Genomic DNA, 40,371 nt, shown 5'->3' on the forward strand with positions numbered 1-40,371 from the left:
GATCCGGTGGGAACGACGCGACGACATCCACGAAGCCTTCCTCGGCCTCGCCACCTGCCTCATCACCCACCGCCACGTCCAACGCCTTTGTTAGGGCCTCTTAAGCCGTCAAGCCGCGGGGTGTTCGCCTCCCCACCGCGACCACAGAACCTGAGCCCAATCGCCGGCCTCCGGACCGGGGTCCTTCAACTGCGGCACCGCGCCGGGATCCGTCTCGATCAGATGCACGAGCGTCCAGGCGACGCCGTAGCAGTCGTCGGGGCCAAAGCAAGTAGCCAGGGCAGCGGCCTCTTCGGACGTGACAGGACGCGAGATTGCCGTCAGCTGGCGTTCACGCCGGTCGATCTCTTCCTCGCTCGCACCCCAGTCGGAAAGCGGTCCGTCAGCAACGAACGTCTGCACTTCGGGTCTCATGACCGAATGATCGTCGCCCCGCCTTCCGGGAACAAGCTGCTCCATTCCGTTCACGCAGTGGCTGTTCACCACGGCACCGACCGGACCACACACGTCCTGCCCTGGGCTGGACAACGCCGCCCCGGCCCATCAGAGATCCAGACCTCTACTGATCTTTTCGTAAGTTCGGTGGGTGTGGTGGCGGTGTAGGTGGGACGCTGTCGGGATGGCTTATCAACCTTCGCCTTTGGCCGCCGGGTCGTCTCTTCCTCCCTTGTCGCGGCCGCAGTTGGCGGAAGGGCGTCGCGTTCAGGCGGTGGAGTTGTTCGAGGAGGGTGTCTCGAATGCGGAGATCGCGCGGGCGGTCGGGGTGTGTGCCGAGAGCGTGCGGCGATGGCGGCGGGTGTGGGAGAAGGACGGTGCTTCCGCGTTGCGGCGGCTGGCATCTTCCGGGCGGCCACCCAAGCTGGACGACTCCCAGGTCGAGGCAGTTCGGACCGCGTTGGAGCAAGGTGCCCTGGCTCATGGTTTCGAGGCCGACCTGTGGACTCTGGAACGTGTCGGAGAGGTCGTTGCCCGGGTGACGGGGGTGGTGTTGTCGCGGGCATCAGTGTGGCGGCTGCTGACAGGCCGGCTGGGATGGAGTCTGCAGCGACCCGAGCGGCGGGCGGTGGAGCGGGACGAATCGGAGATCGCCCGCTGGGTGGCACACGAGTGGCCGCGGATCAAAAAAGGGCGGTGAACACACGTGCCTGGATCGTGTTCCTCGACGAATCAGGCGTCTCACTCCTGCCGCAAGTCCGTCGCACCTACGCACCCCGAGGACGGACCCCGCTCCTTCGGCACCGCCTGAACTGGAAGCGGGCGTCGATGGCCGAGGCCCTGGGCTACCACTCAACCGACCCCGAACGCGGGGCACGACTGTGTTTCCATCTCAAACCCGGCAGCTACGACACTCCCGGACTCATCGAGGTCCTGGAGCAGATGAAGGTGTTCTACCGCGGCGAGAACGTGGTTCTGGTCTGGGACGGCCTGTCCGCTCACTGGAGCCGGGCCATGCGGGCCTGGGTCGCCCAGCAGGACTGGCTCACACTCGAGCGATTACCCGCCTACGCACCCGAGCTCAACCCAGTGGAATTGCTGTGGTCCTCCATCAAGAAACGTGAACTCGCCAACCTCGCCGGCGACCACCTCGCCGATGTCGCCGACGCCACCGAACAAGGCATCCACCGCATCAACAACAACCCACAACTCCCCTGGTCATTCCTCACCCACACTGGCCTGACCATCCACCCACCACACCCACCGAACTTACGAAAAGATCAGTACTGGGTGTCTCAGAAGTCCCGCTCAGGGCAGGCGATTTGGGGGGTGTTGCGTTTCGGGGAGGTGGGGATGGCTGGTCAATGTGCGTATCCGTCGGATCTGGCCGATGGTGAGTGGGCGGTGCTCGCGCCATGGGTGCCACCGCCGAAGCCAGGTGGCCGTTCGCCCACACACTCGCCGCGTGAGCTCATCAATGCCCTCGCCTACTGGCTGCGGGCCGACTGCGCCTGGCGATTACTGCCGCAGGATTTTTCTACCGTGGCAGACGGTGTACCACTACGGGCGGATATGGCGGATCGAAGGCCGCTGGGAAGAGATTCTCGCCGTCCTGCATGCCCGCGAACGCACAGGTCAGGGGCGTGAACCCACGCCGCGTGCGGGGGTGTTGGACAGCCAGAGCGTCAAGGCCACCGAGCGTGGTGGCCGGCATGGGTACGACGGCGGCAAGAAGGTTCTGGGTATCAAGCGCCATCTATTGGTGGACACGCTCGGCCTGGTCCTGGCCGTGTATGTCAGCCCGGCGAATGTCAATGACCGCGACGGTCCTGCGGTGCTTCTCGCCCGGTGTGCGGGAAAGTTTCCGCGGCTGCGGTATCTATGGGCTGATCAGGGGTAGCGCGGGGCGTGAGTTCCTGGCGTGGATCCGTGAGGAGACCGGGATCACCATCGAAGTGGTTCAGCGCAGGGACGCGGGTTTTCGCAGGACGTGGATGGCCCTTCACACCTCGAAGTGCGTATCACGCCCCCGGAGCAGTACTGCGGCCGGAGATCTTGAGGGCCGGTGCCTGCCTCCCCGTCACTGCGGCACCTCACGGGCCCGGCCTCCCCCTTCGTCGACTTGGCGAAGCAGCCGGCAGGCCGACGCACCGGCAGCAGGGCCCCAGCAGTCCCGGGTGCGCCTCTTCGCCGCCACCCGCACACCCCCGACCAGAAAGGACACCCAATCTTCGGCCGTCAGGGGCACATCGCGAAAGCTCGACATCACCCGGGATGCCTGTTGTTGGTGTCGAGAATCCGCCAGAAGCCGGCGGCCGTCCCTGCTGGACTAGTGATCACACCGCATGCGATACCCAACACAGGACGGGATTGATGTCCACAGCAACCACCACCTCCGGCGAAGCCTCAGCGGCACCCACTCTCCGTTCCCCTCTGGTCTCCTGGCTGGCCGTGATCTCGGTGATGATGGGAATCTTCGCGATCGTCACCACTGAAATCCTCCCCATCGGTCTGCTGACATCAATCGGATCCAGCTTCACCATCTCGGACGGAATGGCCGGGCTGATGATGACCATGCCCGGCTTCCTCGCCGCGATCTCCGCGCCGGTGGTGACCGTGGTCACCGCGGGGATCGACCGGCGGGTGATGCTCGGCGCGTTCATCCTGCTCCTCGCGCTCGCCAACTTCCTGGCTGCGGCGGCGTCGAGCTACTGGATGATCCTGATCTCGCGGATGATGGTGGGTGTCACCATCGGCGGCTTCTGGTCCATCGGGGCTGGGCTCGCCGTCCGGCTTGTACCGGCGGAGCAAGCGGGCCGGGCCACCTCGGTGATCTTCTCGGCAGTGCCCCTCGGCTCGGTGCTCGGCGTCCCGCTCGGCACATTCATCGGGGACATCGCGGGCTGGCGGACGACGTTCCTCGTCATGGGCGTCTTCACCATCGCGGTGTTCGTGATGCTGCTCCTGGCGGTGCCCGCGCTCCCGGCCATGCAGGCGACCCGCCTGAAGGTGCTCAGCGGCATGTTCCGCGGCATCAACACCCGGTTCGCCCTGGCGCTGACTTTTCTCATCGTCCTGGCCCACTTCGCCACCTACACCTACGTCACCCCCTTCCTGGAGCAGGTGACCCATGTGAGCTCCCGACTCATCACGGTCTACCTGCTCATCTACGGAGTCGCGGGCATCGTCGGCAACTTCCTCGGCGGGTCCGCCGTGACCCGGTACCCGCGGGCCACCTTCGCGGCGGCCGCGGCGATGATCGCCTCCGTGACCCTGCTGCTGCCGGTGCTCGGCCGCTGGGACCTGGTTGCGGTCGCCCTGCTGATCGTCTGGGGCATCGCCTACGGCACCGTGCCGGTCTGCTCGCAGACCTGGTTCGCCAAAGCCAACCCCGACTCCCCCGAGGCCTCCTCCGTCGTGTTCACAGCGTCGTTCCAGGCCACCTTCTCCACCGGAGCACTGATGGGCGGCATCGTCATCGACCATTCCGCCCCCTCGACCGTCATGACACTCGGCGGCTGTGCCGCCGTCCTGACGGTGTTCGTAGCCTGGTATCACCACGCCAGGAAAATCTCGTTCCCCGAGTCCCAGTAGGGCCCTGACCACGCTCCCCCCCGTTACCGACTTCGTGGCTCCGCGACGGGGCCGTCGGCCTTCGGGTCCGGCATGACTTCCCCCCTCCTGTTGTTGATGATCCGGGGGTGTCACCGGGTCCGGGGCATCGACGGACCGCTGATGAGGGGCTGGAGCACCGGCTTCACCCGGGCCGGAAGAGCTCTCCGTAACGTGGATGTGGCAGCTCGGTGCCCCGGCAAGGCCGGACGAAAGCGTGACCGGAGGGGCCTGCACGTGATCGACACCGGCCACATCGACGTCTTCCTCGGTCTGGACGTCGGCAAGGGCGAACACCACGCCACCGCCGTCAAACCGGCCGGGAAGAAAGCCTTCGACAAGCGCCTGCCCGACACCGGGCCCAAGCTCCGCGAGCTCTTCGCGGAACTCCAGGCCAGGCACGGAACGGTGCTGGTCGTTGTCGATCAGCCGGCCTCGATCGGCGCCCTGCCGCTGGCCATCGCCCGCGACATGGGCTGCGCGGTCGCCTGTCTTCCAGGGCTGACGATGCGTCGGATTGCCGACCTCTACCCCGGTGAGGCGAAGACGGACGCGAAGGACGCGTTCATCATCGCGGACGCGGCCCGCGCGATGCCGCACACGCTGCGGGCGATCGACGGCGGGGACGAGACCATTGCCGAGCTGTAGATGACCGTCGGGTTCGACGACGACCTGGCCGGCGGGGCCGCCAGGGTCGCGAACCGGCTCCACGGCCTGCTGACCCAAACCACCCTTCGCTCGAACGGGTGCTGGGGCCTCGGTTGCAGCACCCGGCGGTGCTGGCCTTGCTGGAGCGGTTCGGTTCACCGGCCCAGATCCACAAGGCCGGATGGCGGCGGCTGGTCACGCTGTTACGGCCGAAGGCCCCGCGGATGGCCGAGCGACTGGTCGAGGAGATCTTCACCGCCCTGGACGAGCAGACCGTCACCGTTCCGGCTACCGAGGCGGCAGCGCTGATCGTCCCGAGCCTGGCCGGATCGTTGGCTGCTGTCCTTGACCAGCGCAAACTCCTGGCTGGGAGGATCGAGGAACTCCTGGAGTCCCGCTCTCTTTCCAAGGTCCTGACGTCCATGCCCCGGGACATCTGCCACGGCAAGCGCGGCACCAACCGGCGTACCGGGACGGCATGGAGGACCAACTCGGCTCGCTGGGCCTGGTGCTGAATGCCGTCGTGCTCTGGACGACGAAGTACATCGACGCTTCGGTCGCCCAGCTGCGTGCCGAGAGCCACGAGATCAGCGATGCGGATGTCGCTCGTCTGTCCCCGCTGAAGTTCAAGAACCTCAACGTCCCGGGCCGCTACAGCTTCACCCCCTCCACTCCGACCCAGGGCCTGCGCCCACTGCGCGACCCGGACGCGCCCGAGCTGGACGAGGACGACGGCGCCCTGGACTGACCCGGGCTACGCGGTGCCCTCTGCCCGCGGCTGGGCGGCGGGTGCGCGGGATTCCTCTGCCTGGACGGCAACTCCGGGGCCCTCCGCGACGGCGATCCGGTCGAGCAGGGCCGCCTTGTGCCCGGTTAGCCGGAGGCGGACAGTGGGGGCACCGATGAATCGACCTCGGCAGCTGGTCAGTTGACCGCAGCTCGCGCCCGGTGCCTGCGGACGGCGTCGCGATTGGCGCAGCGCTGTGAGCAGTAGCGCTGTCGTGCGGTGCGCGAGGTGTCGGCGAAGGCCCTGACGCACTCGATCACTTCGCAGCGCCGCAGCCGGTGCATGCCCCGGCCCGCCAGATGCAGTGCGGTACCGACCGCGAACAGCGTGAGCAGTACGGAGCCGACCGGCTGCTCAGCGTCCCGATAGTGCAGATGCCAGCCGGTACCGGGGTGGGAGACCAGCCGCGGGTAGGCGGCGGCCTCGGCCAGCATCCGGTTCAGCAGATCGGCGCGCTCCTGCTCTTCGGCGGCGTCGACGATCCGCTCCCAGGCGTCCAGTGCGGCCAGGGCGCGGCCGAGATCGTCTGCTGTCACCCGGCGCTCCAGCACGAGCCCGGCGGCGCGGCAGCGGTCTGCCAGCTCATCCGCGCTCTCAGGCCGGCGGTTGGCCAGGTCCGCAGCCAGGTTCACCGCATCCTCACCGTAAGGGTTGAGCATCATAAGACTATTACAACAGTGTGGTCGCCATGACACAACAAACCGCCAGACGCCACGGATCCCAGGCCCGCGACCCGTGGCGCTATCGCTGGATCGTGCTGGGCATCGCCACCTTCACCCAGGCTGCCTCCGGCTTCTTCGTGGGCGGCATCGGGGCACTCGGCGTCCATATGCAGAGCGCCCTGAGCCTGAGCACGGCGCAGCTGGGTCTGCTGGTTTCGGCGGCCCAGATCGTGCCGCTGGCCGGGCTGTTGGTGGCCGGCGAATTACTGGACCGCTACAGCGAGCGATGGGTGGTGGGGATCGGGGCCAGCGTGGTCGCGCTGGCTCTGGGCGCGGGGAGTCTGGCGCCGGGATACACGGCCCTGTTGGTCGCGCTCCTGGTGGTCGGTACGGGGTACAGCACCGTTCAGCCGGGCGGGAGCAAGTCGGTGGCCTCCTGGTTCGACGCGTCACAGCGCGGGTTCGCGATGGGTATCCGGCAGGCCGGGCTGCCGCTGGGGGCGGCGCTCGCCTCGGCCGTACTGCCGCTCGTCGCTGAGGAGTTCGGTTGGCGGGCGACGCTGCTGACTGGCGGCTTCGTCGCGCTGCTGGGTGCCGGCCTCTTCATGGGCTGCTACCGTCAGCCGCCCGCCGTTCCTGCCCCGCGGAGCGGGGAACCGTCAGAAGCGCTCGCGGCGCAGCTTCGCGCCGGCTGCGCATGCTGCGTGAACCGTCCATGGTGAAGATCACGCTGTCGGGGACCAGCCTGATCTCGGTGCAGTGCGGCGTGGGCATCCTGACGGTGCTCCACCTTCACCAGGCGTCATCGGTCGACACCGGACAGGCAGCCCTGATCCTGGTGGCATCACAGGGTGCGGGCGTTGCGGGCCGGATATGTCTGGCGGCCTGGAGCGACCGGAGCCGTTCCGGGCGCTATGCCGTCGTGCTGGTCTGCATGGTTGCTGTGATCGCCGGGCTGGTCGTGCTGATGACACCGGCCGGGCGGGCACCAATCGTCGCTTCCGGGGTCTTCGTCTGGCTTGGCTTCTTCGGATTCGGCTGGTACGGCCCGTGGGTCGCCTACATCACCGAAGCGGCTCCACCGGGCAAGACCGGCTTTGCCCTGGGTCTGGCTATGTCCGTCAACCAGATCGCCATCGTCACGGTGCCGCCCGTGCTCGGCCTGCTGGTCGACCTCACCAGCAGCTTCACCCCGGCCTGGGTACTGCTTTCCCTGCTGACGGTCGTCGCCCTGGCGGTCACGGCCGAGGCCGAACTCCGCACCCGCCGACGCGTCTCAGACCATTCAACCGACCCGCACCAACACGGGTAACGACCACCACACACCACGGAGGAAGACACAGTCGCAGCTCGACGCACTCGCGGGGCGCGGCATCCCGCGCGACAAAATCTTCAGCGAGAAGATCAGTACCCGGGTGCGGGTGCGTCCGCAGTTCGAGGCAGCGCTCCAGGCAGCCCGCGAGATCAAGGCCCACGCCCCGCACTGCCGGGTCATCTTCACCATGTACGAGATGAAGCGGCTCGGCCGTGATGCCGCCGAACTGACCGCGCTCGCCGACCACCTGGCCGCCCACGGCCTGGTCCTGGAGATGCTCGCCGGGCCCCTGGCAGGGTCGTACGACCCCAGCGGCACGGCAGGCTGCTGTTCGCGTTCTTCGCCGCGATGGCCGAGACGGAGCGGGAGAACATCCGCGAGTCCACGCTCGAAGGGCTCGACGCCGCGGCCCGCAAGGGCAAGCACGGCGGCAGGCCCCAGGTGATCACCGACGACATGCTGCACACCGTGCTCCGCCGGAAGGCGCTCGGGGAGTCGGTCGAGCAGATCCGCCCCGATCTGTGGATCGCCACCGGCAAGCGCAAGGGGCAGAACCCCAGCCTCGGGAGCATCTACCGGGCGCTCGCCGTGCACGAGAAGCGGGAGGTGTACCCCGAGGCCATCGAGGCGGCCCACGCCGACTTCGCCACACTCCAGAACGCCGACGTCCCCCGCCCCCGGCCGGACGCCACAACGCTCAGCTCGCAACCATGATCAAGTGCTTGGCGTCAATGGCTGTACCGATGTTCCAACTGCCGCCAATTGCATTGGATGCGAACTGGCGACGGTTGATGTGTCTGCACCAGCAAGGGCGGACGACGCGTCGCTGAACAGGGGCGTCGGGCTCCGTTGCGTCGCGCGACGGTAGCGGCTGGCGAGCCCCGATGGCCAGCCGCTGTCACTCGTCCGGATGGGCGGCCTGCGATTTCGCCCCCGACTCGCATCCGATGCGGTTTTCTCGCATTGGATGCGAGCTACGGAGAGTGGTGGACAGTGAGGTTCAACGGGACGGTCCCGGGGGGCGGCGAGACTGCACCTGACGGACGGCGTCGCACTGCTGCGGCCGGAGGAACAGGTCTTCTCCGCGATGCTGGGCGGATTCGCCAATCAGCAACTCGCACGGAACCTGGCCCGCTCGACTGTCGAGGGACGGGAGAACACGGTGAAGGCGTTCACCGCCCACGTGAACGCATTCCCCTGGCAGTGGACGCCGGCCATGGTGGATGAATGGCTCGGTGACCTGCGCTCGTTGCGTGATCTGAAGCGTTCGACGATCCGCTCGTACTCCGGGGCCATCCGCTCCTTCTGCCACTTCGCCACCGACCCCCTCTACGAATGGGCCACCACGTGTGAAGAGCGATTCGGCTCCCATCCGGTCCAGATCGTGCACGAGTGGAACACTGCGGTGCACGTCCAGGACAACGAATCCGATGCGAAGAAGCGTGCCTTCACCAAGGCCGAGCTGCACGCCTTCTTTGCCCACTGCGACGACGAGGTGGCTCGCATCCGGGCCTTCGGCCGCAAGGGCTGGCTGCCCGCGTTCCGCGACGCGACGTTGTTCAAGACCGCGTACGCCTTCGGCACGCGACGCAACGAAACACGGATGCTGGACGCCGCTGACTTCGGCCGCAACCCTCACGGAGCCGAGTACGGCGAGTTCGGTCTATGCCGCGTCCGGTTCGGCAAAGCCAAGAAGGGCTCGCCGCCCAAGCGACGCACAGTGCTGACCGTCTGGGACTGGGCCCCCGACATCCTGGACGAGTGGTTCACCGAGGTCCGGCCACTGTTCGGAGGCGAAGGGAACCCGGCCGCCTGGCCCTCCGAGCGCGGACTGCGGATCGGCTGTCAGCGGCTCAACTCCCGGTTCATCACCTACCGTCAGGCCCTTGGCCTGGACGAGGGACTGGACTTCCATTCCTTCCGCAGGTCCTACGTCACCCATCTGATCGAGGCCGGCTGGGACCCGCGGTTCGTCCAGAAGCAGGTCGGTCACGACCACGCAAGCACGACCGCGATCTACACCTGTGTGAGCTCCGACTTCCGCACCCGCACACTCCGCCGACATCTGGACGGCACCATTGCCGCCGCCCTGAACAGCCAGGCCGGGAGGCAGAGGTGAAACGCAAGGTCGGCTACACGTGGAAGTTGCGCGAACTGATGGGCACTCACGGCATGTTCACCACCACCGAGCTGGTGCCGCTACTACGCGACCGCGGCATCGAACTGTCAGCTTCCCAGGTCCACCGACTGGTCTCCGGCACCCCCGAGCGGTTGTCGCTCCAGGTCCTGGCCGCGTTCTGCGACATCTTCTCCTGCACGCCGGCAGACCTGGTCACCACGACCGCCGAGAACGCCGGAGTCCGCAAGACCGCGACCGGTGATCTCCCTGCCTTGCCGACGGCGGTCGCGAAGCTGCGGCCCCGACCGGCCCGAATCCTTCCTGACGAGTGAGCCCCGCCTACACCCCCGAGAAGTGCGAACGCTGGCACAAGAGGACGTGCGCCCGCTGTCAACGCCACGGCTGGTTCGCCGCCCGCTGGCCCGACGGCTATGTCTGCCGCACCTGCCACGACAAAGCTCTCTGCGTTCGTGGAACCTGTCCCGAATGCCGAGTCGAGCGTGCTCTTCCCGGCCTACGTCCGAGCGACCGCACGCCGATCTGCTCCGACTGCGCGGGCTTCATGATGTCCTATCGATGCTCCCGCTGCGGAGAGGAAAGCAAGCTGCACGGAGGCCGGCTCTGCACCCGCTGCACCGTTGCCGACCGGCTATCCCAGCTACTGGACGACGGCACCGGCCGCATCCGCCCCGAACTCGTTCCGCTCGCCGACTTGCTCCGCACCATGGACAGCCCGTTGTCCGGCCTCGCCTGGCTCGACCGGAACAAGGAACGCCCCGACTCCACCGCCGACTGGCTACGCCGACTCGCCACCGGCGACATCGAGCTGACCCACGAAGCCTTCCACAGCCTCGAACCCTGGCGGGCCGCCGCCCACCTGCGGGAACTACTCATGTCCTGCGGTGTCCTACCCGCCGTCGACAAGCGGATCTGCTCGCTCGAACGATGGCTCATTGGCCACCTCGCCGACATTCCTGACCCCGACCACGCTCAGGTCATCCGCCGGTTCGCCACCTGGGAAGTGCTCCCACGCCTACGGACCAGCAGCCAGAAGAAGCCGATCACACCGGCAGCCCGTCGACATGCCGCTGACCAGGTTAAGCAGGCCACAGCCTTCCTCACCTGGCTCTCCGCCCGTGATCACACCCTTGGCACCTGCGGTCAGACCGGCATCGACGCCTGGCACACCGAGCAGAACGAGTACACCCGCAACACCATGCGAGCCTTCCTGCTCTGGTGCTCGGCCAGCAAGCTCATCCGGCCCTTCCGGCTGCCCCCGGTCCACATCCGCCGGGCCACCCCGATGCCGCAGCCCGAACGACTGGAACTGATCGGGCATCTCCTCACCGACCCAGACCTGCCGCTTCGTACTCGGGTCGCGGGCGTGATCGTCCTGCTCTATGCCCAACCACTCAGCCGAGTCGTGCGCCTCACCCTGGACGATGTCGGCCACAGCAACGACCAGACGTTTCTCCGCCTCGGCGAACCGCCGTCCCCAGTGCCAGAACCGCTCGCGGAACTGCTAGATCGTTGGATCAGCAGCCGGGACAACATGAACACTGCGACCAACCACGCCTCCCGGTGGCTGTTCCCCGGCCGCCGGGCCGGAGAACCGATGCACCCCGACGCTCTTGCCGCGCTCATCAACGACATCGGCATCCCGACCACGGCTGGCCGCACAGCCGGGATCCGGCAACACGTTCTGGAAATGCCCGCGCCGGTCGTCGCTGAGGCTCTCGGCTATCACCGGGTCACCACGGCCAAGCTCGCGTCCGAGGCCGGAGGCACCTGGAGCCGATACGCCGCCGGAGACCACTGGCGGTCACCACCCGGCTGGACCCCACAGAGCAGTACCTGAATCTGCGGTCCGCCGGATGAACCTGCTACTCCGCAGGAAGAGGACTCAACGGGACCTGGGACAACGCCCAGCGCGTGAACGTGAGCAGATCCTCGCCGACGATGTCCTCAAGCCGGTCGAAATCCTCCGGCAGCACGTCGAGCAGGAAGTGCTCGGCTTCCCGGTCGGCCCGCTTGATCAGGACGAGGCAGCGATAACAGGGCTTGGGAGGACGCTCAAGAAGGATCGCTCGCAGAGACCCCGTCACATCGTCGGCCAGGTACTGATCCAGCCATCCAGGCTCGCGTCCCCTGCCGAGGTTGAGACGCTCGCTCTTCGAACTCAGCTCTATGAGGACCTGCTTGTTCACACGCTTGATCTCTTTGGGGACGTTCAGCGGCATGAGGGCAGGTTATCCACCAACGGCCAGAACGCGAGGAGCTGCCAGCACAGATCATGACCTGCGGCACCCCAACACACAGTGACCGCACCGACGCTTTGGCCAGCAATACTCGCGACAGTTGAATACGCGAGCTCACCAGTACCAAGCCCTGTTGATGCACCGCTCGACGGTGTTGCGTTGCTTGTACGCCTCGTGGTCGAAGGCCGGTGGTCTGCCGCCGGCCGGTCCGCGCCGTCGGCGGTGGCCTGCTGGTCGGCCCGTTCCGGGATCACCGGATCACCGCCCGGATGCCGCGTCTGCGCAGATGATCGCGGATCTCGCGGGAGGAGCAGGCCTGGCCGGCCAGGACCATGTCCGGTCTGGTGCGCGGACGATGCGCTGTCGGGGAACGCGCCGGCCGGCCAGCACCTCGGTGAAGGCAGGTGCGTCGCCGGCCTGGCCGGCGGTGAGGTGGAAGGCCAAGCGCCGGCAGCGGCCGTAGGCGGCGAGGTGGATTTCGGTGGTCAGTCCGCCGCGGGGGCGGCCGATGGCGTGGTCGTGCGGTTCGCCTGCCGGTGCCCCCTCTTGCGGGCCCCGGCAGCGTGCTGGTGAGCCCGCACGATCGTGGAGTCCACCGACAGTGCCCACCTCAGGTCTTCGTCGGCATCGGCCCGGGCCACCAGGGTGGTGAACACCCGCTCCCACGTTCCGTCCACCGCCCACATCCGCAGCCGGTTGTGGACGCCCCGCCAGTTGCCGTACTTCTCCAGCAAGTGCACCCACTGCGTGCCGGTCCGGAACTTGTAGGCGATCGCGTCGATCACCTCACGGTGGTTCCGCCAGCGACCGCTCCGCTTCGGGTCCGGTCCGGGAGCAACGGCTCGATCCGCGCCCACTGCGCATCGGTCAAGGGCACACCCGGTCCAACGACCGACTGATCCAAGCGAACCTGCCTAGCCGGGTCGAAACCAAGCAGCCTGACCAACGCCTGCGAAAATCTTGGAATGCCGAACGTTTGGCAGACACGCTTCTGCCAACGGCGTCTTGGGCGCAGGACGCTAGTCGATCCAGCCGCGTTGGCGGGCTAGATGGGCTGCTGCGTGGCGGTTCTCGGCGCCCAGTTTGGTGGTGACCGAGGACAGATAATTCCGGACGGTTCCCGGCGCGAGGGCGGCACGTTCGGCCACCTCCTCGATCGGGGCGCCGTCGGTTGAGAGGGACAGGATGTCGGTCTCGCGGGCACTGAGCGGAGAGGCGCCCGCGCTGATGGCGTCGGCGGCGAGGACGGGGTCGATGTAGCGGCTGCCGGAGTGGACATTGCGGATGATGGTGGCGAGGTCGTGGGCGGAGACTGTTTTGGGGACGAAGCCCCTGACGCCATGGGTAAGGGCGCGCTTGAGCTGGCCGGGCAGGCCATGGCTCGTGACAATCATGGTTTTGCAGGACGGGAGGGTTTGGGTGAGCTCTTCGACCACAGCCACTCCGTCCTTGCCCGGCATCTGGAGGTCGAGGAGGGCGACGTCGGGCTGGTGCTGCAGGGCCATCGTGATCGCGTCAGGGCCGGTGGCCGCCTCGGCCACGATTTCCAGGTCCTCTTCCAGCGAGAGCAGGGCGGCGAAGGCGCCGCGGATGAGGTGTTCGTCGTCGGCCAGCAGTACGCGGATCATGAGTTGCTCCCTGTGGGTAGGTACACGGTGAGTCGGTAGGTGTCGGCGGTCGCGGGGCCGTGGCGCAGGGTTCCGCCGAGTGGGGCGAGGCGTTCGACGAGCCCGGCGAGACCGTTGCCGAGGGGCGACCCGGCCTGCTGGCCGGTCCCGTCGTTGACGAGGTCGAGGCGGATACGGCCATCCGCGGCGTCGGCGAGTTCGACGGTGCACGTGGCGGCCTGGGAGTGGCGCAGAACGTTGGTCACGCCTTCGCGCACGACCCAGCCGAGTGCGGTCTGGGCCTCCTGGGTCAGGACCGCTGCCGTCGGCGCCGGATCCGGCATGCGATGCCCGCGGCCTCCAGGATGGCCCGGGCGCCTTGGAGTTCGGTGGCGAGGTCGGTGGAGCGGTAGCCGTTGACGACCTCGCGGATCTCGTGGTGGAGGCCGCGGGTGAGACGCTGCACCTGCCCCATCTCGGACTGCGCCCTCGGGTCATGGGAGAGCCGCTGGGCGAGTTCGGCCTTGAGGGCGATCACCGAGAGGTTGCGGCCGATGAGGAACCAAACGGAGGAGCGCATCAGCGTGCTGATGGTCGCCCAGGTCGTGACGGTGAAGACGAGTACGGCAGGGGCGGTGGCCCGGTCGGCGGCTATCGCCAGGGCGCCCGCAACGAGGGACTGCGCGAGCGCCAGCGCGAGGTAGGGAGCTGCGTCAGCACCAGGGACAGGGCGAAGGCCAGAGGGAGGGCCACCAGGATGGAGGCCAGGATCAGGCCACGGGTATGGCCGATCGGGCCGATGTCGTACGCCCAGGGCAGCAGGGACAGTTCGAGGACGGTCAACGCGGCCATGGCGGAGAGGAGGACGGCCGAGCGCCCGGCGCGGCCGATGCCGTACGCGATCGTCGTGGTGGCACCGAGCCCCTGCACGGCGGTGACAGCGGCGACCATCCATCCGATGCCGTCGGGCAGGTGCGCCGGGTCCGCCGTGGTCGGGTGGGCGAGCAGCGGCCACAACAGGGAGGCCAGCAGCAGCCGCGGCATCAAGCAGAGCATCCAGCGCGTGTGGGTCGTAGCCCGCTGCACGTCGGTCTGGTAACGCGCCGAGGGGGGCGCGGCCGGGTCCACGCCGGAGGTCGCGTGCGAGGTCGCGGGGTCCGCGGCGAACGTCATGTGCCTGACCGGCTCAACGTCAGAGGTCACGTGCGCGGCTCCCAGCGGAATCGCCGGTGGGCGGCCCAGGTGCAGAGGAGCGTCCAGGCCAGCAGGACGGCGACGCATGTCAAGGCGTGGGAGGGGTCCGCGCCGCGGCCGCTCCAGCCGGCTCGGACCAGTTCGATGACCGGGGTGAGCGGAAAGTAGCGCAGGACGGCCCCGAACGCCGGGGGGAGCGTCTCCAGCGGGACGAGGGTGCCCGAGGTGAGCAGGAGCAGCAGGAATCCGATGGTGCTGATGCCCTGGGCGCTCTCCGCAGTGCGGGCGGCGGCGGTGCTGAGGGCGGCGACGGCGGCGGTGAGGACGGTGCCCAGCACGATGCCGAGCACCACCAGGTGCGGGGCGGCCGGCAGGCCGAGACCGGCCACGGCCGCGACGGCTCCGGAGATGAGGGCGAACTGGACGAGCGCGGCCAGGGCCATGGGTACGGCGGGAGCCGCGAGGATGACGACATCGCCGACTTCGCCGGTCCGCAGCCGCTTGAGGACGTGTTCCTCGCGGCGCAGGACGTAGGTGCCGATGAGTGGTGCGTACAAGGCCATGACCAGGACGACGCCGGCCGACGTGGAGATCATGACTTGGCCCATGGCGAGGCCCGCGCCGGTGAGGTCGAACTGCTTCATGATCGTCGTGGTGCCCATGACGATCATGGCCGGGATGACCAGGACGTTGAACAGATTGCTCTTGCTGCGCCAGAACAGTGCGAGTTCGGCGCGCGACAGCGCGGCGAAGTGCCCCGGGGCGGTGGTGACGGAGCCGCAGGGAGCGGGGACGCCAAAAGGGGTGGGGGAGCTGGAGGTGCTCATGCGGGGTCCTTCGCACTCTGACCGGCGATCCGGAGGAAGGCTTCGTTCAACGAGGCCGAGCTGGCGGCGAGTTCGCTTATCTCGACCCGGCGGTCACGGGCCCAGGTGAGGACCTCGGTGGTGGTGTGCTGGAGGTCGCCGGTCCGCAGCTCGATCCGGCCGCCCGGGGCGAGCCTGGCCTCGGCGCGCAGCACGGCCGGACCGGGCAGGTCGGCCGGGGTGAGGGCGGACGGCAGCCGGAAGCCGAGCGTGGAGGGGTGGGCGGCGACGATCTCGGCCACCGTGCCCGTGACCGAGATCTGCCCCGCGTGCATGATCGCCAGCTGGTCTGCGAGCCGTTCGGCCTCCTCCAGGTAATGCGTGGTGAGCACGACCGTGGTGCCTCCCGCGCGCAGGTCCTCGATGATGCGCCAGACATCGTGCCGGCCCTCGGGGTCCATCCCCGTGGTGGGCTCGTCCAGGAAGAGCAGTTGGGGCCGGCCCAGTGTGGCCAGCGCCAGGTCGAGGCGGCGCTTCTCGCCTCCGGAGAGGTGCTTGACTGTCACGCCCCCGCGCCCCGCGAGTCCGACCATTTCCAGCGCCTCGTCACACGGGCGGGCGCGGGTCGTGCAGGCGGCCCACATCCGGACCGTTTCGCGGACCGTCAAGTCGCCGGGGAAACCGCCTTCTTGCAACATCACGCCGGTACGGGGGCGTATGCGGGCACGGTCGCGGATCGGATCGAGATCGCCGAACAGACGGATGCTCCCGCTGCTGGGCCTTGCGAGCCCCTCCAAGAGTTCGACCAGAGAGGTCTTGCCCGCACCGTTCGTTCCGAGCAGGGCGAGGAGCCGCCCGCGTGACACCGTCAGATCCACCCCCCGCACCGCGTCGAAGCCGGCATCACCCGGTGGTCCGTAACGCCGCCACAGCTCTATGACCTCAATCATATTTTGCTCTGCCATTACGTTCATGGGCAGATCTTTGCACTTCGCGTCTGCGCCTGTGCAGTGATTAGCTTCATGTGTTCACATGACAGGTGTCACGACCAGGCGCGATGTCCGTCAGCGATCGCAAGCGTGCTCTGCGCGGTGACGTGTGATCTGTGTCATGTCCAATCTGTGGACGAGCGGTGTTTGATCCACATGCCGACGGGGGCGGTCACTGAGTCCCCGTCAGGTGGACCATGCCACACTCCCCACCTGGATCGCCGCAGTCGACGCCAGCCAGCTACCTGGTCTCACCGGCTTCGCACTCCACCTGCACCGAGACTTCGACGCTGTGTCAGCCGGGCTGACCTTGGACTGGAACTCGGGCAGCATCGAGGGTGCCGTGAACCGCATCAAGAAGATCAAAAGGCAACTCTACGGCCGAGCCGAATTCGTGCTCCGGCGCGGTGTCGGCGGCACCGTTCGTCTCTCGTGGCCGCGTTTTCTGACCATGCCCAGCGGGAAAAAACCCACCTCGGACTGGAGTTGCCGGGCCACGCTTCGGCGCCGGGCCGGACCAGCCGTCGCGCTCGCGCGTCTCAGCGGAGCGACCGCGCCGGCCCGCGGCCGAGTAGCAGGGGTGGGGGATGAGCGATTCTTTCTCGGGGAGCAACTACGGAGACAGCCACCACCACAGTGGCGGCCACCACAGTGGAGGCACCCACAGTGGAGGCACCCACCATCACAGTGGTGGTGACAATCACCATCACAGCGGCAACCATCAGCCCAGCCAGAGCAACCATCACCATCACCATCACAGCGACACCGATCAATCCAGCCCGATCGACAATCACCATCGCACCCTGCCAAACCCTCCTAGCCCGCCAACCGGCGCCAATAATGCCGACAGTTATGGAGTCGGCGCGGCCAAACGCGCCAATTCCAAGAGTGGACGGGGCAACAGCGCCGCCACACCACCCCGAGCCGTCGGCACTGCCCCCGGAGGCACACGGCCGAAACCGACTTCGAGTGGCGACACACCGCCGAGGCCGAAGTCGACGCAACCAGCGCCCTCCCCTTGTACACCGGGATGTTCAGGGTCGGCGGCGTTCGGCGTGATCGGGCTGCTGATCTTGGTGTTGATCATTGCCCACTCTCATCACGGAAGCTCCTCGGCGCCAACCCCCATCATCGGCGTTACGCAGCCTGCGTTCGGCCCAACCCCGCCGGACGACATCGGACCGAACGCCCCCAACCCCGCAGACCCTGCGAACCCCGCCGAGCCCGCCCCTCCACCATCCTTCTTGGACCCCCCCGACCCCTTCGGTCCCCTCCCGCCCGTCGACGTCTCCCCCATGTCCCCTCCCGCCCTGCCGCCCGTGGACATTCCCTAAAGCTCGATCCGAAGAGCACCCTGCACCACGCCACGATCTTCAAAGCGGATTGCTAGTCCGAACGTCTTACAGTCCGCTTCCTCGCGGAGCTCGCGCCGAAGATGCCCGCTCGGGGCGAGGGCGTGATCGTCAACACCCCGCGGTGGAGCCAGTTCGCCGTTCCTAACATGGGGGTCTATGGCACGACCAAGGCCGGACTGACCCTGCTCACCACGTCCTGTGCCGCGGAGTTCAGCACACGACCATTGCCCCAGGCGCTGTCACCGCGTTGAGCCGTACATGGCCGGCCGGGCCTCGGTGCCCCACAGACCCCGTGCCACACGTCTTGCCTTGATGGCGATTCTTGGAATTTCGCAGAGCCTCATCAGCGTCAGGGTTCACTGGTTTTCAGCAGACGAGAGGTCCACTGGAGTAGACGCGGTACAGCTCCATCTGAGTGGCCCGGCCGTAGACAGCGTCGGCGGGAAGCCCGTCACAGCTTTGGAAGCGGCGCAGTGCCTGGCGGGTGGATGGATCGAAGATGCCCGTCACGGGTCCGTGGTAGCTGGTCAGCGCGTAGCTGAGTTCGCACTGGAGTTGGCCGACTTCCGCTGCGGTCGGCGGCGTGTGCCAACTGTTCCATGGGGCGTACCGGCAGGCCCCCGCCGGGGTATCGGCAGTGGCATCCGTGATCGTCGCGGAGCACAGCAGGGCCGCGGAACCGAGAACGGCGATGCCCCATCGGGCCACGGTCGAACGAGACGAACGGCAGGACATGGGTTCCTCCTGATGGACAGAGGCGGATTCGGTCGTGCTGGGCGGATGGTCCGAGCGGGGGTCGCGTCCGGCCGGCGGCAGGGATCGGCCTTGGCCGGACGCGACGTCAGTTGCTCTCACCCGCCGGGGATCGGCGAAGCTCGGCTACTTGTGGCAGTCGATGTCGTTCAGCCACCAGTTGTCCAGCGCGGACCAGGTGTTCGGTCCGATGATGCCGTCGGCGGACAGGCCTGCGCATTGCTGGAAGGCGATGGTCGCGCTCTTGGTTCCGCTACCGAAGATCCCGTCGACGGTTACGCGACGGTCCAGGACGCTGTTGAGCTGGCACTGGGCTTGCTTGACCGCGGTGTGCTGGCTACTGCCAACGCTCAGTTGCGGTTCGTCAGTGGTGTAAGTGCAGGTGAAGTGCGCCGGTGTCACGGCCGCAGTACCCATTGCCGGTGCGGCGGCTGCGGGGCCCGCCGACAGGGCGACGGCGCCGATGACGGCCAGCACCGCGGATGCCCCTGCGATGCCTGCCCGGATGGAGAGGGTTTTGCCGATCATGCGGTTCTCCTTTGTTCACGGACGTGGAGGGGATGCCGGCCGCTCGGCACCTGCGCCGGGGCTGCTCCCCTCGTCCGGAGCCGATTTCAGCAACCGAGAGATTGTTCAGCACCCCGGTACCGGCAGCGCAAACAAAACTCTGCTCGTGCCCGGCCTGCCGCTGGCTGGCCGAGAATGCTCCTGCACCGCAGGTGAGTGGTGTTGTAGCGTCGCTCGCGCTCGGAAGTGCCCAGAGGCGGGGGGAGCCGTGGGGCGTCGCGAAAAACCGGTGAACGCAGACACCGGGCCGGCCGGGGTGTTCGCGCAAGCGCTGCGCGAACTACGACGGCAAGCCGGTTCCCCCACCTACCGGACGATGGCGGCGAGCGCGCCGTACTCCGTCACCGCGTTGTCACAAGCGGCCGGCGGCGAGCGATTTCCCACGCTCGCCGTGACATTGGGCTTCGTGGAGGCATGCGGCGGCGATACGGCAGCGTGGCGTACGCGCTGGCAGGCAGCCGCCGACGCGATCGCTGACGAACGTGCCGCCGACCCCACAAGCCCCGCCCCCTACCCGGGCCTGGCTCGGTACCAAGTAGGCGACGCCGACCGGTTCTTCGGACGGGATCAGCTCACCGCGGAACTTGTCGCCCTCGTACGCGACCATCGATTCGTCAGCGTCTTCGGCCCCTCGGGCAGCGGCAAATCCTCCCTGCTGCGCGCCGGACTGATCCCCGTGCTCCAGAAATCCCGCAACACGGCGGAGCCGCGAACCATTCGAATCCTCGCTCCCGGCCACCACCCCATGCGTTCCCACGCCCGGTTGTTGGGCTGCGCGTCTACCAGAGGGCGTGAGGATGCGACCTTCGTCATCGATCAATTCGAGGAGGTGTACACGCTGTGTCGCGAACCGGCGGAGCGGCGTGCCTTCATCGAACTGCTCCTCACCGCCCGCGACCCCGCCAACCGACTCCGGGTTGTGGTCGCCACCCGCGCGGACTTCTACGGCCGGTGGGCGCAACACCGCGGCCTGGTCGAAGCGCAACGCGATGCGGCGTTGTTGGTCGGCCCGATGACCCGGACAGAGCTGCGCGAAGCGGTCATCAAACCGGCCATGGCCGAGGGATGGGTCGTAGAACGGGTCCTGGCGAACCGCGTCATCGCCGATACCGCTGACGAGCCCGGCGCGTTGCCTCTGATGTCTCACGCGCTGCTGGAGACCTGGCGCCGCCGCAAGGGCCGCACACTTACCCTGGCCGCATACCAGGCAGCCGGCGGTGTCCGCGGCGCACTCGCCCAGACGGCGGAGAAGTTCTACGACAGTTTGACTCCGTCGCAGGCCGCGCTGGCCCAGGGCATTCTGCTCAGGCTGGTGGCGCCGGGTGACGGGACCGCCGACACCCGACGCCTCATCCAACGCTCGGAACTCGACGCGACTGACCCTGCCGCGCCCGGCAATGAGGTGATCGAGCGCCTGGCCGAGGCGCGCCTGATCACCCTCGGCGAGGGCACCGTCGACCTCGCCCACGAGGCACTGCTCACGGCCTGGCCCCGCTTGCGGTCCTGGATCGACGAGGATCGTCAACGCCTGCGAGAGCACCGCAGGCTGACCGACGCTGCACGGGACTGGCACAATCTCGACGATGACCCCGGGGCCCTGTACAGGGGCACCCGTCTGGCCACGGCCCAGGAGACGTTCGCCGGACGGCGCGGTGACCTCACCGAGCTGGAACACCGGTTCCTCGGCGCCTCGCTCGCAGTGCGCGACCATGAGCGTCTCTCCGCGAGCCGCCGCTTACGACTCCGTTCCCTGGCCCTCGTCCTACTGGCCGTTCTGGCCACCCTTGCCACTACGTTCGCCGTCGTAGCCTTCAACCAGCGCGCCACCGCCCGCACGCAGCGCGATTGGGCGGTGGCGGAGCAGGCCATGGCCGAAGCCGACCAACTCCGCGCCAACGACCCTTCCCTGGCTGCACAGTTGCGCCTGGCCGCATACCGCATCCGCCCCACCACGGACACAGCCACCAGCCTTCTCGACACCGCCGATACTGCTCTGTCCACGCCGCTGCGCGGGCACACCCAGGCGGTCTACGCCGTTGCCTACAGTCTCGACGGCCACACCCTGGCCACGGGTTCGGGCGACAACACCATCCGCTTGTGGGACACCAGTGATCCCGCCCACCCCACACCCCTCGGCAACGCCCTCACCGGCCACAGCAGTTGGGTGTACTGGCTGCAATTCAGCCCCGACGGCCACACCCTGGCCAGCGCCAGTCGCGACCGCACGATCCGCCTGTGGAACGTGACCGCCCCTGGCCGGGCCACCGCGCTCGGCGCCCCGCTGACCGGCCACACCGACTACGTCTTCTCGGTCTGCTTCAGCCCCGACGGCCACACCCTCGCCAGTGCCGGCCACGACCGCACCGTCCGTCTGTGGAACGTCACCAATCCCGCCCGGCCAGCCCCGCTCGCCGCCCCGCTGACCGGCCACAGCGACTCCGTGGCCTCGGCCTCCTGCAGCCCTGACGGCCGGACTGTCGCCAGTGCCGGCCACGACCACACCATCCGCCTGTGGAACATCACCGACCCGTCCCACCCCTCCGCCTGGGGGTCACCTCTCACCGGGCACACGGACGTCGTCTACGCGGTCGCCTTCAGCCCCGACAGTCGCACCCTGGCCAGCGTCGGCAACGACCGCACCATCCGACTCTGGGACATCACCAATCCCGCCCGGCCCACCCCCCTCGGCCCTCCCCTGACCGGCCATACCGACACCATTCTCGCCGTCGCCTTCAGCCCGGACGGACGCACCCTGGCCACAGGCGGAGCCGACCACACAATCCGCCGCTGGGACCTCAGCGACCTGCGCCACCCAACCCCCCTGGGCCCCCCAATGGCCGGCCACACCGGGTTCATCAACTGGCTCGCCTTCAGCCCCGACGGCCGCACGCTGGCCAGCGCCAGCGACGACCACACGGCGCGCCTGTGGGACCTGCCCTCCACCACCCTGCCCGGCCCCACCGGGCCCACGACTGCACTGGCCTACAGTCCCGACGGGCAATCGCTCGCCGGCGCCGGCGACGACCGGACCGTACGCCTGTGGAACATGTCCACCCCCAACCGCACCTCCCAGCAAGGCATGCTCCTGACCACCAGCACCACCCCGGTCACCTCGCTCGCCTACACCCCGGACGCCCGCACCCTGGCCACCGGCAGCACCGGGGAGGTCCGCCTGTGGAACACCACGGACGCCAGACACCCCAGACCCCTGGGAGCCATCAGAACAGGCACCAACACCCCCTGCCACGCACTGGCCTTCAGCCCCAGCGGCCACCTCATGGCCACCGAAGGGCCCGGCTACACCCTGCAACTGTGGGACACCACCGACCCCGCCCACCCTCACCCTGCAGCACCCGCCCTGAGCGGGCAGATCAGCCCCAGCCACTGGGCCGGCTTCAGCCCAGACGGTCATCTCCTTGCCGCCTCCAGCGCCGACGACAAAGTCCGCGTCTGGGACCTGCGCGACGCCACCCGCCCCACAGCCCAGCCGCCCCTCGTCACCGGCGACACCGGCGGCATCCTCTGGGCCGCCTTCCACCCCCGCAGCGCGGTGCTGGCCACGGCCGGCGCCGGCCACACCATCCAGCTGTGGGACCTGGCCGACCCGAAGCACCCCAGAGTGCTGGGCCCCACGCTCACCGGCCACACCGGCCCCGTTTACTGGGTTGGCTACAGCCCCGACGGCCGAACCCTAACGAGTGCGAGCGGCGACCACACCGTACGCCCGTGGGACACCACCGACTCCAACAACCCCCACGCGCAAGGAGAACCACTGTCCATCGGCCACACGGGCGCGATCGACACAGCTGCCTACAGTCCCGACGGCCGTACCCTGGCCACCGCCGGCGACGACTCCATCAACCTGCTGGACACCAACGTGGACCACGCCATCACACGAATCTGCCGGACCACACCCGACACCCTCACCCGCACCGAATGGCAACGCTACCTACCACAACTACCCTTCACCCAGCCCTGCCCCTGAACGTGCACAGCGACCGCAGCCGGATCAGGACCACGCTCGGGAAGCAAAACATCCCAATCACGAGCGTAAGAACGACGCCTCGTCGACTCCTGAGCGAGTCACGCCATGCTCGACGCCTATACACAGGTCTCCGGCCTCACCACCGGCGTTGAGTTCGCCCCCGGCCGCGCAGCGAGCCACGGTCTGCAGTCCAGCATCCGGCCGCGGTCTATGCACACCCCCGACTACCACGAGGAACGGCGGTCGAAGCCGACCCGTCCTGTCCTTCGGTCGTGCGGTCTACGTCCTCAGGCAGTACGACAGTTGACCGCGAAGCGGTACGGTCCCCGCGACACCATCTCCTGGGGGGTGCGTCATGCCAGTCCACCGGATCACTGTTACCGCTGTCTCGTTGCCGCTTGCCGCCTCCGTGGCGGGCTGTTCGGCCGGGAAGGCCTCCGACAGCGGGAAGCATCCGGGCACGCCGGCTTCGAACAACCCAGACCGATCCACAGGTTCGTGCCCACCTCGGTGGCCCGCGGCCCCGTAGCGTCGTCGAGCACGTTCCCTCAAGCTCGCCACCCGCCTCGGCTTCCAGCACATGGGCACCTTCGAGGCGCATGACGCTGAGCAAACCCTTGCTGTGGCCGACCTGCACTCGTTCAAGCCCCGTCTCCCACCTCTTGACCCACGCTGAAAGTAGGGCACCGGTTACGCCTTATGACGTGCGGCAGGGGCACGTTCAGCAACGTGTCGGGCGCCCGCGGCGACGCCGGGGCGGGCGTCGCCGCTGCAGGGAGCGGACTGAGGCGTGGCGGGAGCGGGCCGGCAGCATCGGAGTGGAGGTGCCGCCCTCGGCGTCGTGGGTGAGGGCGCTCTGGTGAGCTCGCGCCGACAGGGGCCGCCCGTGGGGGCGCGAAGCCGCCTGTCTTCCCCGTCGCCGTGCTCGACGACCTGCGCGCGGTCCAGGCCGCCTACGGCAGAGCCGGTGATCCCATCCTGATCACACGAACCCTGGTCGGGTACCAGGCCTCCAGCGCCAACTCTGCAAGATCTGCCAGCCCCGGATCCCACAGCGCTAGCCACTGTCTGGCAGGTCATGAGGTCCATAGGATCTGGCCATGATCAATGTGCAGGTCCGTGGCAAGAGCGGCACGGTCGAGGCCCGCGCAAAGCATGGTGTGGCGTGGGGGCCAGAGCTGGCCGCGCTAGATCAGTCGGAGTTTCCGACGCTGGGGCATCTGATGCCATATGCGGACACTGTTTTCAACAGCCGACAAGTACTCACCTTACTGGCGGAAGTACCGCGACTGCCTCCAGGCGAGGTTACCGATGCGTTCGCGCGTGACCTTTTGGACTTGGGCCAGACAGTTCTCGACGGACAGCACCTCTACTTCTGGTTCCTCGGCGACTGAGACAGCAGGTCTGCTCAGCCCGGCACCAAAGCCGGATTGCAGTGGTGGTGACCGTGCTGTGAAAGACGTAGGCGCGTTTGCCGTAACGAGTCACAACGGCCGGTGGTTCTTGAGCCGGTTGATCATCACTGTGGTTGCCCGGCAGGGGGCTGGCCGATCGACATCCCGCCGTTCCCGGAGCTGTGAGCGGCCATTGCGGGACAGCTTTTACTCTAGGAGCAAAGACCCGGTGACGGAGTACATCAGTGGGAAGCGGCTGTTCCGGGTGGTCGGATTCGATCCCTCACACCGGCAGCTCAAGCTGTGGAGCGAAGCGACAGCCATCGATGAAACCTCGACACGGGTGGAGGTCTGGATCGGGCATGTGGAGTTGATGTTCCTAAAGCCGTACTACCGCGACGGCTTGCATATCCGGCGTGCGACCGAGACCGAGTTCGCCGAACTGCGCGAGCGGCACCAACTGACCGAGGAGGACGCCGAGTGGACATGGATGCTCGCGTCCGATGGCAGCTTCGTCGTCAGCGGCAACCCTTCCTGGCGTGAGGCAGAGTTCTCACTCATGGACCGGGAGTCGCTGTTCGACCACTCAAAGCCCTGGCCACCGGTGTACCCGGCGCAATGGGGAACAGTGGTGTAGCCGCAGGTGCCGACTGGCTGTACCGTCCAAGGCTTCCCCGTCGGGGCCCTTTCCTGGATCTACGCCAACCGCAGCCCCGTCCAAACCCACAACCTGGCCCCCTGGTGCTACCAGACATCCGCAAGGTTCGTGGGACAACAGCTGATATCGCGGGACCGGGACCAGATCGCTCTCTGGCATGCGGATTCGCCCCGGACTGCAATCGGAACCCACGGCCGCAAGCCAGACAGTGAAGGAGCTTTTCGCCTTGGGCGCCGCCTACTCGTCCCGGCGCCTCTTGGCACGTCCGTACATGATCATGGCGGCCAATACCGCGAGCGCTACTACAACTATCACCACACCGACCGTCCCGCCGGGATACAGGCGGCCGGCCGCCTCCACGTCCGTCATCCGCTGATCTCCTCGTAGGGGCCGGGGCCAGTAGTTGGTGCCACTGGCCCCGGCCGGGTGTTACGCAATTGCCTGCCGGGCCCCTCAGCGACCGCGTCATCGGAACAGTTGCACGACGAGGCCGGTACAGCCGCTCTCGTAGCTGAGCAGGTGAAGGCAAGTCCGCTCCGATCTTACGAGAGTGGGACAGGCATCAGGGAGGCATACTCATGACGCAGGCTCAGGCTGCGACAGCGACAGCGACGTTCCGCTTGACGGGGATCATCGCCGACGGTGTCTTCAAAGTAGTGCTCAGTGCCGCCTACCTGATTGGCGCTTCCTGGCTTGGCGATCTACTTGGCGTGTCCGCCTGTTGATGGCCATCTCTGGCGGACGGGCTCGAACTCACCCACCCCTCTTGGGGTCCCTCGCCGCGTGCGCGGGGAGCAGAATCCCTGAGCTGCGGTATTTCAGGAAGTGAAGGCGGTTTTTACTTACCTGTTTGGGAGTGGGCAGGGTCCGTCTCTTCTGCCTTCAGCCCCACGAGGCCGTAGCCGCGCACGGATGACACGGCCAGTGGCGCCAAGCCGGCGACGACGGCGGACGGGGCAAGGGGGACCAAACTCTGGTGCAGGCCGATGCCCTGGGCGAGTTGCCCGCCCAGGAGATACCCCAGCGGCATGGCTCCCAGACCAAGAGCCGTGTCCACCGCGGCGACGCGCCCCAGGACTTCGGAGGGAACCTGGTCCTGAAGAGCCGTCGTCCATACGACACCGAACAATCCGTAGCCCGCCGCGGCCACGACGACGGACACTACGGCCACGACGGCGGAGCCCGGCATCGCCAGGACACCCATGGGGAGTCCCACCGCGGTGACGCCCAGCTGGCCCGCCACCCCCCGCCGAGGACCACTCCACCGGACAGCCGCGACCGCTCCCAGAACCGTCCCGGCGCCGAAACCCGCCAACAAGCCCGCGTAGCCGCCGGAGCCGTCGGTGTAGTCCCTCCCCAGTAAGGGCAGCAGGATCAGCAAGGGAGCCAGTCCCAGGCACAGAGCCGCAATCGCGCCGGCGATGCTCCACGTCAGCCACGGCCGGGACCGTATCTCGGACCAACAAGGGACAGGCCCGCTGGACCATGCGCTGGAAGACCGCGCTGAACGCCTTCGACATCACCTTCGACGGCCTCCTGACGGCGGCCCGCCAGTAAGTACAACTACCCCAGTTACACCGCTCGTTCGGCAGTCCCAGGCCAGGACATCGCGGACTACATCAGCCCCGTGCTGACAGGGATGGCCGCCCTGACATACGTGGGTCTCGTCCCAAGCGCCTCAACTCCGTCGCGAAGAAGCCGGGTCGTACCGTATGCCCCTCGTCGCTGACGACAAGACGCGTAACCACACGGTCGACCCGGCCGTCTCCGCGATCCTCCTAGACGAACTCGCGCACAGGTCCCTTTGTGGAACCAAATGCGCCACCACACCGAACCCGCAGCAGCCCGGACCAGTCGCCCCTGAGCTAGAACGCCGGGGACACCAGCTTGGTGATCCAGATGATCGCCGGGACGCACAAGGCCACACCCCACACGCCGGCGATGATGAAGGAGATCAAGGCGTACCCCAGCCAGGCCACTCGGGTGCGCCCGTATACGCGGGAGGGGTCTTGGGGGTCGTACGAGATCTCATCGCGGTGTCCGCGCACTGTGATGGGCGCCGCCATCTCCTGCCCGTCAAGCGTGCGGAAATGGACGATGTAGCTGACACCCGAGTCGCTGGATGTGCTCAGGTCGAACTCGTACCGGGCGTGGACGGTCACACCCCGCCGCCCCATTACCCACCGCGTGTCCAGGTGGGTCATCTTCACCCAGAACCACAGCAGGCCGAGCCCGGCGGGCAGCAGCAGCCAGGCGGCAATGCCCAGGACGGAGCTGGGCGGGAGCAGCACGGCCAGGGGAGGTCCCAGGACCGTGTACCAGAGCGCGCGCCGCCACCACGGGTTGCCGTGCAGCACTTGGTCCCGCAGCCGAGTCAGCACGCGCACGGGCCAGGGCGGCACGGTGTGCCGTTGCGGCTGCCGCCGCTTCCCCGAGCGGCCCGCATCACCGATGATGGCGTCTATCTCCGCGCCGAGCGCGCTGATCATGTCCTGATTGCGATGAGTGATCGTCATCGAGGAGCCGCCTCCGGCATCCTCGACGAGGAACACGGTCAGCGACTTCCCGGCCGCCTCGACGCGGCGTATCCCCGTCCCTGGCACGACGACGGTCGTGCGCCCCCGGATCCAGTGCAGCGCGCCACGCTCCACCCACGCCCGGGTACGGCCGCTGGTCAGGACGACCCCGGTCATCGTCTCATTTTTCGGTTCCCCCATATTGGTGGATCTTAGGCCAGGGGTGGGCGGAGCGTCACGGAGCCGGGCGCTCTCACGCCCTGGACGCGCGGGCCCTCCTCTGTGCCCTGGAGGGTCCCTTTACGCACCGGTTCGACGCCAGCCTGGCACTTCCAGCAGATCAGTTCCCCCGCCAGTTGGTGCGCCTCACCCGGCAGCCCGATGTGGCGTCGGAAGACGTCCCGCCCGCTCTCCCTCTTCCTCGCCCGGTGCGCCCCACCCACCCCCTCGCTTCAGCGGCCTACGGACATGCCCTTGCATGACGGACAGCTCACCTGCCTCGATCATCCTTCAACTGCCCTTCGCCCAGGCCAACTTCGTTGCTGCGATGCGCTTGGGGCACACACAACGCATCAGTGTCTGCCCGGGTCCTCGGACCCGGGCGGGACGGCAGTCAGGGATGCCCTGGTCACGGCGGGGATCGGCGTAAGTAGGGCTTTTACTGTGCTGCGGGGCAGTTGCTCAGCGACACAGCTGGTCAATCGTGTTCTCGAAGTCAGGGAACTCTTGGGCGGCCAGTCTGATCACGTCGGCAGGCGGGCGTCGGCCGTGTGGGGCGAAGCGTTCGGCGATGGCGGCACGCTCCGGGCTGGGTCGCGGAAGCCAGTCGGGCTCGTATGCGTCAGTGAAGGAGGGGATCGCTTCGAAGGGGCCGTAGCCGCCCGCAAGCAGCCACAGGAAGTCGGCCAAGTCTCGTGCGACGCCGCGCGGTGCTGATGCGGTCGCTGTACGCAGACTTCGACACCGACCTGTCCGAGCTGTTCCCCGACGAGGTCGACCGGCTCACCGACCACGAGATCAGCGAGCTGACCAAGCGCGGCCTGTGGTTCGCCGAAGCCCCCGAAAGCCATCGGTCTGGTCACCGAGATGCCCACGGCGAGCTGGTGGAAGACCAACCGGCACCTGGTGCTGCTCCTGATCGGTGCCTTTCTCGGCTGGCAGCTGAGCAGCGGCTCCAGCGGCGCTGACCCGCAGCCCGCCAAACCCTGTCCCACTCACACCGCACCCAGCCCCAGCACCTCGGTGCGCCCGCTGCCCGGACTCATCCACTCGCCCTGACCCGGCCCCCACCAGCTGCTCAACGCGCCCGCCGCACCAGCCTGGACGGCGGGCGCAGCACTGTCGACCCGCACTGCCTTGGAGGAACCCGTCGTGCTTGTGCGCTCCTTGGTGGACGGCCACGAGGCGGGCGGGTGCATCACCCTCCACCAATGCTTCCACGTACTCAAGGGCCTCCGCAGGCGAGAGCACAGGCAGCCTCTGGCGCAGTGCCCGAACAGCGTGCATCCGTCCGCGCGTAGCGGCGACTCCGCGGAGCGCATCGTGCAGATCGTCCACCGCAGTGCGCACCGGCAGCCCACGTATCCGGGCCACATGGTCGTCCTCCCACGCTCCGCTTCTCGCGGAGACGACGCTGATTTAGTGGAGTCCTCCGTCGACGCGGTCCACCAGGTACGGCCCATTGCCGATCAGCGCGTACTTCGAGTTCCGAGTGCGTGCGAACTTCTCGGACTGCCAGGAGATGACCCACACCAGCTCGTGTTCCTCGACACGGACCGCAACCATCCTCACCCCGTCCGCGCTCACAGCCCGCCACTGCTGATAGTCGCGCTCCAGCTGCTCTTCGACAGCCCGGACGGCGGCTTCTTGCTCGATCACGCGTGCAGCATCCCGTACCGACCCGTTTCGACCAGCGAATTCCTACAGCTCAGGGCCATGCAGAGGGGCCAACGAGCCTTCTCCCCCAGGAATACAGCAGCTGAAAACACATGCTCTGCGACACGACCCAAGAGGCTCGGCTACGGCCTGGACTGCTGCGACGGCACCCCCGCCGACTCCTCCGCCTGCCTCCGTCCCCCGGCCGAACAGCTCTTGGCCGCGTGACTGCCGCCCGAGCCGGGAGAACCACCACGATGACCGACGGCAAACGCGCCTCCGTCTTCCACGGGCCCGATGGTCTGGCTTCGTTCAAGAGAACGAAGCAGAAGTTCACCACCTTGGCAGGCACCCGGCGTTCGAACGGGGCCGAGGAGTAAGGGATGGCAGGGGCTTATAGGCTGTTCTCTATATGAGAGCAGAAGGAACGGAGACCGATACCGTCTGCCGAGTGTGCGGGTATGACGAAGAAGTATTTTGGGAGGACGGATGGCCCACCAACAGCATCTGTCCATGCTGCGGCAACGAATCCGATGTGGGTGATGCGAGCGTCGTGAGCGTGCGCCAGTACCGCGGCTACTGGCTGGGGCGCGGTGCGCGTTGGAACAACACCCTGGAGGAGCGGATCCACAAGGAGCGGGAATGGGACCTGCTGAAGCAGATGGCGAACGTTCCGCCCGAGTGGCGCTGATCCCATCGTCTGGGACGACGCCAGGTCGGAAGGCCGATGTCAGCGCCAGCGGGGCGGAAGGTTAGCGAGCTGCTTTAGAGGATCCCAGTCAACTGGCCTGCACTGCGGGCTGTACCACCGGGCGCCATGGCCGGCCCAATAGCCACGCAGTTCCCGCACCTGCATGAGGTCATCGTCACCGATTCCGGACTCATTCCCGCAGCAATCGCAGATGACATAGGTGGGAAACCCGTGCTCGAACAGTGCCTCACCGTCATCCAACCCGCAGATTCGGCATGCTGATTCGATCGTGTCTTCCATGCCCACAGGCTATCGGGGCCATCTCACGCGGCCGCGCTCGCCCTGTGCGGATCAGGCATCGGAGTCGAATAGAGCAGTGGCTGAGTGTCTCCCGAGATGGTGGACATCTACTGTCCGTTTTTCATGAACAAAGACACGGCGAACACGGCCAGGACAATCGCCGGACGTGGCGCGGCTGCAAGGACGCATCCCGCTCCCCCGAGACCGACTGGCTATGGCGGATCCGTGAGCTCTTTCCAACTTCACACTGAGCTGGTCAGATCTGGGGCGAGGAGGGCTTGGACGAGTGCGGTGATGCGGACTGGACGGCGGCGTGCACGCGCGCCGAGTTGGTCACGGATGGACGCCCGCCTGCGCAGCCAGATACTCGACGCCGCGGTGGCCGGACTGCTTGGACACGTGGACGTGGACCGCGTGCCGGCCGGACGGCAGTGCAGGGTCGGAGTGGTCGCCGCGGAAGGCGACCTGTACCGCGTCGTGGCGGGAGCCGTGCAGGCCGTGCTCGGGTCTGTCTGGCCAACGACCCGACCATACGAGGAAGACCGCGTTGCCGTTGTCGCCCAGTGCCGCGATGACCCGGTCCTCGGCCGTCCCCCGTGCGAACCGTGCCGAGATTTCGAGCGGCAGGTGTGCCTCCAGTTCACGATCGTCCATGACCGGCACGTCCGGTTCACAGCCGCCGGCGCCGCAAGAGGGTCGGGCGCCAGGGTAGGGACGGTGCACAAAGCGGGAGTTCGGCAGCGCCGCCGCCATGCGGCGGACCTCGCCGACGCTCTCCAGGTGCGTCAGCAGTACCGCCTCGTCGCCGCGGTGTTCCATCAGAGCGCACAGTCGCATGGCTTGGCGGTACGCGTCGGCGGCATCAGTGGTGACGTGAACACAGTGTGTGTAGTCGGCTAGGCAGTCTTCGCACATGGCCGAATGGTGCCACCAAGCCGTCCTGACCCTGCATTTGGCCGGCCCAGACCGATGACGGAAAGAGCTCCGTGTCGTGGCCAGCGGCCACGCCTCCGTCTGCCGCGCCATCCCGCTGACGTGAGCGCCCGCCGTCCGCGCGCCGTATGGCTCGCTCGGCAATGCCCGCATGCCCCAGGAGGTCCATGTGCGTATCGGTGAGTTGTCCCGGCGGACCGACGTGGCCGTGCACCTGCTGCGCTACTACGAGGAGCAGGGTCTGCTCCACCCGCAGCGCCGCCCCAGCGGATACCGGGAATACGTCGAAGAGGACCTTGCCATCGTCCGCCGCATCCGCAGCCTGCTGGCCCCGGCACCTCCACGATCACCACGGTCCTGCCGTGCCTGCGGGACACCGGCGACCGTCTGGTCCCCACCTGCTCGGACCTGCTCGCCGGCCTCCATCAGGAGCGCGACCGCATCACTCAGGCCATCAGCGACCTTCAGGCTTCCAGGGACGCGCTCAATGACGTCATCACTGCGGCCCCGGCCGACGTCACTCGCCGGGCAAGCGGGGTGGACTGCGGCGAGGCGGCGGGCTTCGGCTATGACCTCAGCATCGATCTGAGCTACTGCTTCGTCGCTGCCGTATTCGAGGAAGGCGTACTCGTCATCGAGTTCGGCGAGTCGTCCTGTCAGGGGCAGCTCATGCCCGTAACCCGGGGTAGAACCGGCAGCAAGCTTCACCTGATCACCGATGCCACCGGCATCCGGCTTGCCGCCATCCTGACCGGCGGCAACAACGACGTCACCCAGCTCATCCCGCTGCTCGAAGCCGTTCCACCGGTGCGAGGCAACCCGGCCGGCCCCGGCGCCGCCCGGACCTCGTGCTTGGTGACCGTGGCTACGACCACAACAAGTACCGCCGACTCGTTCAGGCCCTTGGGGTAAAGCCGGTGATCGCCCGCCGGGGGACCGAGCATGGCTCTGGACTGGGAACTCAACGTTGGGTCGTGGAGCGTGCCTTCGCCCATCTGCACGGGTTCCGCCGCCTGCGGATCCGCTGGGAGATCCGCGACGACATTCACGAAGCCTTCCTCACCCTGGGATGCGCACACATCGGCTGGCGCCGACTGTCCGTTCAATCCCAATAGCTACGGGAGCGCGGCCTGATCACCACCTCGTTCGGCCAGGCCAGACGGACTTGCCGGAGCTGTTTGTGCAGCGCGTCGATCCAACCGTGTCCGGCATCCAGCCAGAGACGAATCGAGGAGATGGACTCGTCGCCATCCGTCACGGTGACGATGGGTACGGGTACGGAGAAACTCCGGTCCAGCTCGATCTGGATCTCGCAGCCGCTGGATGCCGTCCACTTGATGTCGCGGTAGGCAGCAAGTTCGTTGAGAGCCGTGGACCAGTCGTCCAGGTCCTCCGGCGACAGGTACAGCTCCATGCGCCCGTTGGCGAAGCTGCTGGTGACAGTGAACTCGGCATCGAGGTAGTCGTTGTACGGCGTCGCCCCGGGACGCCGACGCCCCAACACCCGCAGCCGGACACTACTGCCCAGCTCGGGGCTACCACCCGCCGTTAGATGCAACAGATCCACTGCGCCATCGCCAACCATGAGTCCTCCCAACCCCCGTCTGCATCGCCATCATGCACGAGCCACCAAGCCCCCACCTGGCATTTCGCTAGGGTTTGCAAGGCCACGACGTCGGTGACGCGATCGCGTAGTCGGGCTGCGGGCGGCTGCCCTGCGGCAGCGCTGTGGGGCCGGTGACCGTTGTAGTGGAGGTTCCAGACGTCGAGCGCTGCGCGTCGTTGGTCTTCGGAGGTCCAGGTGCGGGCATAGAGGAACTCGTCGGTGACGATCGGTCGTAGCGCTCTACTATCCCATTGCGTCGCGGTGTGTATGGGGTGATCCGCTGGTGCCGGGAGCCGAGCAGGGCCCGTGAGAAGGCTTCGGCCCGGTAGCAGGCTCCGTTGTCGGTGACGATCGCTCGCTGCGGGGGGTGCCGTTGGTCCCGAACCACGCACGGGCACGGTGCATGAACGCGATCGCAGTAGTGGCTTTCTCGTCTGACAACGCTTCGGCGGAGGCCGATTCGGGAGTAGCCGTCGACCGTGGAGTGCAGGTAGTTGTAGCCGCCCCGCTTCGTCTTCCTCTTGGAACGGCGGCTGCTTTGGCCTGATCGGTTCCTCGGCCGTGGACTCGCCAGCCGCCGCCGTCGGGGATTCGGCCTACCTTCTTCGACTCGATGTGGACCATGTGCCCGGGCCTGCGGGCGATGATTTTGCGTGGTTCGCGGTTGAGTCGCCGGTCGAATCGATGAACTTGCGGCGGTTCAGCCCGAGGGCGAGAAGGTGGCGAGACACCGTACGACGGCTGATCCGGATGCCCACGTCGCGGAGCTCGAAGACGATTCGGGAGGCGGACCACTTCTGTGTGCGACGGAGGTCCTCGATCCGTGCCACCGCGTCCGCGGAGATCGCCGCCGGCTGGCGGTGCGCGGCCGAGGAACGATCCAGTAGGCCAAGCTCCCCGTCCTGTCGGTAGCGGTTGACCCACTTCGATGCACACGCCCGAGAGATTCCCATCTCAGCGGCCACGTGCGCGATGGGACGGGTATGGCAGCATTCGACCAGTCGCCGACGACCTTCGAGGTGCAGCGGCGCGTTGCGATGAGCCATGCGCGTCAGCGTGCGCTGGGACGCATCGCGGCTGCGGTGTCCGCTGCTACGGCCAGCGCGTCGGTGAGCGGCCGGTCGAGCAGCTGCACGAGGTCGGGGCTGGAGTTGTTGAGGAACCCATGGCGGACGCTGGTGGCGATCGAGGTAAGCATCGGCGGCTGGAACGGCAGCAGTGCGTCGTCCGCGAGGAGTCGGGCGCGGTACTCGCCCAGCCCGATGGTCCGGTGTACGACGTCGAGGCGCTGGGCGATGTCCTCGGCGGTGATCGGGTCGCCGACCAGGTCGTAGGTATTGCCGGCGTGCGCTGTTGGGTGGCTGGCAACGATGGCTGTTGCGGCAGCCAGGTCCACACGAGCCACCGCAGAGAGAGCGCCATCGCCAAAGGCTGACTCCAGACCGTCGGGTGTCCACGTCAACAACGCTCCGAAGAGCTCGGCGTAGAGCCCATTGCGCAGGACCGTCCAGTCGAGCCCACTGGCCTTGACCAGCTCCTCAGTGGCGCGGTGGGCGAGCGCGAACCCGAGGTGATCCCCGGTGCGGGTCAGGCTGGTGTAGATCACGTGTACGACGCCGTCGCGAACGGCGGCATCGAGAAGGGCCTGATGCCGAGCGATGACCTGGTCGTCCTCGGCATACCCGGCAGAGACCAGCACCAGCGTCGAGACACCGGTCAGGTCAAGGCTGGCGGGGTCGTCGAAGTCCAGGTGGCGCTGCCTGTCGCCGGGAGTCCGGCTGCCACCCAGGGCGGGCACCTTCCGTTCGGCCAACTCCTGAAGCGTGAGGGATGCGAGCTGTCCGTTCGCGCCGGTCACCATGATCATTGTGGTTCGTTCTCCTATGTGGTTCTCATCAGTAACTACGATGAGTCTCGACCGGTCATGGTCGGCCCACAAGGAGGCAGTTTGATGTCAGTGACGCACACCGAGGTAACCGCTGGGCCCGCAGAGCTCGACCCGTGCGGACAGCCTGACCACCCCGACTGCGAGATCCGCGACGTCCTCGACCGCGTGGGCGACAAGTGGTCGGTCCTCGTGATCGTCGAGCTTGCGAACGGCGCACGACGTTTCCGACAATTGCAACGCGCAATCGACGGGATCTCTCAGAGGATGCTGACTCTGACCGTGCGCCGGCTGGAACGCGATGGGCTGGTCCTTCGAACCGTCTATCCGACCGTGCCTGCTCAGGTGGACTATCGCCTCACCGAGACCGGTACGAGCCTGACCCATCTCGTCAAGGCACTGGCCGACTGGTCACTCAAGCACCGGGACGGCATCGCCCATGCCCGCCAGGCTTACGACGCGCAGCATCCCGACAGCGAGATCCGATGACCGCCCGCGTCAACAACGTCATGATCCGCAACATCTAGGGCCTGTGTGATGTCGTGATCAACTGCTGCATTCTGGCCTGTTCGAAGGGTGGCATCCGGTAGGACTGGGGTTATGACGCGCAGGCAACTGACCCACGCTCAGTGGAAGTTCATCGAGCCGTATCTGCCGATCGGTGGGTACGGGCCGCATCCGGAGCGGTTGTGGGAGCAGTTCAGGGATCTGATCTGGCGGTTCCGCTCCGGTGGGCAGTGGCGCGAGATGTCTGCCGAGTTCGGGCCCTGGGCCACCGTCTACGGACGCTTCCGCGCCTGGTTGGACGCCGGTGTTTTCACGGCCCTGATGGAAGGCCTGATCGCCCAGGAGCCCGGGTGGGCAGGACGGACTTGTCACTGGTCAACGTGGACTCGACCACGGTCCGCGCTCACCACGACGCAGCGAGAATGCGGGTCAGCAAGCACCTCATGAAAACCCCGGAAGAAGCCGTGCGGGAGCAGGAGACAGCCCGGTACAAGGGGGCAGCACGGAGGAGCCGACCGGACAGGACGAACGCCGGCGCATCCGGCGCATCCGGCGCATCCGGCGCAGACGCAGGCTCCGCCTGAAGGAAGCCCTGCTCGGCAGGTCCCGGGGCGGACTCACGAGCAAGATCATCTCGCCGCGGACCGCCGGTGCCGTCCGCTCCACTGGTCCTGACTGCCGGGCAGGCCGGGGACGGCCCGCAGTTCATCCCCGTACTCGCGAAGGTCAGAGTCCGCCCGCCAGTCGGCCGTCCCCGCACAACGCCCGGCACGGTAGCCGCGGATAAGGCGTACTCCTCCCGCGGTCACCGCGCCTACCTGAACAAACGCGGAATCAAGGCCGTCATCCCGGAGAAACGGGACCAGGCAGCCCACCGTAAGAAGAAGGGCTGCCGGGGCGGCCGGCCCGTCGTCCACGATGCCGACCCCTACACGGAACGGAACACCGTCGAGTGCCTGATCAACAAGATGAAAGCCTGGCGAGGGATCGCCATCCGCTACGACAAAACCTCAGGTAGCCACCTCGCCGGCCTCCGCCTCCGCGCCGCCATGATCTGGATCGACGACCTCCTCCAAGCCGCCGACTGACTGATCACGACATCACACAGGCCTTGGAGCTCGTAACACGATCTTGTTGAGGCTTCCTGGTCGGGGTGACCAGTGTGACGATTCGGCAGTTCGTTACGCTGGGGCCGTGATGATCAGGGGGACAGGATGAACAGGGGGATAGTCGGACGGTGGTTCGTCGCTGTACTGGCCGCTTCTTCGGTACTCGTCTCAGGGTGTGCGAACTCGGTCGACCCCGACGAGCTTCCCGGCGTGTACCGCAACGGCAAGACCGGCGGCGAGATCGCGCTCGATTCCGACGGCACATTCACCGCCACTGATCTGTCGACGGACGAGCACTCCGACCCCGCCGATTTCCACGGCCAATGGGAGTTCGTCGACAGCAGCGGCAGCGACTTCGTCTACCTGGACATCGAAGAGCGTGGCATCGGTGAGGTCTCCGGTGTCCAGCTCTACGCGCGCGGCGGAGGGAAGGTAGCGTTCAGCCTTCCGGATGGGTCGTGGTCCCTGGTGCTCACCAAGGTGTCCGCCCAGTAGATCAGTGTGCCCAGTCAGGCGTGTGGTGGCACCACACCCGGCGGCGGCCGATCCGGGAGCGGCAACTCCGGGTAGCAACCAATGCGTTGCTGAATCTGCAAGGCTGCCTCAAGCTCCGAACTGCGTCGTGTGAGCCTGAAACACGATCATGGTTGGGGTTTCTTGAGCCGGCGCCAGCAGATGAGACTGCATGCCAACGCGATGAAGGCGTTGTGGAGTTCGAGGCGTCTTTCCCAGCGCACAGCGAGGCGTTTGAACTGGTGGGAGCAGGGCGGAGGTCTGCTCCACGACGTAGCGGAGCTTGCCCAGGCGCTTGATGTTCGGGGCGCCCCTGCGGGAGTTCACCGGCATGATGCGTCGGCGTCGCAGCTCGCGGCGCACAGCCGTCGAGTCGTACGCCTTGTCGCCCAGGACAGATTCGGGGCGGCGCCGCGGGTGTCCAGGCCGTCCGGCCCCCGGCTGGATGCCGTCGACCAGGGCGGGGGTCTGGGTAATGTCGTTGACGTTCGCTGCGGTGATGATGACGTGCAGTGGGGTGCCGCGTCCGTCGCAGATCAGGTGGTGTTTGCTACCCGTCTTGCGCCGGTCGAGCGGTGACGGACCGGTCGCGGCTCCCCCTTTTTCGCGCGAACATGGGAGCCGTCCATGCAGGCGCGTGACCAGTCGAGCTCGCCGGCCGCGTTCAATTCGGCGAGCAGCAGGCGGTGCAGCTGGTCGAAGACGCCGGCCTGCTGCCATCGCTCCAGCCGCCGCCACCAGGTCTGTCCGGAGCCGAACCCCAGCTCCAGTGGCAGGAGTTGCCAGGCGATGTCCTGATGCAGGACGAACAGGATGCCCTGCAGACACCGCCGATCATCCACCGGCTTCGGGCCTGGCGACCGCTCAGGCCAGGGTGCAGCAGCGGTTCGATCAGCGCCCACAAGTCGTCATCCACGATCCACGGTCGAGTCGTCACACACCACGAACGGCCCGATCGTCACACAAGTCACGCCCCACCAGGCCCGTTCAGCAAGATCCTGCTACAAGCTCTGAGCGGCGCGCATCCAACTTGCCTGATTTCAAAGGATCTTGACTGGATTTCGTGTGTTCTGTCACGTTCTATCCGCCGCTTCCGACGAACGAGCGAGAGGTGATCTCATGCGATGAACCGAGCACGACGCGAGCCAGGCCGCCATGTCTTCCCCGCCGATTGGCGGTGGAGCGGCGGCGGACCGGATCGCCGACGCGCTCGGCACCCCAAACGTGATCGGCGAGAAGGCGAACGTGACGGCGTTCGTGGTGCGCCGATTCGTCGACTGCGGCCTGCTGGTCGACCTGTGCGCGAACCCCGAGGGGACGCCGCATCACTTCGACCAGGTCGCGGAGGTCTGCCGCCGCGAGGACCCGGCGGCCTGGTCGCCGCCGACACCCCGCTCGGACCGGAGCAGGCCGCTGCCCGGCTCCGGGTGCGCCGTGCCGACTTCGACCACATGGTGCGGCTCGGTTGGGTCCGCTCCCCGCAGTCCATCGAGGTCCGCTTCGGCACCAGCCGGGCCGGGGCCGTCGACGTCGCGCTCTACACCACGGCGTCCACGGACGCGGTCATCCCCGCCCACCCCGAAGTCGACGGGGAGCAGCTGCGCGCAGTGGAGAAAAAGCCGGCACCCCCCGCTCGCACCGCTGCGCCCGGCACCGGCGCCCGTACCGGCGTAGGCCTCAGTTCCTTCCGCCCGCCCGCCTGCGTCCCGCTCCGTCCAGAAAGGCGGCCCGGGGCGCGAGCGTTCTGGTGGCGGGCCGAACTCAGGCGTGCCCGGCGGCCGGTGACTTTGGGATCAGGCCCGCCGGCGGAACGAGCCGCGGCCCCGGTCCGGCTCGGGGGCGTCCTCCGGCTCCGACGGTGCGGCGGCCTGGAGGCGGGCGGGCCCGGCTCATCTGAAGCATCGAACGAGTCGCTCATGAGTCATGTCGCGGACTTGGCGGTCGGCATGCTCGGGGACACCGCCGGCTTTCAAGATGCCGGTGCTTTTCGGCTGCTTCTGGCTGCTGTCAGCAGGCGGAGAACCGGGTTCCGACGACCACGCTGAGGTCCGCCGCGAGGCGGAGTTCCGTAGCCCGGAGTTCGGGGTGTTCCAGCCAGTGCAGGCGCGACCGATCAGGTGCGCCGTTGAAGTGGGGCGGCCATGTTGCGGCGGGTGTGAAGTCGTCGATCACCACCGATCCACCGGCGGTGAGCAGAAGGGCGGGATCCGCAGTGCCGTCGCCCTTGGCCTGACCTCCGCCGTCGAGCACGAGCAGGTCGTACGGGCCATGGTCTGCGATGCGCCGCCAGTCACCATGAAACACGTCAACGTGTTCGCAGTCTCGGAAAACCTCCGCCGCGATGCGAGCCCGTTCCAGATCACGTTCGACGCTGATGAGCCTGGCTCCATTGGCCGCGCCGGAGGCCAGCCAGGCGAGGCCGACACCGCATCCAGTCCCCGTCTCGCCTATGCGGTGAGAAGCCCCTGCGGCCAACACCTGTAGCAGACGGCCCTGCTCAGGCCTACAGGAGAACGCGAAACCGTGGTGGCGTGCTGCCCGCACGGCCCGCTGGACCAACGCGGGGAAGGTGTCGTTGTCCTGGTACGCGTCGGTTCCCTGAAGCGACATGACGTGATTATGGCGCCCCAGCGTCCCCCGTGACCCGGCAGTAGCAGACGAACGCGACAGCAAACCCGGCGAAGGCAGTATCGCCGGCGCGGATTTCGCTTAATGGTCCTAACAGAAGCCGTTGATCATGTGACTTTCGGTTCGGCTGGTCGTTGGTCTGGTCGTGGGGAAACGTCATTCGCGGCCTTGGATCGTGTCGGATGAACTGTGGTCGCTCATCGAGCCGTTGCTGCCTGAGCCGGCGCCGAAGCAGGTGGAGGGGCGCCCTCGGGTGCCGGACCGGCAGGCGCTCTGCGGGATCCTGTTCGTGTTGCATACCGGGATCCAGTGGGAGTACCTGCCGCAGGAGCTGGGCTTCGGATCAGGCATGACCTGCTGGCGGCGCCTGGCCGCATGGAACGATGGCGGCGTGTGGGACCAGCTGCACGTGGTGCTGCTGAAGAAGCTGCGGGTCGCGAAGAAGCTGGACTGGTCGCGGGCGGTGATTGACTCCTCCCACGTCAGGGCAGCTCGGCGGGGCCCAAAAGCGGGCCCAGCCCGGTCGACCGAGCACGTCCGGGCAGCAAGCACCACCTCGTCGTCGACGCCCAGGGCATCCCACTCGCCGTCTCACTGACCGGCGGCAACCGCAACGACGTCACCCAGCTGATACCCCTGCTGAAGAAGATCCCGTCCGTCGCCG

At 67.4% G+C, this 40,371-nt stretch carries 42 protein-coding genes and 11 pseudogenes; 28 read left to right on the forward strand and 25 right to left on the reverse strand.

From position 1 onward, the window contains the following. Nucleotides 1–94: pseudogene (locus tag ACFYNP_RS36830) on the forward strand (IS5/IS1182 family transposase); the annotation flags it as partial. A 14-nt stretch (nt 95–108) separates the two neighbouring features. Here the strand turns inward: ACFYNP_RS36830 and ACFYNP_RS36835 are convergent. Further along, a complete protein-coding gene (locus ACFYNP_RS36835; RefSeq protein WP_388791663.1) occupies nt 109–414 on the reverse strand; it encodes a hypothetical protein in 306 nt (101 codons plus the stop codon). 205 nt (nt 415–619) lie between these two features. On the opposite strand from ACFYNP_RS36835, the gene ACFYNP_RS36840 reads away from it, so the two are divergent. Genes ACFYNP_RS36840 through ACFYNP_RS36850 form a run of 3 tightly spaced genes read left to right on the forward strand, consistent with a single transcriptional unit; the run spans nt 620 to nt 2,335 of the window. Continuing rightward, nucleotides 620–1,135: a winged helix-turn-helix domain-containing protein gene (locus tag ACFYNP_RS36840; RefSeq protein WP_388791665.1), complete on the forward strand. Its 516-nt coding sequence runs from the start codon at nt 620–622 to the stop codon at nt 1,133–1,135. Next, nucleotides 1,033–2,082 carry a transposase gene (locus tag ACFYNP_RS36845; RefSeq protein WP_388791667.1) on the forward strand — a complete coding sequence of 350 codons (1,050 nt, stop codon included), beginning with the start codon at nt 1,033–1,035 and terminating at the stop codon, nt 2,080–2,082. The genes ACFYNP_RS36840 and ACFYNP_RS36845 overlap by 103 nt, the downstream gene beginning before the upstream one ends. After that, nucleotides 1,988–2,335, forward strand: a complete 348-nt coding sequence (locus ACFYNP_RS36850) for a transposase (protein ID WP_388791669.1) — start codon at nt 1,988–1,990, stop codon at nt 2,333–2,335. Before ACFYNP_RS36845 ends, ACFYNP_RS36850 begins: the two co-directional genes overlap by 95 nt. 436 nt (nt 2,336–2,771) lie before the next feature. Here the strand turns inward: ACFYNP_RS36850 and ACFYNP_RS36855 are convergent, their stop codons facing one another. Further along, on the reverse strand, nt 2,772–3,011 hold the full coding sequence (locus ACFYNP_RS36855; RefSeq protein ID WP_388418642.1) for a hypothetical protein: 240 nt from the start codon (nt 3,009–3,011) through the stop codon (nt 2,772–2,774). Between ACFYNP_RS36855 and ACFYNP_RS36860 the strand changes: the two genes are divergently transcribed. The 3 genes and pseudogenes from ACFYNP_RS36860 to ACFYNP_RS36870 form a co-directional block, all read left to right on the forward strand. Then, a complete protein-coding gene (locus tag ACFYNP_RS36860) occupies nt 2,899–4,029 on the forward strand; it encodes an MFS transporter (protein WP_388791735.1) in 1,131 nt (376 codons plus the stop codon). The genes ACFYNP_RS36855 and ACFYNP_RS36860 overlap by 113 nt on opposite strands. Nucleotides 4,030–4,287: 258 nt before the next feature. Further along, nucleotides 4,288–5,123 (forward strand): annotated as a pseudogene (locus ACFYNP_RS36865) (IS110 family transposase); the annotation flags it as partial. Then, a pseudogene (locus ACFYNP_RS36870) lies at nt 5,118–5,443 on the forward strand (Tn3 family transposase); the annotation flags it as partial. The pseudogenes ACFYNP_RS36865 and ACFYNP_RS36870, both read left to right, overlap by 6 nt. A gap of 176 nt (nt 5,444–5,619) precedes the next feature. Here ACFYNP_RS36870 and ACFYNP_RS36875 read toward each other — a convergent pair. Further along, the gene (locus ACFYNP_RS36875) at nt 5,620–6,144 is read right to left on the reverse strand and encodes a CGNR zinc finger domain-containing protein (protein ID WP_388791671.1); all 525 of its coding nucleotides are present in this window, start codon (nt 6,142–6,144) and stop codon (nt 5,620–5,622) included. Nucleotides 6,145–6,170: 26 nt separating this feature from the next. Between ACFYNP_RS36875 and ACFYNP_RS36880 the strand changes: the two genes are divergently transcribed. The 7 genes from ACFYNP_RS36880 (at nt 6,171) to ACFYNP_RS36910 (ending at nt 11,436) form a co-directional block, all read left to right on the forward strand. Continuing rightward, nucleotides 6,171–6,866 (forward strand): MFS transporter, encoded by a 696-nt coding sequence (locus ACFYNP_RS36880; RefSeq protein WP_388791673.1) that lies wholly within the window; start codon nt 6,171–6,173, stop codon nt 6,864–6,866. After that, nucleotides 6,860–7,456 carry an MFS transporter gene (locus ACFYNP_RS36885; RefSeq protein WP_388791675.1) on the forward strand — a complete coding sequence of 199 codons (597 nt, stop codon included), beginning with the start codon at nt 6,860–6,862 and terminating at the stop codon, nt 7,454–7,456. Before ACFYNP_RS36880 ends, ACFYNP_RS36885 begins: the two co-directional genes overlap by 7 nt. A gap of 76 nt (nt 7,457–7,532) precedes the next feature. Beyond that, nucleotides 7,533–7,904 carry a recombinase family protein gene (locus ACFYNP_RS36890; RefSeq protein ID WP_388791737.1) on the forward strand — a complete coding sequence of 124 codons (372 nt, stop codon included), beginning with the start codon at nt 7,533–7,535 and terminating at the stop codon, nt 7,902–7,904. Then, a complete protein-coding gene (locus ACFYNP_RS36895; RefSeq protein ID WP_388418533.1) occupies nt 7,808–8,173 on the forward strand; it encodes a hypothetical protein in 366 nt (121 codons plus the stop codon). Before ACFYNP_RS36890 ends, ACFYNP_RS36895 begins: the two co-directional genes overlap by 97 nt. Before the next feature lie 373 nt (nt 8,174–8,546). Next, nucleotides 8,547–9,578 carry a tyrosine-type recombinase/integrase gene (locus ACFYNP_RS36900; RefSeq protein ID WP_388791677.1) on the forward strand — a complete coding sequence of 344 codons (1,032 nt, stop codon included), beginning with the start codon at nt 8,547–8,549 and terminating at the stop codon, nt 9,576–9,578. Then, complete coding sequence (locus ACFYNP_RS36905) at nt 9,575–9,910, forward strand: helix-turn-helix transcriptional regulator (RefSeq protein WP_362301629.1); 336 nt, start codon at nt 9,575–9,577, stop codon at nt 9,908–9,910. The genes ACFYNP_RS36900 and ACFYNP_RS36905 overlap by 4 nt, the downstream gene beginning before the upstream one ends. Next, nucleotides 9,907–11,436, forward strand: a complete 1,530-nt coding sequence (locus ACFYNP_RS36910) for a hypothetical protein (RefSeq protein ID WP_388791679.1) — start codon at nt 9,907–9,909, stop codon at nt 11,434–11,436. Before ACFYNP_RS36905 ends, ACFYNP_RS36910 begins: the two co-directional genes overlap by 4 nt. A 25-nt stretch (nt 11,437–11,461) precedes the next feature. Here ACFYNP_RS36910 and ACFYNP_RS36915 read toward each other — a convergent pair whose 3' ends face one another. The 8 genes and pseudogenes from ACFYNP_RS36915 to ACFYNP_RS36950 form a co-directional block, all read right to left on the reverse strand. Further along, a complete protein-coding gene (locus tag ACFYNP_RS36915) occupies nt 11,462–11,818 on the reverse strand; it encodes a hypothetical protein (RefSeq protein WP_388791681.1) in 357 nt (118 codons plus the stop codon). Nucleotides 11,819–11,953: 135 nt separating this feature from the next. Continuing rightward, nucleotides 11,954–12,713, reverse strand: a pseudogene (locus ACFYNP_RS36920) (IS5 family transposase); the annotation flags it as partial. Nucleotides 12,714–12,855: 142 nt separating this feature from the next. After that, nucleotides 12,856–13,464 (reverse strand): DNA-binding response regulator, encoded by a 609-nt coding sequence (locus ACFYNP_RS36925; protein WP_388791683.1) that lies wholly within the window; start codon nt 13,462–13,464, stop codon nt 12,856–12,858. After that, nucleotides 13,461–13,787, reverse strand: coding sequence for a hypothetical protein (locus ACFYNP_RS36930; protein WP_388791685.1), 327 nt, complete (start codon nt 13,785–13,787; stop codon nt 13,461–13,463). Before ACFYNP_RS36930 ends, ACFYNP_RS36925 begins: the two co-directional genes overlap by 4 nt. Beyond that, the gene (locus tag ACFYNP_RS36935) at nt 13,754–14,023 is read right to left on the reverse strand and encodes a histidine kinase (RefSeq protein WP_388791687.1); all 270 of its coding nucleotides are present in this window, start codon (nt 14,021–14,023) and stop codon (nt 13,754–13,756) included. The genes ACFYNP_RS36930 and ACFYNP_RS36935 overlap by 34 nt, the downstream gene beginning before the upstream one ends. A 71-nt stretch (nt 14,024–14,094) precedes the next feature. After that, nucleotides 14,095–14,646, reverse strand: a complete 552-nt coding sequence (locus ACFYNP_RS36940) for a hypothetical protein (protein WP_388791689.1) — start codon at nt 14,644–14,646, stop codon at nt 14,095–14,097. Beyond that, nucleotides 14,643–15,464 carry an ABC transporter permease gene (locus tag ACFYNP_RS36945; protein ID WP_388791691.1) on the reverse strand — a complete coding sequence of 274 codons (822 nt, stop codon included), beginning with the start codon at nt 15,462–15,464 and terminating at the stop codon, nt 14,643–14,645. Before ACFYNP_RS36945 ends, ACFYNP_RS36940 begins: the two co-directional genes overlap by 4 nt. Continuing rightward, nucleotides 15,461–16,393: an ABC transporter ATP-binding protein gene (locus ACFYNP_RS36950; protein WP_388791693.1), complete on the reverse strand. Its 933-nt coding sequence runs from the start codon at nt 16,391–16,393 to the stop codon at nt 15,461–15,463. The genes ACFYNP_RS36945 and ACFYNP_RS36950 overlap by 4 nt, the downstream gene beginning before the upstream one ends. 229 nt (nt 16,394–16,622) lie before the next feature. On the opposite strand from ACFYNP_RS36950, the gene ACFYNP_RS36955 reads away from it, so the two are divergent. Next, entirely contained in the window at nt 16,623–17,129 is a 507-nt protein-coding gene (locus ACFYNP_RS36955; RefSeq protein WP_388791695.1) for a hypothetical protein, read from the forward strand. Nucleotides 17,130–17,852: 723 nt separating this feature from the next. Beyond that, nucleotides 17,853–18,038: pseudogene (locus ACFYNP_RS36960) on the forward strand (hypothetical protein); the annotation flags it as partial. 115 nt (nt 18,039–18,153) lie between these two features. On the opposite strand, the gene ACFYNP_RS36965 reads toward ACFYNP_RS36960, so the two are convergent. Further along, nucleotides 18,154–18,522, reverse strand: coding sequence for a peptidoglycan-binding protein (locus tag ACFYNP_RS36965; protein ID WP_388791697.1), 369 nt, complete (start codon nt 18,520–18,522; stop codon nt 18,154–18,156). A 144-nt stretch (nt 18,523–18,666) separates the two neighbouring features. Then, complete coding sequence (locus ACFYNP_RS36970) at nt 18,667–19,068, reverse strand: peptidoglycan-binding protein (RefSeq protein ID WP_388791699.1); 402 nt, start codon at nt 19,066–19,068, stop codon at nt 18,667–18,669. Nucleotides 19,069–19,336: 268 nt separating this feature from the next. On the opposite strand from ACFYNP_RS36970, the gene ACFYNP_RS36975 reads away from it, so the two are divergent. From ACFYNP_RS36975 to ACFYNP_RS36985, 3 genes are all read left to right on the forward strand, one after another. Beyond that, nucleotides 19,337–23,092 carry a WD40 repeat domain-containing protein gene (locus ACFYNP_RS36975; protein ID WP_388791701.1) on the forward strand — a complete coding sequence of 1,252 codons (3,756 nt, stop codon included), beginning with the start codon at nt 19,337–19,339 and terminating at the stop codon, nt 23,090–23,092. A 1,100-nt stretch (nt 23,093–24,192) separates the two neighbouring features. Then, nucleotides 24,193–24,486, forward strand: coding sequence for a hypothetical protein (locus ACFYNP_RS36980; RefSeq protein WP_388791703.1), 294 nt, complete (start codon nt 24,193–24,195; stop codon nt 24,484–24,486). Between the two features lie 229 nt (nt 24,487–24,715). After that, nucleotides 24,716–25,123: a hypothetical protein gene (locus ACFYNP_RS36985; protein ID WP_388791705.1), complete on the forward strand. Its 408-nt coding sequence runs from the start codon at nt 24,716–24,718 to the stop codon at nt 25,121–25,123. 258 nt (nt 25,124–25,381) lie between these two features. Here the strand turns inward: ACFYNP_RS36985 and ACFYNP_RS36990 are convergent, their stop codons facing one another. Then, nucleotides 25,382–25,513 (reverse strand): hypothetical protein, encoded by a 132-nt coding sequence (locus tag ACFYNP_RS36990; RefSeq protein WP_388791707.1) that lies wholly within the window; start codon nt 25,511–25,513, stop codon nt 25,382–25,384. A 209-nt stretch (nt 25,514–25,722) separates the two neighbouring features. Here ACFYNP_RS36990 and ACFYNP_RS36995 point away from each other — a divergent pair, with 209 nt between their 5' ends. After that, nucleotides 25,723–25,869, forward strand: coding sequence for a hypothetical protein (locus tag ACFYNP_RS36995; RefSeq protein ID WP_388791709.1), 147 nt, complete (start codon nt 25,723–25,725; stop codon nt 25,867–25,869). 113 nt (nt 25,870–25,982) lie between these two features. On the opposite strand, the gene ACFYNP_RS37000 is transcribed toward ACFYNP_RS36995, so the two are convergent. The 3 genes from ACFYNP_RS37000 to ACFYNP_RS37010 all read right to left on the reverse strand — a co-directional run bounded on the left by ACFYNP_RS37000 (nt 25,983) and on the right by ACFYNP_RS37010 (nt 28,569). Beyond that, nucleotides 25,983–26,597 carry a hypothetical protein gene (locus ACFYNP_RS37000; protein WP_388791739.1) on the reverse strand — a complete coding sequence of 205 codons (615 nt, stop codon included), beginning with the start codon at nt 26,595–26,597 and terminating at the stop codon, nt 25,983–25,985. A 412-nt stretch (nt 26,598–27,009) separates the two neighbouring features. After that, nucleotides 27,010–27,837 (reverse strand): hypothetical protein, encoded by an 828-nt coding sequence (locus ACFYNP_RS37005; protein ID WP_388791711.1) that lies wholly within the window; start codon nt 27,835–27,837, stop codon nt 27,010–27,012. A gap of 504 nt (nt 27,838–28,341) precedes the next feature. Beyond that, the gene (locus ACFYNP_RS37010) at nt 28,342–28,569 is read right to left on the reverse strand and encodes a hypothetical protein (RefSeq protein WP_388791713.1); all 228 of its coding nucleotides are present in this window, start codon (nt 28,567–28,569) and stop codon (nt 28,342–28,344) included. Between the two features lie 5 nt (nt 28,570–28,574). Here ACFYNP_RS37010 and ACFYNP_RS37015 point away from each other — a divergent pair, with 5 nt between their 5' ends. Then, nucleotides 28,575–28,847, forward strand: coding sequence for a hypothetical protein (locus ACFYNP_RS37015; protein WP_388791715.1), 273 nt, complete (start codon nt 28,575–28,577; stop codon nt 28,845–28,847). A gap of 451 nt (nt 28,848–29,298) precedes the next feature. Here ACFYNP_RS37015 and ACFYNP_RS37020 read toward each other — a convergent pair whose 3' ends face one another. Continuing rightward, nucleotides 29,299–29,538 (reverse strand): YrhB domain-containing protein, encoded by a 240-nt coding sequence (locus ACFYNP_RS37020; protein WP_388791717.1) that lies wholly within the window; start codon nt 29,536–29,538, stop codon nt 29,299–29,301. A gap of 556 nt (nt 29,539–30,094) precedes the next feature. Between ACFYNP_RS37020 and ACFYNP_RS37025 the strand changes: the two genes are divergently transcribed. After that, on the forward strand, nt 30,095–30,226 hold the full coding sequence (locus tag ACFYNP_RS37025; protein WP_388791719.1) for a hypothetical protein: 132 nt from the start codon (nt 30,095–30,097) through the stop codon (nt 30,224–30,226). A gap of 39 nt (nt 30,227–30,265) precedes the next feature. Here ACFYNP_RS37025 and ACFYNP_RS37030 read toward each other — a convergent pair whose 3' ends face one another. Together ACFYNP_RS37030 and ACFYNP_RS37035 are read right to left on the reverse strand one after the other, a co-directional pair. Then, complete coding sequence (locus tag ACFYNP_RS37030; protein ID WP_388791721.1) at nt 30,266–30,526, reverse strand: hypothetical protein; 261 nt, start codon at nt 30,524–30,526, stop codon at nt 30,266–30,268. A 333-nt stretch (nt 30,527–30,859) separates the two neighbouring features. After that, on the reverse strand, nt 30,860–31,363 hold the full coding sequence (locus ACFYNP_RS37035) for a hypothetical protein (protein ID WP_388791723.1): 504 nt from the start codon (nt 31,361–31,363) through the stop codon (nt 30,860–30,862). A gap of 265 nt (nt 31,364–31,628) precedes the next feature. Here ACFYNP_RS37035 and ACFYNP_RS37040 point away from each other — a divergent pair. Together ACFYNP_RS37040 and ACFYNP_RS37045 are read left to right on the forward strand one after the other, a co-directional pair. Further along, nucleotides 31,629–31,993: pseudogene (locus ACFYNP_RS37040) on the forward strand (MerR family transcriptional regulator); the annotation flags it as partial. Nucleotides 31,994–32,131: 138 nt separating this feature from the next. After that, a pseudogene (locus tag ACFYNP_RS37045) lies at nt 32,132–32,574 on the forward strand (IS5 family transposase); the annotation flags it as partial. Here ACFYNP_RS37045 and ACFYNP_RS37050 read toward each other — a convergent pair. The 3 genes and pseudogenes from ACFYNP_RS37050 to ACFYNP_RS37060 form a co-directional block, all read right to left on the reverse strand. Further along, nucleotides 32,562–33,044, reverse strand: coding sequence for a DUF5959 family protein (locus ACFYNP_RS37050; protein ID WP_388791725.1), 483 nt, complete (start codon nt 33,042–33,044; stop codon nt 32,562–32,564). The pseudogene ACFYNP_RS37045 and the gene ACFYNP_RS37050 overlap by 13 nt on opposite strands. 71 nt (nt 33,045–33,115) lie before the next feature. Then, nucleotides 33,116–34,111 (reverse strand): annotated as a pseudogene (locus ACFYNP_RS37055) (IS481 family transposase); the annotation flags it as partial. Between the two features lie 5 nt (nt 34,112–34,116). After that, on the reverse strand, nt 34,117–34,932 hold the full coding sequence (locus ACFYNP_RS37060) for an NAD(P)H-binding protein (protein WP_388791727.1): 816 nt from the start codon (nt 34,930–34,932) through the stop codon (nt 34,117–34,119). Nucleotides 34,933–35,016: 84 nt separating this feature from the next. Between ACFYNP_RS37060 and ACFYNP_RS37065 the strand changes: the two genes are divergently transcribed. From ACFYNP_RS37065 to ACFYNP_RS37075, 3 genes and pseudogenes are all read left to right on the forward strand, one after another. After that, nucleotides 35,017–35,439: a winged helix-turn-helix transcriptional regulator gene (locus ACFYNP_RS37065; RefSeq protein WP_388791729.1), complete on the forward strand. Its 423-nt coding sequence runs from the start codon at nt 35,017–35,019 to the stop codon at nt 35,437–35,439. Nucleotides 35,440–35,550: 111 nt separating this feature from the next. Next, a pseudogene (locus ACFYNP_RS37070) lies at nt 35,551–36,545 on the forward strand (IS5 family transposase). 126 nt (nt 36,546–36,671) lie between these two features. After that, entirely contained in the window at nt 36,672–37,061 is a 390-nt protein-coding gene (locus ACFYNP_RS37075) for a hypothetical protein (RefSeq protein ID WP_388791731.1), read from the forward strand. Nucleotides 37,062–37,207: 146 nt separating this feature from the next. Here ACFYNP_RS37075 and ACFYNP_RS37080 read toward each other — a convergent pair. Both ACFYNP_RS37080 and ACFYNP_RS37085 read right to left on the reverse strand, forming a co-directional pair. After that, a pseudogene (locus ACFYNP_RS37080) lies at nt 37,208–38,016 on the reverse strand (IS5 family transposase). 1,070 nt (nt 38,017–39,086) lie between these two features. Continuing rightward, nucleotides 39,087–39,689 carry an O-methyltransferase gene (locus ACFYNP_RS37085; protein ID WP_388791733.1) on the reverse strand — a complete coding sequence of 201 codons (603 nt, stop codon included), beginning with the start codon at nt 39,687–39,689 and terminating at the stop codon, nt 39,087–39,089. Between the two features lie 190 nt (nt 39,690–39,879). Between ACFYNP_RS37085 and ACFYNP_RS37090 the strand changes: the two are divergent. Then, nucleotides 39,880–40,371, forward strand: a pseudogene (locus tag ACFYNP_RS37090) (IS5 family transposase); the annotation flags it as partial.

Source organism: Streptomyces sp. NPDC006691 (assembly GCF_042869955.1).
Classification (GTDB): Bacteria; Actinomycetota; Actinomycetes; order Streptomycetales; family Streptomycetaceae; genus Streptomyces.

Bases quoted from the DNA above. Each gene is read 5' to 3' on its own strand.
- ACFYNP_RS36835 (WP_388791663.1), bottom strand. From the start codon at position 414: ATGAGACCCGAAGTGCAGACGTTCGTTGCTGACGGACCGCTTTCCGAC.
- ACFYNP_RS36840 (WP_388791665.1), top strand. From the start codon at position 620: ATGGCTTATCAACCTTCGCCTTTGGCCGCCGGGTCGTCTCTTCCTCCC.
- ACFYNP_RS36845 (WP_388791667.1), top strand. From the start codon at position 1,033: ATGGAGTCTGCAGCGACCCGAGCGGCGGGCGGTGGAGCGGGACGAATC.
- ACFYNP_RS36860 (WP_388791735.1), top strand. From the start codon at position 2,899: ATGATGGGAATCTTCGCGATCGTCACCACTGAAATCCTCCCCATCGGT.
- ACFYNP_RS36855 (WP_388418642.1), bottom strand. From the start codon at position 3,011: ATGGTCATCATCAGCCCGGCCATTCCGTCCGAGATGGTGAAGCTGGAT.
- ACFYNP_RS36875 (WP_388791671.1), bottom strand. From the start codon at position 6,144: ATGATGCTCAACCCTTACGGTGAGGATGCGGTGAACCTGGCTGCGGAC.
- ACFYNP_RS36880 (WP_388791673.1), top strand. From the start codon at position 6,171: ATGACACAACAAACCGCCAGACGCCACGGATCCCAGGCCCGCGACCCG.
- ACFYNP_RS36885 (WP_388791675.1), top strand. From the start codon at position 6,860: ATGGTGAAGATCACGCTGTCGGGGACCAGCCTGATCTCGGTGCAGTGC.
- ACFYNP_RS36895 (WP_388418533.1), top strand. From the start codon at position 7,808: ATGGCCGAGACGGAGCGGGAGAACATCCGCGAGTCCACGCTCGAAGGG.
- ACFYNP_RS36900 (WP_388791677.1), top strand. From the start codon at position 8,547: ATGCTGGGCGGATTCGCCAATCAGCAACTCGCACGGAACCTGGCCCGC.
- ACFYNP_RS36915 (WP_388791681.1), bottom strand. From the start codon at position 11,818: ATGCCGCTGAACGTCCCCAAAGAGATCAAGCGTGTGAACAAGCAGGTC.
- ACFYNP_RS36925 (WP_388791683.1), bottom strand. From the start codon at position 13,464: ATGATCCGCGTACTGCTGGCCGACGACGAACACCTCATCCGCGGCGCC.
- ACFYNP_RS36930 (WP_388791685.1), bottom strand. From the start codon at position 13,787: ATGCCGGATCCGGCGCCGACGGCAGCGGTCCTGACCCAGGAGGCCCAG.
- ACFYNP_RS36935 (WP_388791687.1), bottom strand. From the start codon at position 14,023: ATGCGCTCCTCCGTTTGGTTCCTCATCGGCCGCAACCTCTCGGTGATC.
- ACFYNP_RS36945 (WP_388791691.1), bottom strand. From the start codon at position 15,464: ATGAGCACCTCCAGCTCCCCCACCCCTTTTGGCGTCCCCGCTCCCTGC.
- ACFYNP_RS36950 (WP_388791693.1), bottom strand. From the start codon at position 16,393: ATGATTGAGGTCATAGAGCTGTGGCGGCGTTACGGACCACCGGGTGAT.
- ACFYNP_RS36965 (WP_388791697.1), bottom strand. From the start codon at position 18,522: ATGTCCTGCCGTTCGTCTCGTTCGACCGTGGCCCGATGGGGCATCGCC.
- ACFYNP_RS36970 (WP_388791699.1), bottom strand. From the start codon at position 19,068: ATGATCGGCAAAACCCTCTCCATCCGGGCAGGCATCGCAGGGGCATCC.
- ACFYNP_RS36980 (WP_388791703.1), top strand. From the start codon at position 24,193: ATGATCAATGTGCAGGTCCGTGGCAAGAGCGGCACGGTCGAGGCCCGC.
- ACFYNP_RS36990 (WP_388791707.1), bottom strand. From the start codon at position 25,513: ATGACGGACGTGGAGGCGGCCGGCCGCCTGTATCCCGGCGGGACGGTC.
- ACFYNP_RS36995 (WP_388791709.1), top strand. From the start codon at position 25,723: ATGACGCAGGCTCAGGCTGCGACAGCGACAGCGACGTTCCGCTTGACG.
- ACFYNP_RS37005 (WP_388791711.1), bottom strand. From the start codon at position 27,837: ATGACCGGGGTCGTCCTGACCAGCGGCCGTACCCGGGCGTGGGTGGAG.
- ACFYNP_RS37030 (WP_388791721.1), bottom strand. From the start codon at position 30,526: ATGGAAGACACGATCGAATCAGCATGCCGAATCTGCGGGTTGGATGAC.
- ACFYNP_RS37035 (WP_388791723.1), bottom strand. From the start codon at position 31,363: ATGCGACTGTGCGCTCTGATGGAACACCGCGGCGACGAGGCGGTACTG.
- ACFYNP_RS37050 (WP_388791725.1), bottom strand. From the start codon at position 33,044: ATGGTTGGCGATGGCGCAGTGGATCTGTTGCATCTAACGGCGGGTGGT.
- ACFYNP_RS37060 (WP_388791727.1), bottom strand. From the start codon at position 34,932: ATGATCATGGTGACCGGCGCGAACGGACAGCTCGCATCCCTCACGCTT.
- ACFYNP_RS37065 (WP_388791729.1), top strand. From the start codon at position 35,017: ATGTCAGTGACGCACACCGAGGTAACCGCTGGGCCCGCAGAGCTCGAC.
- ACFYNP_RS37075 (WP_388791731.1), top strand. From the start codon at position 36,672: ATGAACAGGGGGATAGTCGGACGGTGGTTCGTCGCTGTACTGGCCGCT.
- ACFYNP_RS37085 (WP_388791733.1), bottom strand. From the start codon at position 39,689: ATGTCGCTTCAGGGAACCGACGCGTACCAGGACAACGACACCTTCCCC.